Source organism: Pseudomonas sp. Marseille-Q1929 (genome assembly GCF_017316265.1).
In the GTDB taxonomy this organism is placed as follows: Bacteria; Pseudomonadota; Gammaproteobacteria; order Pseudomonadales; family Pseudomonadaceae; genus Aquipseudomonas.
This window is the reverse complement of the sequence record NZ_JAFLWU010000031.1, coordinates 1-56,494: the sequence shown is the minus strand read 5'-3', so window position 1 is coordinate 56,494 and position 56,494 is coordinate 1. Positions and strand designations below refer to the sequence as shown.

The 56,494-nt window shown below is 61.3% G+C and carries 54 protein-coding genes (1 of these 54 cut by a window edge); 28 read left to right on the top strand and 26 right to left on the bottom strand.

The window, feature by feature from the left end:
• Positions 1-364 carry the end of a precorrin-4 C(11)-methyltransferase gene (cobM, locus tag J1G37_RS24945; protein ID WP_207046023.1) on the top strand. Its footprint begins 383 nt before the window's first position, so 364 of the gene's 747 nt are visible here — the last part of the coding sequence; the start codon falls outside the window, past its left edge; the stop codon is at positions 362-364.
• 220 nt (positions 365-584) lie between these two features.
• Here cobM and nfuA read toward each other — a convergent pair whose 3' ends face one another.
• The 3 genes from nfuA to J1G37_RS24930 all read right to left on the bottom strand — a co-directional run bounded on the left by nfuA (position 585) and on the right by J1G37_RS24930 (position 4,632).
• Positions 585-1,169 carry a Fe-S biogenesis protein NfuA gene (nfuA, locus tag J1G37_RS24940; protein ID WP_003190728.1) on the bottom strand — a complete coding sequence of 195 codons (585 nt, stop codon included), beginning with the start codon at positions 1,167-1,169 and terminating at the stop codon, positions 585-587.
• A 59-nt stretch (positions 1,170-1,228) separates the two neighbouring features.
• Positions 1,229-2,254, bottom strand: a complete 1,026-nt coding sequence (locus J1G37_RS24935) for an acyltransferase (protein WP_207046031.1) — start codon at positions 2,252-2,254, stop codon at positions 1,229-1,231.
• An 86-nt stretch (positions 2,255-2,340) separates the two neighbouring features.
• Entirely contained in the window at positions 2,341-4,632 is a 2,292-nt protein-coding gene (locus J1G37_RS24930; RefSeq protein WP_207046021.1) for a fatty acid cis/trans isomerase, read from the bottom strand.
• Positions 4,633-4,799: 167 nt separating this feature from the next.
• Here J1G37_RS24930 and metH point away from each other — a divergent pair, with 167 nt between their 5' ends.
• Positions 4,800-8,510 (top strand): methionine synthase, encoded by a 3,711-nt coding sequence (metH, locus tag J1G37_RS24925; protein WP_207046019.1) that lies wholly within the window; start codon positions 4,800-4,802, stop codon positions 8,508-8,510.
• A gap of 52 nt (positions 8,511-8,562) precedes the next feature.
• A complete protein-coding gene (locus J1G37_RS24920; protein ID WP_207046017.1) occupies positions 8,563-8,781 on the top strand; it encodes a DUF2970 domain-containing protein in 219 nt (72 codons plus the stop codon).
• Here J1G37_RS24920 and J1G37_RS24915 read toward each other — a convergent pair.
• The gene (locus J1G37_RS24915) at positions 8,778-9,845 is read right to left on the bottom strand and encodes an ABC transporter substrate-binding protein (protein ID WP_207046015.1); all 1,068 of its coding nucleotides are present in this window, start codon (positions 9,843-9,845) and stop codon (positions 8,778-8,780) included. The two genes, J1G37_RS24920 and J1G37_RS24915, sit on opposite strands and share 4 nt — an antisense overlap.
• 423 nt (positions 9,846-10,268) lie before the next feature.
• Between J1G37_RS24915 and J1G37_RS24910 the strand changes: the two genes are divergently transcribed.
• Positions 10,269-11,927, top strand: a complete 1,659-nt coding sequence (locus tag J1G37_RS24910; RefSeq protein ID WP_017738585.1) for a nitrite/sulfite reductase — start codon at positions 10,269-10,271, stop codon at positions 11,925-11,927.
• Positions 11,911-12,405, top strand: coding sequence for a DUF934 domain-containing protein (locus tag J1G37_RS24905; protein ID WP_124528771.1), 495 nt, complete (start codon positions 11,911-11,913; stop codon positions 12,403-12,405). Before J1G37_RS24910 ends, J1G37_RS24905 begins: the two co-directional genes overlap by 17 nt.
• 41 nt (positions 12,406-12,446) lie before the next feature.
• On the opposite strand, the gene J1G37_RS24900 is transcribed toward J1G37_RS24905, so the two are convergent.
• Positions 12,447-12,851 (bottom strand): MerR family transcriptional regulator, encoded by a 405-nt coding sequence (locus J1G37_RS24900; protein ID WP_207046014.1) that lies wholly within the window; start codon positions 12,849-12,851, stop codon positions 12,447-12,449.
• A gap of 72 nt (positions 12,852-12,923) precedes the next feature.
• Here J1G37_RS24900 and J1G37_RS24895 point away from each other — a divergent pair, with 72 nt between their 5' ends.
• Positions 12,924-14,156, top strand: a complete 1,233-nt coding sequence (locus tag J1G37_RS24895; protein WP_207046012.1) for an NADH:flavin oxidoreductase/NADH oxidase family protein — start codon at positions 12,924-12,926, stop codon at positions 14,154-14,156.
• A gap of 77 nt (positions 14,157-14,233) precedes the next feature.
• Positions 14,234-15,958, top strand: coding sequence for a ubiquinone-dependent pyruvate dehydrogenase (gene poxB / locus J1G37_RS24890; RefSeq protein ID WP_207046010.1), 1,725 nt, complete (start codon positions 14,234-14,236; stop codon positions 15,956-15,958).
• A 158-nt stretch (positions 15,959-16,116) separates the two neighbouring features.
• On the opposite strand, the gene J1G37_RS24885 is transcribed toward poxB, so the two are convergent.
• Positions 16,117-16,674 carry an NAD(P)H-dependent oxidoreductase gene (locus tag J1G37_RS24885; protein ID WP_207046008.1) on the bottom strand — a complete coding sequence of 186 codons (558 nt, stop codon included), beginning with the start codon at positions 16,672-16,674 and terminating at the stop codon, positions 16,117-16,119.
• Between the two features lie 219 nt (positions 16,675-16,893).
• On the opposite strand from J1G37_RS24885, the gene J1G37_RS24880 reads away from it, so the two are divergent.
• Positions 16,894-17,130 (top strand): hypothetical protein, encoded by a 237-nt coding sequence (locus J1G37_RS24880; RefSeq protein ID WP_026137022.1) that lies wholly within the window; start codon positions 16,894-16,896, stop codon positions 17,128-17,130.
• A 61-nt stretch (positions 17,131-17,191) separates the two neighbouring features.
• Here J1G37_RS24880 and J1G37_RS24875 read toward each other — a convergent pair whose 3' ends face one another.
• On the bottom strand, positions 17,192-17,536 hold the full coding sequence (locus J1G37_RS24875) for a hypothetical protein (RefSeq protein WP_207046006.1): 345 nt from the start codon (positions 17,534-17,536) through the stop codon (positions 17,192-17,194).
• Positions 17,537-17,645: 109 nt separating this feature from the next.
• On the opposite strand from J1G37_RS24875, the gene J1G37_RS24870 reads away from it, so the two are divergent.
• A complete protein-coding gene (locus tag J1G37_RS24870) occupies positions 17,646-18,539 on the top strand; it encodes a LysR substrate-binding domain-containing protein (protein ID WP_207046005.1) in 894 nt (297 codons plus the stop codon).
• Here J1G37_RS24870 and J1G37_RS24865 read toward each other — a convergent pair.
• The 3 genes from J1G37_RS24865 to dnaQ all read right to left on the bottom strand — a co-directional run bounded on the left by J1G37_RS24865 (position 18,536) and on the right by dnaQ (position 22,263).
• Positions 18,536-19,117, bottom strand: a complete 582-nt coding sequence (locus J1G37_RS24865) for a GNAT family N-acetyltransferase (protein WP_242551722.1) — start codon at positions 19,115-19,117, stop codon at positions 18,536-18,538. The two genes, J1G37_RS24870 and J1G37_RS24865, sit on opposite strands and share 4 nt — an antisense overlap.
• 8 nt (positions 19,118-19,125) lie before the next feature.
• Positions 19,126-21,381, bottom strand: a complete 2,256-nt coding sequence (locus J1G37_RS24860) for an Orn/Lys/Arg decarboxylase N-terminal domain-containing protein (RefSeq protein ID WP_207046003.1) — start codon at positions 21,379-21,381, stop codon at positions 19,126-19,128.
• 135 nt (positions 21,382-21,516) lie between these two features.
• On the bottom strand, positions 21,517-22,263 hold the full coding sequence (gene dnaQ, locus J1G37_RS24855) for a DNA polymerase III subunit epsilon (protein WP_207046001.1): 747 nt from the start codon (positions 22,261-22,263) through the stop codon (positions 21,517-21,519).
• Between the two features lie 194 nt (positions 22,264-22,457).
• On the opposite strand from dnaQ, the gene J1G37_RS24850 reads away from it, so the two are divergent.
• Positions 22,458-22,766 carry a DUF2388 domain-containing protein gene (locus tag J1G37_RS24850; protein ID WP_207045998.1) on the top strand — a complete coding sequence of 103 codons (309 nt, stop codon included), beginning with the start codon at positions 22,458-22,460 and terminating at the stop codon, positions 22,764-22,766.
• 3 nt (positions 22,767-22,769) lie between these two features.
• Here the strand turns inward: J1G37_RS24850 and rnhA are convergent, their stop codons facing one another.
• A complete protein-coding gene (rnhA, locus tag J1G37_RS24845; protein WP_017738572.1) occupies positions 22,770-23,222 on the bottom strand; it encodes a ribonuclease HI in 453 nt (150 codons plus the stop codon).
• Positions 23,223-23,253: 31 nt separating this feature from the next.
• Positions 23,254-24,012, bottom strand: coding sequence for a methyltransferase domain-containing protein (locus J1G37_RS24840; protein WP_017738571.1), 759 nt, complete (start codon positions 24,010-24,012; stop codon positions 23,254-23,256).
• A 65-nt stretch (positions 24,013-24,077) separates the two neighbouring features.
• Here J1G37_RS24840 and gloB point away from each other — a divergent pair, with 65 nt between their 5' ends.
• The 11 genes from gloB to J1G37_RS24785 all read left to right on the top strand — a co-directional run bounded on the left by gloB (position 24,078) and on the right by J1G37_RS24785 (position 39,149).
• On the top strand, positions 24,078-24,845 hold the full coding sequence (gloB, locus tag J1G37_RS24835; protein ID WP_207045997.1) for a hydroxyacylglutathione hydrolase: 768 nt from the start codon (positions 24,078-24,080) through the stop codon (positions 24,843-24,845).
• A 98-nt stretch (positions 24,846-24,943) separates the two neighbouring features.
• Positions 24,944-26,359: a transglycosylase SLT domain-containing protein gene (locus J1G37_RS24830; protein ID WP_207045995.1), complete on the top strand. Its 1,416-nt coding sequence runs from the start codon at positions 24,944-24,946 to the stop codon at positions 26,357-26,359.
• Between the two features lie 223 nt (positions 26,360-26,582).
• Positions 26,583-28,412, top strand: a complete 1,830-nt coding sequence (locus J1G37_RS24825; RefSeq protein ID WP_207045993.1) for an extracellular solute-binding protein — start codon at positions 26,583-26,585, stop codon at positions 28,410-28,412.
• Positions 28,409-30,241, top strand: coding sequence for an extracellular solute-binding protein (locus J1G37_RS24820; RefSeq protein ID WP_207045992.1), 1,833 nt, complete (start codon positions 28,409-28,411; stop codon positions 30,239-30,241). The genes J1G37_RS24825 and J1G37_RS24820 overlap by 4 nt, the downstream gene beginning before the upstream one ends.
• Complete coding sequence (locus J1G37_RS24815; RefSeq protein ID WP_017738566.1) at positions 30,242-31,315, top strand: microcin C ABC transporter permease YejB; 1,074 nt, start codon at positions 30,242-30,244, stop codon at positions 31,313-31,315.
• Position 31,316: 1 nt separating this feature from the next.
• Positions 31,317-32,336, top strand: a complete 1,020-nt coding sequence (locus J1G37_RS24810) for an ABC transporter permease (RefSeq protein WP_207045991.1) — start codon at positions 31,317-31,319, stop codon at positions 32,334-32,336.
• A 1-nt stretch (position 32,337) separates the two neighbouring features.
• A complete protein-coding gene (locus tag J1G37_RS24805) occupies positions 32,338-33,939 on the top strand; it encodes an ABC transporter ATP-binding protein (protein WP_207045990.1) in 1,602 nt (533 codons plus the stop codon).
• Between the two features lie 208 nt (positions 33,940-34,147).
• Complete coding sequence (locus J1G37_RS24800; RefSeq protein ID WP_207045989.1) at positions 34,148-34,669, top strand: sigma-70 family RNA polymerase sigma factor; 522 nt, start codon at positions 34,148-34,150, stop codon at positions 34,667-34,669.
• Positions 34,666-35,616 (top strand): FecR domain-containing protein, encoded by a 951-nt coding sequence (locus J1G37_RS24795; RefSeq protein WP_207045988.1) that lies wholly within the window; start codon positions 34,666-34,668, stop codon positions 35,614-35,616. The genes J1G37_RS24800 and J1G37_RS24795 overlap by 4 nt, the downstream gene beginning before the upstream one ends.
• A gap of 97 nt (positions 35,617-35,713) precedes the next feature.
• Positions 35,714-38,176: a TonB-dependent receptor gene (locus J1G37_RS24790; protein ID WP_207045987.1), complete on the top strand. Its 2,463-nt coding sequence runs from the start codon at positions 35,714-35,716 to the stop codon at positions 38,174-38,176.
• 88 nt (positions 38,177-38,264) lie between these two features.
• Complete coding sequence (locus J1G37_RS24785; RefSeq protein WP_207045986.1) at positions 38,265-39,149, top strand: AraC family transcriptional regulator; 885 nt, start codon at positions 38,265-38,267, stop codon at positions 39,147-39,149.
• On the opposite strand, the gene J1G37_RS24780 is transcribed toward J1G37_RS24785, so the two are convergent.
• Entirely contained in the window at positions 39,091-39,678 is a 588-nt protein-coding gene (locus J1G37_RS24780) for a LysE family translocator (RefSeq protein ID WP_207045985.1), read from the bottom strand. The genes J1G37_RS24785 and J1G37_RS24780 overlap by 59 nt on opposite strands.
• A 90-nt stretch (positions 39,679-39,768) precedes the next feature.
• Complete coding sequence (locus tag J1G37_RS24775; RefSeq protein ID WP_207045984.1) at positions 39,769-40,209, bottom strand: helix-turn-helix domain-containing protein; 441 nt, start codon at positions 40,207-40,209, stop codon at positions 39,769-39,771.
• Positions 40,210-40,315: 106 nt separating this feature from the next.
• Here J1G37_RS24775 and J1G37_RS24770 point away from each other — a divergent pair, with 106 nt between their 5' ends.
• Positions 40,316-41,014, top strand: a complete 699-nt coding sequence (locus J1G37_RS24770; RefSeq protein ID WP_207045982.1) for an SDR family oxidoreductase — start codon at positions 40,316-40,318, stop codon at positions 41,012-41,014.
• On the opposite strand, the gene J1G37_RS24765 is transcribed toward J1G37_RS24770, so the two are convergent.
• Positions 41,015-41,644, bottom strand: a complete 630-nt coding sequence (locus J1G37_RS24765) for a ribonuclease T2 (RefSeq protein WP_207045980.1) — start codon at positions 41,642-41,644, stop codon at positions 41,015-41,017.
• A 34-nt stretch (positions 41,645-41,678) separates the two neighbouring features.
• Positions 41,679-42,659 (bottom strand): Gfo/Idh/MocA family oxidoreductase, encoded by a 981-nt coding sequence (locus tag J1G37_RS24760; protein WP_207045978.1) that lies wholly within the window; start codon positions 42,657-42,659, stop codon positions 41,679-41,681.
• Between the two features lie 127 nt (positions 42,660-42,786).
• Here J1G37_RS24760 and J1G37_RS24755 point away from each other — a divergent pair, with 127 nt between their 5' ends.
• Positions 42,787-43,149, top strand: a complete 363-nt coding sequence (locus J1G37_RS24755) for an NUDIX hydrolase (protein ID WP_207045976.1) — start codon at positions 42,787-42,789, stop codon at positions 43,147-43,149.
• 3 nt (positions 43,150-43,152) lie between these two features.
• On the opposite strand, the gene J1G37_RS24750 is transcribed toward J1G37_RS24755, so the two are convergent.
• The 4 genes from J1G37_RS24750 to J1G37_RS24735 are packed head-to-tail and all read right to left on the bottom strand — an operon-like array spanning position 43,153 to position 44,966.
• Positions 43,153-43,614, bottom strand: coding sequence for a periplasmic heavy metal sensor (locus J1G37_RS24750; RefSeq protein ID WP_207045974.1), 462 nt, complete (start codon positions 43,612-43,614; stop codon positions 43,153-43,155).
• Positions 43,611-44,042, bottom strand: a complete 432-nt coding sequence (locus J1G37_RS24745) for a hypothetical protein (RefSeq protein ID WP_207045972.1) — start codon at positions 44,040-44,042, stop codon at positions 43,611-43,613. The genes J1G37_RS24750 and J1G37_RS24745 overlap by 4 nt, the downstream gene beginning before the upstream one ends.
• On the bottom strand, positions 44,039-44,617 hold the full coding sequence (locus J1G37_RS24740; RefSeq protein WP_207045970.1) for an RNA polymerase sigma factor: 579 nt from the start codon (positions 44,615-44,617) through the stop codon (positions 44,039-44,041). Before J1G37_RS24740 ends, J1G37_RS24745 begins: the two co-directional genes overlap by 4 nt.
• A 37-nt stretch (positions 44,618-44,654) precedes the next feature.
• Positions 44,655-44,966 carry a YXWGXW repeat-containing protein gene (locus J1G37_RS24735; RefSeq protein ID WP_124529184.1) on the bottom strand — a complete coding sequence of 104 codons (312 nt, stop codon included), beginning with the start codon at positions 44,964-44,966 and terminating at the stop codon, positions 44,655-44,657.
• Between the two features lie 223 nt (positions 44,967-45,189).
• On the opposite strand from J1G37_RS24735, the gene J1G37_RS24730 reads away from it, so the two are divergent.
• On the top strand, positions 45,190-45,330 hold the full coding sequence (locus tag J1G37_RS24730) for a hypothetical protein (protein WP_207045968.1): 141 nt from the start codon (positions 45,190-45,192) through the stop codon (positions 45,328-45,330).
• Here the strand turns inward: J1G37_RS24730 and J1G37_RS24725 are convergent.
• Entirely contained in the window at positions 45,327-45,575 is a 249-nt protein-coding gene (locus J1G37_RS24725; RefSeq protein WP_207045966.1) for a DUF1652 domain-containing protein, read from the bottom strand. The genes J1G37_RS24730 and J1G37_RS24725 overlap by 4 nt on opposite strands.
• Before the next feature lie 244 nt (positions 45,576-45,819).
• Here J1G37_RS24725 and J1G37_RS24720 point away from each other — a divergent pair, with 244 nt between their 5' ends.
• On the top strand, positions 45,820-46,764 hold the full coding sequence (locus tag J1G37_RS24720) for a diguanylate cyclase (protein WP_207045963.1): 945 nt from the start codon (positions 45,820-45,822) through the stop codon (positions 46,762-46,764).
• 271 nt (positions 46,765-47,035) lie between these two features.
• Here the strand turns inward: J1G37_RS24720 and J1G37_RS24715 are convergent, their stop codons facing one another.
• Together J1G37_RS24715 and J1G37_RS24710 are read right to left on the bottom strand one after the other, a co-directional pair.
• Positions 47,036-47,293, bottom strand: coding sequence for a hypothetical protein (locus tag J1G37_RS24715; RefSeq protein ID WP_207045959.1), 258 nt, complete (start codon positions 47,291-47,293; stop codon positions 47,036-47,038).
• Between the two features lie 566 nt (positions 47,294-47,859).
• Positions 47,860-48,960, bottom strand: coding sequence for an AbrB family transcriptional regulator (locus J1G37_RS24710; protein ID WP_242551721.1), 1,101 nt, complete (start codon positions 48,958-48,960; stop codon positions 47,860-47,862).
• Between the two features lie 107 nt (positions 48,961-49,067).
• Here J1G37_RS24710 and J1G37_RS24705 point away from each other — a divergent pair, with 107 nt between their 5' ends.
• Positions 49,068-49,967: a LysR family transcriptional regulator gene (locus J1G37_RS24705; RefSeq protein ID WP_207045957.1), complete on the top strand. Its 900-nt coding sequence runs from the start codon at positions 49,068-49,070 to the stop codon at positions 49,965-49,967.
• 5 nt (positions 49,968-49,972) lie between these two features.
• Here the strand turns inward: J1G37_RS24705 and J1G37_RS24700 are convergent, their stop codons facing one another.
• From J1G37_RS24700 to J1G37_RS24690, 3 genes are all read right to left on the bottom strand, one after another.
• A complete protein-coding gene (locus J1G37_RS24700) occupies positions 49,973-50,302 on the bottom strand; it encodes a hypothetical protein (protein WP_026136677.1) in 330 nt (109 codons plus the stop codon).
• A gap of 80 nt (positions 50,303-50,382) precedes the next feature.
• Positions 50,383-52,881 carry a TonB-dependent siderophore receptor gene (locus J1G37_RS24695; RefSeq protein WP_207045956.1) on the bottom strand — a complete coding sequence of 833 codons (2,499 nt, stop codon included), beginning with the start codon at positions 52,879-52,881 and terminating at the stop codon, positions 50,383-50,385.
• A 96-nt stretch (positions 52,882-52,977) separates the two neighbouring features.
• The gene (locus tag J1G37_RS24690) at positions 52,978-53,415 is read right to left on the bottom strand and encodes a DUF3995 domain-containing protein (protein WP_124530054.1); all 438 of its coding nucleotides are present in this window, start codon (positions 53,413-53,415) and stop codon (positions 52,978-52,980) included.
• A gap of 93 nt (positions 53,416-53,508) precedes the next feature.
• On the opposite strand from J1G37_RS24690, the gene J1G37_RS24685 reads away from it, so the two are divergent.
• Both J1G37_RS24685 and J1G37_RS24680 read left to right on the top strand, forming a co-directional pair.
• Complete coding sequence (locus J1G37_RS24685) at positions 53,509-53,898, top strand: DUF2946 domain-containing protein (protein ID WP_207045953.1); 390 nt, start codon at positions 53,509-53,511, stop codon at positions 53,896-53,898.
• Positions 53,899-53,993: 95 nt separating this feature from the next.
• Positions 53,994-56,120 carry a TonB-dependent receptor gene (locus J1G37_RS24680; RefSeq protein WP_207045951.1) on the top strand — a complete coding sequence of 709 codons (2,127 nt, stop codon included), beginning with the start codon at positions 53,994-53,996 and terminating at the stop codon, positions 56,118-56,120.
• Positions 56,121-56,494: the final 374 nt, after the last annotated feature.

Genomic DNA, 56,494 nt, shown 5'->3' with positions numbered 1-56,494 from the left:
CGCCCAAAGCGTGATCCTCACCCGCTACGCCGACAAAACCAGCATGCCAGCCGGTGAGGATTTCGCCAGCCTGGCCCGTCACGGCACGACCATGGCGATTCACCTGGGGGTCAACCATCTGGAGAAGATCGTCGCCGAACTGCTGCCGCACTATGGCGCCGATTGCCCGATTGCGGTGGTGCATCGGGCGACGTGGCCGGATCAGGATTGGGCGGTTGGCACCTTGAGTGATATTGCCGAGAAGGTCGCGGCCAAAGGGTTTCGGCGCACGGCGTTGATCGTGGTGGGCCGGGTGTTGGCCAGTGACAGCTTCAGTGAATCGTCGCTGTACCGGGCGGGCCATGCACACCTCTACCGCCCCTGAGCCTATCCAGTGATCAATGCAAAACCCTGTGGGAGCCGGGCTTGCCCGCGATGGCGGTGTGTCAGTCAGAGAATGGGCTGGCAGGTAGACCGCTATCGCAGGCAAGCCAGCTCCCACAGTTAATCTTCATTGTTAGATAGTTATCACAAGACATTGAATTTTAAGCATAAAAAACGGCGCTCACGGGGCGCCGTTTTTTTCTTCGCAGTGAACGCCTTACTCAGTAGTAGGCGTTTTCTTTCTGCGTGTGGTCGGTCACGTCACGAACACCCTTGAGCTCTGGAATACGTTCCAGCAGGGTCCGCTCGATGCCTTCGCGCAGGGTCACGTCCGCCTGGCCGCAACCCTGGCAGCCGCCGCCGAACTTGAGTACGGCGATGCCGTCGTCCACAACGTCGATCAGGCTGACCTGGCCGCCGTGGCTGGCCAAGCCTGGGTTGATCTCGGTTTGCAGGTAGTAGTTGATGCGCTCGTTCACCGGGCTGTCGGCGTTGACGTTTGGCACCTTGGCGTTGGGTGCCTTGATGGTCAACTGGCCGCCCATGCGATCGGTGGCGTAGTCCACCACGGCGTCGTCAAGGAAGGCTTCGCTGAAGGCGTCGATGTAGGCCGTGAAGCTTTTCAGCCCCAGCGCGGTGTCTTCAGGTTTTTCTTCCCCCGGCTTGCAGTAGGCAATGCACGTCTCGGCGTACTGGGTGCCAGGCTGGGTGATAAAGACGCGGATGCCGATACCTGGGGTGTTCTGCTTGGACAGCAGGTCAGCCAGGTAGTCGTGGGCGGCGTCGGTAATGGTTATGGCAGTCATGGAAACTCCTCACAGGCTTGCCGGCAGTTTACGCCAAAATATTACGCAGGTACAAAGTCCTAGTATTTTTGTCGGGAAAGGCCTGCGATCTCATCAATGCCAAACCACCCTTTGAGCCTGCGGTAGGTAGCCTTTTCCAACCACTCATAACTCAAAAATGCGCCGAATGCCGTCACCAGGAGGCAAACAGGCAAGATCGCATAGGGATCTATGCCCGTACGCTCGACGACCCACCGCCCTGCGCACAACACCAGCACATGGAGCAAATACACCGAATAGGAACAATCCCCAAGCCGCTTCAAAAAGCGCAAGTCTTTAAAGTAAGGCTCCAGCGTCACACAACTGATCACCAGTATCGCGCTCGGCACACCCCACTCCAAGGCACGCGGCACATCCGCCCCATGCCAAATCGCCACGAATGCAGCCGCGATGCCCAACAAGGGCACCCATGTCTTGGCCCGACACAGGCCGCGGCGATACAGCATGCCAATCCCAATACCCATCAGAAACTCAAAGACCATGTCATTGCTGTAGAACCCGTCAGCAAAGTCCAGGGCGGGAGCAACGATGTAACACACGAGGTACAGCAGCGCTGCCACCAACCACAATCGATAGGCCCTACGCACTAGCAAGGCACCGGCGAACAGCAGATAGAACAACATCTCGAAGTTCAGGGTCCACCCCACATCCAGCAGCGGATAGACGCCGAAACCCGCGGGATTTTCGGCCGGGATAAACAGCATCGACAGGAGCATATGACCAGGCTCGAGCCGAACCTCTGGAATCAGCGAAGGCATCGCCACCACCATAACGGCCAGAAGCAAGGTGTAAAACCAATACGCCGGGGCGATCCGTGCCACGCGCATGAGCATGAAACGCCAAGGTGTCAGCGCTTTGTCGGCGGTGGCGAGAAAAATCACCAGGCCGCTGATAACAAAGAATACGTCCACGCCAATGCCGCCTTTGTCGGCAAACAGATACGCCACTGGCGTATCCACCTCAAAGTTGAAAAACACCTGAATGAAGTGATGCCCCACCACCAGCCACGCCGCCAAGGCCCGAAGCGCCTGCACTGAAATCAACATCATCGGCTTACCTTTTCCAATCCTGCGAGGTAGATATCCGACTGCTTCAGCGCCCGCTTAGAGAGATGACCGGATCACAGGCACAGTTATAGGTTCTCATAGCGGTTCATGTCCAACACGCCCTCTTCCACCGGCGTGGTTTCGCGGATGTACTGCGATAAGTCGTGGAAGTACTGCCAGAACAACGGATGACTGCGGCGCACGCCCCAGCGATCGACGATTTTCTCAAAGCGCTTGGCATCCTTGGCCCGCTCCATTTCAGCGACGAACTCAGGCACCTCCTGCGCCGGAATGTTGAACATGAAGTTCGGGTAGCTGCTCAGCACGCCGGGGTAGATGGTCACCGTGTCCAGGCCCGGCTGATAGCGATAGGCCTCACCTAGCAGGAAGGCGACGTTACTGTGGGCGCGGTTGCGCAGCAGGCTGTAGACCACACGTTTGCCACTGGCGGTTTCGACCCGCAGCATCGTTGCTTCGGGCAGTTGGTCGATGACCTTGAGGCCCGCCGCCGGGCGCGACGTCAGGCGGCTCAGCGCTTGCTCGGCATCTTGCAAGGCCGGGTCGATGCCGTCACGCGAGCAGAAGGCGCCCGTGCAGCGGTTGATCGGGTCCGGACTGGCGTTGAGGTCGCCGTAGCGAGCCAGCAACTGCTTGGCGAAGTCGCGTTTCGGGTCCTTGGCGTCCAGGTGCAGGCCGGTGGGCTTGTCGTCGTCAATGGCTTCGTAGTCCAGCCACAGCTTGAGTTTGCCGCTGTTCTGGTACCAGTCATCGAGGAAATCATCCCGTGAATTCGCCGGCATCAGGCGCAGGAAGTTCTGCTCGGCACCGTTGCGGATCAGGTCGAAATACAATCGCGTCTGGGCCTGGTGCGAGACGTTGCCGAACACGTCGAAATTCACCGCCAGCTGATAATAGGTGCGCTCCAACAGCGGGTAGTCGAACAGCCACATCGTTTGCGGGACTTCGCCGATCAAGCCCTTGTTCACCGAGGCGCTGTCGAAGTGGCGGAAGATACTCAGCAAGGCATTATCATTGCCAGCCCACAGGCTCGACCAGCTCGGCGGCGGTACATCGGCATAGCTGTCGCGGCGCAAGGCCTCGTATTCGTTGCGTTTGTCACGGTAGGCCAGCCACAGGCTCAGCACACTGCCCACATCATCGTTCTGCCCCGGCATGGCCAGCAAGGGCGTGGCCTGGCCGCGATAACGCGCATCGGTGATGTAGAGGTCGTGGTCGGGGTCCTGGAACAGGGTCCAGAAGTTGTCACGGATCACATCCGTGGCGATCTGGCCACGGCACACCGGCCCGCGGATAAAGGTGCGCACGAAGTATTCGGCGTTATCCAGCATGAACTGGTAACGCGCCTTGGCCGGGATCGCTTCAAAGGTTTCGAACGGGTTGGCGCGACGGCCCGGCCCATAACCCGGCAAGGCGTTGACTTGCCAGTTGCCGGCGTAGAACAGTTCTTTGATTCGCGCCATTTTCTCGGCACTGAACGGGTACGTGATGTGGGTTTTATGCACGATCACGCCCTGCACCGGCCACAGGCGGTAATACACGCGGGTGCCCGGATCATCGTTCGGGCGACGGGTGGCGATCAGGTCGATCGGCTGGCCACTGGGCGTACGCGAACGCACCCATTGGAAGAAATGCCCCGGCTCGCCGTTTTCAAAGTAGATGTGCGCCAGGAACAGATGCTCGAACAACCAGCGCGCCACCAGGCTTTCCCGGGCGCCAGGCTGGTTGAGCAGGTTTTCCCACTGCTGCACTTGCAGGGCTTCCTTGGCGCTTGGGGCCAGGCCTTGTTCGTCAATTGGCGCGCCGGACGCGAGCCAGCGTTGCAACGTTTGATATTGCTGGTCGGTCAGGCCGGTGACCGCCAACGGCATGCCTTCCTTGGGATGGGCGCCGGCGTAGGCGTTGAACTCGCCGGGCGTGGCGCACATGTTTTCGCGATTGAGCCCCAGCACGATGTCTTCGGGCAACTTGGCGTTGGGTTGCAACGGCGCGTTGTGGCCCAGCTCCAGCATGCGCGCCATCAGCGCCGCCTGGCTGCCCTGGGCGTCCAGCACCGAATAGAAGCCTTTTTGCTGCCAGGCAGCCTTGCCAAATGCGTCATAGAACAAACGGGTGGTCGGTGTGGCCTGGCTGCGCTCACCGTCGTACACCGGCATTTTACTCGCGCCACGGGCCGCGCCCTCGGCACTGCCCAGGTTGAGCTGGCAGGCGGAGTCGTAGCAGGCGTGGCACGCCACACACTTCTCGGTGAAGATCGGCTGCACATCGCGGGTGTAGGAAATCGCCGGGGCGGGACTTGCGGCCTGGGCGGTGCTGGCGATCAAGGCCAGGACGGCGCTGAGGATAAGACGAAATGACATGTACCCGGTCCCGATTCAATGCGTGCGCTGAAAATTTGCCGATGATTCTACCGGGCCACACCCCCAAGCAACATGAACGATATTCATGCAAAACCTGCACATGCTCCAAGTCGGCACAGGTTTGCTATGATTCACGCCCTCCGTAATGCCTGACCTAGAGTAGTCCCATGTCCGATCGTAGCGTTCGTCTGCAAGCCCTTCATCAAGCCCTCAAGGAACGTATCCTGATCCTCGACGGTGGTATGGGCACGATGATCCAGAGCTACAAACTGGAAGAAGAAGACTACCGTGGCAAACGCTTCGCCGACTGGCCAAGCGACGTCAAGGGTAACAACGACCTGTTGGTGCTCACCCGTCCCGACGTGATCGGTGGCATCGAAAAAGCCTACCTGGATGCCGGCGCCGACATCCTCGAAACCAACACCTTCAACGCCACGCGCATCTCCATGGCCGACTACGGCATGGAAGAACTGGCCTACGAACTCAACGTAGAAGGCGCACGCCTGGCACGCAAGATCGCCGACGCCAAGGCCGCCGAAAACCCAGGCAAGCCGCGCTTCGTCGCCGGCGTCCTCGGCCCGACCAGCCGCACCTGTTCGCTGTCGCCCGACGTGAACAACCCCGGCTACCGCAACGTGACCTTCGATGAACTGGTGGAAAACTACACCGAGGCCACCAAAGGCCTGATCGAAGGCGGCGCCGACCTGATCCTGATCGAAACCATCTTCGACACCCTCAACGCCAAGGCCGCGATCTTCGCCGTGCAAGGCGTGTTCGAAGAACTGGCGATCGAACTGCCGATCATGATCTCCGGCACCATCACCGACGCCTCCGGCCGCACCCTGTCGGGCCAGACCACCGAAGCGTTCTGGAACTCCGTGGCCCACGCCAAGCCGATCTCGGTGGGCCTGAACTGCGCCCTGGGCGCCAGCGAGCTGCGTCCGTACCTGGAAGAGTTGTCGAACAAAGCCAACACTCATGTGTCGGCGCACCCGAACGCCGGCCTGCCCAACGAATTCGGCGAGTACGACGAACTGCCGTCGGAAACCGCCAAGGTCATCGAAGAATTCGCCCAGAGCGGCTTCCTCAATATCGTCGGCGGCTGCTGCGGCACCACGCCGGGGCACATCGAGGCCATCGCCAAAGCCGTAGCCGGTTATGCGCCGCGCGCGATCCCGGATATTCCCAAGGCTTGCCGCCTGTCGGGCCTGGAGCCGTTCACCATTGATCGCAGCTCGTTGTTCGTCAACGTCGGCGAGCGCACCAACATTACCGGTTCCGCGCGTTTCGCCCGGCTGATCCGCGAAGACAACTACACCGAAGCCCTTGAAGTCGCCCTGCAGCAGGTGGAAGCCGGCGCCCAGGTGATCGACATCAACATGGACGAGGGCATGCTCGATTCGAAGAAGGCCATGGTGACCTTCCTCAATCTGATCGCCGGCGAGCCGGACATCTCCCGCGTCCCGATCATGATCGACTCCTCCAAGTGGGAAGTGATCGAGGCCGGCCTGAAGTGCATCCAGGGCAAGGGCATCGTCAACTCCATCAGCATGAAAGAAGGCGTCGAGCAATTCATTCACCACGCCAAGCTGTGCAAGCGCTACGGCGCAGCGGTAGTGGTGATGGCCTTCGACGAAGCCGGCCAGGCCGACACCGAAGCGCGCAAGAAAGAGATCTGCAAACGCTCCTACGACATTCTGGTGAATGAAGTGGGCTTCCCGCCGGAAGACATCATTTTCGACCCGAACATCTTCGCGGTCGCCACCGGTATCGAGGAACACAACAACTACGCCGTCGATTTCATCAACGCTTGTGCCTATATCCGCGACGAACTGCCGTATGCGTTGACCTCCGGTGGCGTGTCCAACGTGTCGTTCTCGTTCCGGGGCAACAACCCGGTGCGCGAGGCGATCCACTCAGTGTTCCTGCTGTATGCGATCCGCAATGGCCTGACCATGGGCATCGTCAACGCCGGCCAACTGGAGATCTACGACCAGATCCCGGCCGAGCTGCGTGACGCCGTGGAAGACGTGGTGCTCAACCGCACGCCGGACGGCACCGACGCCCTCCTCGCCATCGCCGACAAGTACAAGGGCGACGGCAGCGTAAAAGAAGCCGAAACCGAAGAATGGCGCGGCTGGCCGGTGAACAAGCGCCTGGAACATGCGCTGGTCAAGGGCATCACCACCCATATCGTTGAAGACACCGAAGAATCGCGGCAGTCGTTCGCGCGGCCGATCGAAGTGATCGAAGGCCCGCTGATGTCTGGCATGAACATCGTCGGCGACCTGTTTGGCGCGGGCAAAATGTTCCTGCCGCAGGTGGTGAAATCTGCCCGCGTGATGAAGCAGGCCGTGGCCCACTTGATCCCCTTCATCGAGCTGGAAAAAGGCGACAAGCCAGAAGCCAAGGGCAAGATCCTGATGGCCACGGTGAAGGGTGACGTGCATGACATCGGCAAGAACATTGTCGGCGTGGTGCTGGGTTGCAACGGCTACGACATTGTCGACCTGGGTGTGATGGTGCCCGCCGAGAAAATCCTGCAAGTGGCCAGGGAGCAGAAGTGCGACATCATCGGGCTGTCCGGCCTGATCACCCCGTCTTTGGACGAGATGGTGCACGTGGCCCGCGAGATGCAGCGCCAGGACTTCCACCTGCCCTTGATGATTGGTGGCGCCACCACTTCCAAGGCGCACACGGCGGTGAAGATCGAACCCAAGTACAGCAACGATGCCGTGATCTACGTGACCGACGCCTCCCGCGCGGTAGGCGTGGCCACGCAGTTGCTGTCCAAGGAATTGAAGGCCGGTTTTGTCGAGAAAACCCGCCTGGACTACATCGACGTACGTGAGCGCACCTCCAACCGCAGCGCCCGTACCGAGCGCCTGAGCTACCCGGCAGCCATCGCCAAGAAGCCGCAGTTCGACTGGAGTACCTACACCCCGGTGACGCCGACCTTTACCGGCGCCAAGGTGCTGGACAACATCGACCTCAAGGTGCTGGCCGAGTACATCGACTGGACACCGTTCTTTATTTCCTGGGACCTGGCCGGCAAGTTCCCACGCATCCTTACCGATGAAGTGGTAGGCGAAGCGGCGACCGCGTTGTACGCCGATGCCCAGGAAATGCTCGCCAAGCTGATCGACGAAAAGCTCATCAGCGCGCGTGCGGTGTTTGGCTTCTGGCCGGCCAACCAGGTCAAGGACGATGACCTGGAAGTCTATGGTGATGATGGCCAGCCGCTGACGACCTTGCATCACCTGCGCCAGCAGATCATCAAGACCGACGGTAAGCCGAACTTCTCCCTGGCCGACTTCGTTGCGCCAAAAGACAGCGGCGTGACCGACTACGTGGGCGGTTTTATCACCACCGCTGGCATCGGCGCCGAGGAAGTGGCCAAGGCGTATCAGGACGCGGGCGACGACTACAACTCGATCATGGTCAAGGCCCTCGCCGACCGCCTGGCCGAAGCCTGCGCCGAGTGGCTGCACCAGCAAGTGCGTAAAGACTATTGGGGTTATGCCAAGGACGAGCAGCTGGACAACGAAGCGCTGATCAAGGAGCAATACAGCGGCATCCGCCCTGCCCCCGGCTACCCGGCCTGCCCGGATCACACCGAGAAAGGCACCTTGTTCCAACTGCTCGACCCCGAGGCACGGGAGATGGAAGCCGGCCGCAGCGGCGTATTCCTCACCGAGCACTACGCGATGTTCCCGGCGGCGGCGGTCAGCGGCTGGTACTTCGCGCACCCGCAGGCGCAATATTTTGCCGTGGGCAAGATCGACAAGGACCAGGTGGCCAGCTACACCGCGCGTAAAGGCCAGGACCTGGCTGTGACGGAGCGTTGGTTGGCACCGAACCTGGGTTACGACAACTAAGCCCTGGTGGATTGTCTATGCTGTCCCTCACACACCTTGTGTCGAGGGATGTATGGACGATCCAGTCAACAACAAGCCCCCAACCTTCTGGCAGATGCTCCACAGCGTCATGGCCGCCGCGTTTGGCGTGCAGAGTGGCAAGAACCGCGCCCGCGACTTTACCCACGGCAAGCCCAGCCACTTTGTGATCCTGGGCGTTCTGTTCACGGCGGTGTTTGCCCTGACGCTGTTCGGCATCGTCAAGCTGGTGCTGCACCTCGCGGGGATTTAGCGCAGCAGCAGTTGCAGGCTGAACGGGTACCGGTAGGACGCCGGCTTGCCCTTGGCCGACAGTGCGCGGAAATTCACCGCCGGCAACGGCCCCAACAACCGCTGCGCCTGCGCGCCATCAATCAGCTGGAACAGCGCAGCCTGGCGGTCACGCCCGCCGTGCGCGGCCAAATCCACACCCGCAGCATCATCGCTGATCAACACCATCGCCCAGCCACCCAAAGTGAAATGCCCGGCCACCAACGTGCTCAACCGCCCGTCGAGGCGCGCCTGTAATATCTCGGGTGAACTGTTGATCGCGCTGAACAGCACGTCCTTGCCCGGTGTTCGCCCACTGCCTTGCAGCGCCTGCATGGCGCCCAGGGCCATTTGGTCGTTGGCCGACCACACCAGCGCCGTCTGCGGGTAGCGCTTGAACAATTGCGTCGCTTGCTCCAAGGCGCGCTCGCGCGCCCACTCACCGTAGACCAGTTGGCGCAGACGCACGTGCGGGTACTGCGCCAACGCACGGCGCAAGCCTTGTTCGCGCAACTGGGCAGACGGGGTGTTCTTGACGCCGGAAAACGCCAACAGGTCGAGGAACTGGCCGGGGGCAACCGGACCGTGCTGGCGCAACAGGTCAGTGAGCATCAGGTAACCCGCGTCTTCGTCGTTGGGCACCAGGCTGCCGATCCATTGCGCGGCGTTGCGCCCATTGAGCATCTGCACTTGGTCGGGAGTTGGCAGGCTGTTCACAATCAACAACCTGACCCCACTGCCCTGGGCCATCCGCAGAATCTGCGGCGCCACGTACTGCTCGTTCACCAGCACCAGGTAATCGGGCCGCGCAGTGCCTTGCAGCACTTCCCTGGCCTGGGCCAAGTAGTTCTGGGGATCACGCTCGGAATAACGCACACGCAAATCCAGGCCGAGGTCCTTGGCCGCGGCCTGCATGAATTGCGTGTAACTGACCCAGAAGGTTTCCGTTGACAGGCCCGGGTTGAGAAACACCACAGACGTCGCATGAGCCACCGCCCCGTACGCCGCCCCCAACAACCACACACACGTAATCAGAACCTTCAACATCGTCATTCAAGCCTTGAGCAATGACCGCCATGATAGTGGCAATTAGCGGCTCAATCGAGGCTCAATCAACGTCGTTTATTGGTGGCTCACCCAGAACACGGCGGTGCCCACCACAAGGATGATCAGAAACAGAATGGCCCAGGCATCAACGGTACTGTCGGGTTTACGGGCTTTGGTTGAATTGCTCATCGCATCGCCTCTTATCGGTTTTATTAGGTGACTGCACTAAGACTCGACCACAGTAAAGATCAAGATTGCCCGCATGACAAATGTGGATATTGCGATAACCGTTCTCATTAGTCGATTTGGTTATTTGCATATACTCAAACATCACTTTTGCGCATAAACGCAAACTGGTATCGTGCGCCGGCTCCGTTGGGAGTGCGCGGCCGTGCGCGCAGATTTGCCGAGAACAGGACCTATATGTACGTATACGACGAATACGATCAGCGCATCATCGAGGACCGCGTCAAGCAGTTCCGTGATCAGACCCGACGCTACCTAGCAGGTGAACTGAGCGAAGAAGAGTTCCGCCCTCTGCGCCTGCAAAATGGCCTTTATGTTCAGCGCTTTGCGCCGATGCTGCGGGTAGCCGTGCCGTATGGCCAACTGACTTCGCGTCAGATGCGCATGATGGGCAAGATTGCCCGCGACTTCGACAAAGGCTACGCGCACATCAGCACTCGCCAGAACGTACAGTTCAACTGGCCCGCGCTGGAAGACGTGCCGGATATCCTGGCTGAACTGGCGACCGTGCAGATGCACGCCATTCAGACCAGCGGTAACTGCCTGCGCAACGTGACCACCGACCAATTCGCCGGCGTTGCCGCTGACGAACTGATCGACCCGCGCCCCTGGTGTGAAATCGTCCGCCAATGGACCACTTTCCACCCGGAATTCGCCTACTTGCCGCGCAAGTTCAAGATCGCCATCAATGGCTCGACCTCGGACCGCGCCGCCATCGAAGTACACGATATCGGCCTGGAGCCGGTGTACAACGCTGCGGGCGAGTTGGGTTTCCGTGTCCTGGTGGGTGGCGGCCTGGGCCGTACACCGGTGGTCGGCGCGTTCATCAACGAGTTCCTGCCGTGGCAGGACCTGTTGAGCTACCTCGACGCCATCCTGCGGGTCTACAACCGCTACGGCCGTCGTGACAACAAGTACAAGGCGCGGATCAAGATCCTGGTCAAGGCACTGACCCCTGAGGTGTTCGCCCAGAAGGTCGACGCCGAGATGGAGCACCTGCGCGGCGGCCAGACCACCCTGACCGAAGCCGAAGTGCATCGTGTGGCCAAGCACTTCGTCGACCCTGAATACAAGGCCCTGAGCAATCAGGACGCCGAGCTTGCGGCCCTCGATCTGGAACATCCAGGTTTCGCCCGCTGGCGTGGTCGCAACACCCTGGCGCACAAGAAGCCAGGCTACGTTGCGGTGACCCTGTCGCTGAAACCGACCGGTGTTGCCCCGGGCGACATCACCGACAAGCAGCTGGACGCCGTCGCCGACCTGGCCGACCGCTACAGCTATGGCCAACTGCGCACCTCCCACGAGCAGAACATCATTCTTGCGGACGTTGAGCAGAGCCAACTGTTCACCCTGTGGGGCGAACTGCGCGAAGGCGGTTTCGCCACGCCGAACATCGGCTTGCTGACCGACATCATCTGCTGCCCGGGTGGCGACTTCTGCTCCCTGGCCAACGCCAAGTCGATCCCGATTGCCGAATCGATCCAGCGCCGTTTCGACGACCTGGATTACCTGTTCGACATCGGCGAGCTGGACCTGAACATTTCCGGTTGCATGAACGCCTGTGGTCACCACCACGTCGGCCACATCGGCATCCTGGGCGTGGACAAGAAAGGCGAAGAATTCTACCAAGTGTCCCTGGGTGGCAGCGCCAGCCGTGATGCGAGCCTGGGCAAGATCCTGGGCCCATCGTTCGCCCAGGAAGCCATGCCCGAGGTGATCGGCAAACTGATCGACGTGTACATCGAACAGCGCACCGAAGATGAGCGTTTCATCGACACCTACCAGCGCATTGGCATCGACCTGTTCAAGGAGCGCGTCTATGCAGCGAATCATTAAGAACAACGAAGTCCTCGACGAAACCTGGCACCTGCTGCCCAAGGACGCGAGCTTCGATGGCATTTCCAACTGCGACGACCTGATCGTGCCGCTGGCACTGTGGCGCGAGCACGGTCACGCCCTCAAGGCCCGCGATGGCGGCCTGGGTGTGTGGCTGGACGCCGACGAAGAAGCCGAAGAGATCGGCGCCGACGTGGAACATTTCCAAGTCATCGCGCTGAATTTTCCGGCCTTCACCGATGGCCGCAACTACTCCAACGCGCGCCTGCTGCGTGACCGTTATGGTTACAAAGGCGAATTGCGCGCCATTGGCGATATCCTGCGCGACCAACTGTTCTACCTGCGCCGCTGCGGGTTCGATGCCTTCGCCTTGCGCGCCGACAAAGACCCGTACGAAGCACTGGAAAGCCTCAAGGACTTCTCGGTGACGTACCAGGCCGCAACGGATGAGCCGCTGCCACTGTTCCGCCGCCGCTGAGTTTTAGCGGATGAAAAAGCCCTGGCATGCCAGGGCTTTTTTTATCCATTGAGTTTGATCGACGCCAGCACCTGCTTCTGCCCCATGGAACAAGGCACACCTTCCGGCTGCGCCCGCACCGCCTCGATCACGCCCAACAACTGCGCTTTGCTGTGGGCCAATTGCGCCTGCATCTCCTCGATCTGCACCACCTTGCGTTCCAGTGCCTCGATCAACTCCTCGCGCTTGTGTTCACCCGGTGCCGGCATCAACGCCTTGAGTTCCTGCAAGGTAAAGCCGGCCTGTTGCGCGCTCTGGATCAGCTGCAACGTCTGCAACGCCTCCGCCGAGTAGCGCCGATAGCCATTGGACTGACGCCCCACCTGGCTGATCAGGCCCTCGGCTTCATAAAAACGGATGCGTGACGCGGCCAATCCGCTCTGTTTTGCCAGTTCGCCAATATTCATCGCCATCGCCTGCTTGACATTAAAGTTAACTTTAAGCTTAGCCTGAGGCCTCCCCCGCTCAGGAGTCAACCCATGTCACCCTTTGAAGCCTTGCAACTGCCCAATGGCCAAGTTATCTCCAACCGCATCGCCAAGGCGGCGATGGAGGAAAACATGGCCGATGGTAATCAGGCACCGTCCCGTGAATTGAAGCAACTCTACACGGCGTGGGCCGAGGGTGAGCCAGGCTTACTGATCACCGGCAACGTGATGATCGACCGTCGCGCCATGACCGGCCCCGGTGGTGTTGCGCTGGAGGACGAGCAACAGCTGGACCGTTTCCGCGAATGGGCAGATGTGGCACGGGACAAGGGCGTGCACTTCTGGGTGCAACTCAGCCACCCAGGGCGCCAGACCCCGGCCAACCTGCGCCAGCAAGCCGTGGCGCCTTCCGCCGTGGCCCTCGACCTGGGCGGTTTCTCCAAGATGTTCGCCAAGCCCAAGGCCATGACCGAGGACGATATCCAGGAGGTGATCCAGCGCTTCGCCACCAGCGCCCGCCTGGCCGAGAAAGCCGGCTTTACCGGTGTGCAAATCCACGGCGCCCACGGCTACTTGTTGAGCCAGTTCCTCTCGCCACTGAGCAACCAACGCACCGACCGCTGGGGTGGCCCGCTGGAAAACCGTGCGCGCCTGCTGCTGGAAGTGATCCACGCCGTACGCGCCAGCGTCAGCCCGTCATTTTGCGTGGCGGTCAAACTCAACTCGGCAGACTTCCAGCGTGGCGGTTTTGCAGAAGCCGATGCCCGCGCTGTGGTCGAGATGCTCAACCCGCTGGCCATCGACCTGCTGGAATTGTCCGGCGGCAGCTATGAAGCGCCAGCCATGCAGGGCGAAGCACGGGACGGCCGCACCCTGGCCCGCGAAGCGTATTTCCTGGACATGGCCACGGAGCTGGCCGGCATCGCCCAGATGCCGGTGATGGTCACCGGTGGCATCCGCCGCCTGCCGATCGTGCAGCAGGTGCTCGACAGCGGCATCGCCATGGCCGGGATTGCTACCGCGCTCACCTTGGAACCGCAATTGATCAAGCATTGGCGCGAAGGGCGCGATCCCAACCCGCAACTCAAGCCGATTGACTGGAAGCGTAAACCCCTGGCGTCTCTCGCCATTCTCGCGGTGGTGCGCTACCAGATGCATCGCCTCAGCCGCGGCCACCAGCCCAAGGCCAAGGTCGCACCGTGCATGGCGCTGGTGCGCGACCAGTGGTTTATCGCCCGGCGTACCCGCCAGTACCGCGCCGCCATGACGCAATCTTCACAATAAGGGCGGAGCATTCGCCATGATCGAACTGTCCCCTATTGATCAGCAGTTTTTAACCTCACTGACGATTGGAGTTCTTCATGGCGAAAATCAACCTGGCCCAACAGTTGGCGACCACCCTTGAACAGGCGGGCATCAAGCGCATCTGGGGCCTGACCGGCGACAGCCTCAACGGCCTCACCGACGCCTTGCGCACCATGGACAGCATCGAGTGGATGCACGTGCGCCACGAGGAAGTCGCCGCATTCGCCGCCGGTGCCGAAGCCGCTGCCACCGGTGAACTGACGGTCTGCGCCGGCAGTTGCGGGCCAGGCAACCTGCATTTGATCAACGGCCTGTTCGACTGCCATCGCAACCATGTGCCGGTGCTGGCGATTGCGGCGCAGATTCCGTCCACGGAGATCGGCCTCAATTACTTTCAGGAAACCCATCCCCAGGAACTGTTCAAGGAGTGCAGCCACTTCGTCGAACTGGTGAGCAACCCCGGGCAAATGCCCCAGGTGCTGCACCGTGCCATGCGCGCAGCGATCCTCAATCGCGGCGTGGCGGTGGTGGTGATTCCAGGGGATGTATCGTTGCTGGAAGTGGAGAGCACACTCAAGCCCTGGCCTGCCCTGCACACCCCGCGCACCTTGCCGGCGGAACAGGACCTGCAACGCCTCACCGACCTCCTTGAATACAGCCAAAAAGTCACCCTGCTCTGTGGCAGCGGTTGCGCCGGTGCCCATGACCAGGTCGTTGCCCTTGCCGACGCCTTGGGCGCGCCCGTGGTGCACGCCTTGCGCGGCAAGGAACACGTGGAATGGGACAATCCGTTCGATGTGGGCATGACCGGCCTGATCGGCTTCAGCTCCGGGTACCACGCCATGCTCGATTGCGACACGTTGATCATGCTCGGCACTGACTTTCCCTACCGCCAGTTCTACCCCACCGACGCACAGATCATCCAGATCGACCGCAACCCGCAAGCATTGGGGCGTCGCGCCACGCTGGACCTGGGCATTGCCGCCGACGTGAGTGAAACCATCGCCGCCCTGCTGCCGCGCCTGACGCGCAAAACCGATCGCAGCTTTCTTGACACCTCGCTCAAGCATTATGAGAAAGCCCGCCAGGGTTTGGATGACCTTGCGCAGCCCTCAAAAGCCAACCGGCCGATCCACCCACAATACGTGGCGCGACTACTCAGTGAGCTGGCGGACGACGACGCGATCTTCACCGCTGATGTGGGCTCGCCCACCGTATGGGCGGCGCGCTACCTGAAGATGAATGGCAAGCGTCGGCTGATCGGCTCGTTCAACCACGGTTCCATGGCCAACGCCATGCCCCAGGCCATCGGGGCGCAGGCGGCATTTCCCGGGCGGCAGGTGATCTCGATGTCTGGCGACGGTGGCTTTGCCATGCTGATGGGGGATTTCATCTCGTTGGCGCAGTTGAAATTGCCGGTGAAAGTCATCGTCTTCGATAACTCGTCACTGGGGTTCGTGGCCATGGAGATGAAAGCCGCAGGTTATCTGGACGCCGGCACCGAGCTGAAAAACCCGGACTTTGCCGCCATGTCCAACGCCATGGGCATCCTGGGGATTCGCGTGGAGCAGTCCGAAGACCTGGAGCCGGCACTGCGTCGCGCACTGGCCCATGATGGGCCAGTGTTGGTGGATGTGGTGACGGCAACTCAGGAATTGGTGATGCCGCCGACGATCAAGCTGGAGCAAGCGAAAGGCTTCAGCCTGTACATGCTCAAGGCGGTAATGAGTGGGCGTGGCGACGAGGTCATTGAGCTGGCACGCACCAACTGGCTTCGCTAAACCCAATAAGTGAGAAGGCTTGGATGCCAAGCCCACCACTCATCCAAATGTGGGAGCGGGCTTGCCCGCGATTGCGGACTGTCAGTCAAAGATGTATTCACTGATGTACCGCCATCGCGGGCAAGCCCGCTCCCACACTTTTTGATCTCATTACCAGGTCAGGAGGTCTGTTTTTCTACCCACTGGCCATAGGCATCGATAAACGCCTGCAAGAACGGCCGGGTCTTTTCCGATAGCTTGCCTGCCTCGTCAAACACACTCCCCGCACCGCCCAGGTAGGCTTCCGGCTGCTGCATGCACGGCACATCAAGGAACACCAGGGACTGGCGCAGATGATGGTTGGCACCAAAGCCACCGATGGCGCCCGGCGATACGCTGATGATCGCTCCCGGCTTGCCGCTCCAGGCACTTTTGCCATAGGGGCGCGAGCCCACATCAATCGCATTCTTCAACGGTGCCGGCACGGAGCGGTTGTATTCCGGGGTGACGAACAACACCGCGTCGGATGAACTCACCTGTTGGCGGAAAGTACTGTAGGCTGCCGGCGGTGTCGCGCCGTCAATGTCTTCGTTGTAGAGCGGCAAATCGCCAATTTCGACGATGTTCAACCTGAGGTTGGCAGGGGCCAGTGCGGCCAAGGCCAGGGCGACCTTGCGGTTGATCGACTCTTTTCTCAAGCTGCCAACCAGGACGGCAATCGTGTAGACCTTGCTCATGGAGGTTTTCCCGACGTCTGACTAAAGGAGTGTGTAGTTATAGAGTCTTCGCAGCACGTTCACCAGAAGGTTTTGAGAATCCCCCCCAAGTGCTTTGCCTTGTAGGAATATTCTAAAAACGACAGCGAATAGTATTTTTTTCACGCAGGTAAACTACACCGCTCCATGACGGTCTACAGAACCGCAAATCGAGTGATTATCTCCAGAGGTTCTAAACAGATGGCAGCAGTACTAGTCGGACAGTTTCATGCCAGAGACGCAGAGGGACGTGTGTATTCGGTGCATGAGTTCCAGGAATCCAACCCGGCGCAAGGCGATGTGGCTGGCTCGGCGCCTACCACCACCTACAAGCTGGCCATTGGCGACCGTGTAGAAAAGCTGGAAGGCGATGAATTCAAATTGATTCAGTCGGGCATCATCATTGTGCGCGAATCGGAAACGACCCTCGCTTCATAAGACCGCGCCCTGTCTACCCGCTCAGTCCTGGCCATGCATGGCGTTGACTGGGCCGGGGTGATCACGGGCGGCGGATCTGCGTGACCTCTATCCCCTGCTCACCCTCGACTTCCTTCAGCGCAACCAACACCTTCCCCCGCTCGCCCTCTACGGCATACAACGAACGCTTGTAGCCCGCTGCGTTACTGCTGGGGTGCGCGACCACCTGCCTGACCAGCGCAATCTCCAGCACAGCGCCCACCTGCTCGGTCACCTGCTCCTGCGAGCGGACAAATGCTTCAAGGGCCAGATTGTCCGGCGCGGTGTCGTCATGAAGGTCGAAGAGATAAGCAGCCACGCACCCCACGGTCACCAGGACCAGGAGTTGCTTGACCGTTACCCCGAAGAATATCGAAGGTAGAGGCATATGGGACCAGACCTGTTTTTGTTGTAAGTGCCGGGAGCCGGCTTTGGTCGTTGTTGATCAGCGCAGCCATTCTATTGAATCCCCGGCGCGCTGCACATAGACTCCGCCGATGCGTTTACGTCATATCGAAGTGATTCAGGCCATCTTGCAGACCGGACACCTCGGCACGGCCGCCGAATGGTTGCAACTCCCCGTGGGCGATGTGGACGCCGCGCTCAAGGATGCCGAGCAGCAACTGGGCTTCATGCTGTTCGCCAGCGTGCGCGGACGCTTGCAGGCCACGCGCGAAACCCTGGAGCTGCAAGCCAGCATCGCCCATGTGTACGAAGCACTGGAGCCGGTACAACGCCTGGCCAGCCGCTTGAAACACCATCACGCCCCGCCCCTGCGCGCCTTGTGCACTCCACCGCTGGCCAATCAACTGCTGCCACAAAGCATTGCAATGCTGCGCCGACGTTTCCAGGACACACCCTGCAACCTGTCCAGCCAGCCGACCCGCGAGATCGTCAGGAGCCTGCTGTTGCATGAGGCCGAGGTCGGCCTGAGCCTGCATGACCCGGAGCACCCACAAATCCACAGTACGGTGCTGGCCCAAGGCAAGCTGCAATTGCTCGCGCCCCACGGCTGGCTCAAGCCCAAGCAGAAGTACATTGCGCTGGCCGACCTGGCCGGGCAGGCTTTGATCGGCCTGGAGGGCCACGACCCGCTAAGCCGCCTGCTCGACGCCAAGCTGCAAGCCTTGCGCCCGCTGCCGGTGGTGCAGACCCGCGTGCAGACCTACCAGATGATGCGCAGCATGGTGGAAGCCGGAGAAGGCCTGGCGATTGTTGATCCGTTCACGGCCTTTGGCGCGCGGGATGCCGGGCTGGATGCGTGCCCGCTGTCTCCGCCTATCCTGGTCAACCTGTATGCACTGACCCTCAAGGACGCCGCGGCTACCCCCGCACTGAATGCCTTGCTGGAGATTGTCACGCAGAAGGCGCAGGACCTGTTGGCGGGTTAAGGCTTGGCGCCTTCGCTCTTGAACAGCCGATACCAGAAGATCGCCACCTCACGGGTCTGCGGGTCGATGCCGCGATAGCGCAGGTGGTCTATGCCGCCCATCACGTAGCCGCAACGCTCGTACAGACGGCAGGCGCCGAGGTTGTTGTTCTGGGTTTCGAGCATCATGCCCGGCAGGTTTTTCTTGCGACTCCAGAATTGCGCCACATCCAGCAGCGCCTTCGCCACCCCATGACGCCGTGCGGGCAAGGCCACCGCCAGCTCATCGACATGGGCAAAACCATTCCAGTTGGTGCTGACCACGATGTGGCCCACCGCTTGATCGTCGAGGTAGGCCATGAAGATCGCGCTGTCGGGCGCATCACGGAAACTGGCAAACTCTTCCGGGTCGATGCCATAACACTTGCGGTACGGCAGGATGCGCTCCACAGTCCATTGATCGACCCGCACGCCCATCTCCGGCACGCCATAGGCGCTGACCTCAAAGCTGAAGTCATTGCCCCACACGTAGGCATCGAAGCCCTCGTCGGCGACCCGCACACTGAGCCCTGGATACTTCGGGTTCATTACAGCTTGCATAAACATCCTTAACCCTTGATGCAATCGACGGTGTAACAACGACCACTGCCGTCGTCTTCGTGTTGCAACCCGTGAACATCCGCGACAAACCCGGGGAAACTGCTATCGAACGTACGGGCAAATGCCAGGTAGTCGATGATCGATCGCGTCGATTCGGTAAACCGCTCCCCTGGCATGATCAGCGGAATGCCCGGCGGATAAGGCACCAGCATTACCGCTGCGATGCGTCCTGGCAAGGCATCAATGGAAACCGCCTCCACTTCGCCCCTCACCAATTGGTCGTAGGCGTCCGCCGGTTTCATCGCAATTTCCGGCAACACGGTGTACATGCGCTTGAGGTGTTTGGCGGTGGCGTTGCTGCGGTAGCAGCTGTGCAATTGGTTGCACAGGTCGCGCAACCCCAGGCCCTGATAGCGCACGGTGCCTTGGGCATAGACCGAGGGCAAGCAACTGGCGAGGCTGACATTGGCGTCGTAGCTGCGCTTGAATTCCAGCAACTCGGTGAGCAAGGTACTCCACTTGCCTTTGGTGATGCCCATGGAAAACAACACGAGGAAGGAATACAGCCCGGTTTTCTCCACCACCAGCCCACGCTCCCAGAGGAATTTGCTGACCACCGCCGCCGGAATCCCGCAATCGCTAAGCGCTCCACCCGCATTCAGGCCGGGCATCACCAGCGTGACCTTGATCGGGTCGAGCAAGACATAATCCTCGGCAACGTCACCAAAGCCGTGCCAATCATCCTCGGGGTGCAACAACCAGTCCGCCGTCGCCACGCGGTCGATGCCCGCGACGGAGGGCGGCTGCCAGATCGAAAACCACCAGTCTTCGGCAGCGATATGCTGGCGCAGATTCGCCAGGGCACGGCGGAAACTCAGGGCCTCATCGAACATTTCCTGCAACAGCGAGCGCCCGGCCGGGCCTTCCATCATGGCCGAAGCCACGTCGAGCGAAGCGATGATGCTGTACTGCGGCGAGGTGGAGATATGCATCATGAATGCTTCGTTGAAACGGTCGCGGTCCAGTTGGCGCGCGCCACCGTCCTGCACATGGATCATCGACGCCTGGCTGAAAGCCGCGAGCAGCTTGTGCGTGGAATGCGTGGTGAACACCAGCGGGCTGTCCGGCGTGCGCGAGGTGCCCATGCCGTAGCGCCCGGCGAAGAACTCGTGAAACGCCGCGTAGGCGTACCAGGCCTCATCAAAGTGCAGCACCTCGACACTGTTGCCCAATTGCTGCTTGATCAGTTCGGCGTTGTAGCACAGCCCGTCGTAGGTGGAATTGGTCACCACCGCCATCTTCACCTTCGGCGGCCGACCACGGGTCAGCGGGCTGGCGTCGATCTTGGCGCGGATCGACTCGGGGCTGAACTCGCCCAGGGGAATCGGGCCGATGATCCCCAGCTCGTTGCGCTCCGGGCACAGGTACAGCGGGATCGCGCCGGTCATGATGATCGAATGCAGCACCGACTTGTGGCAGTTGCGGTCCACCAGCACCAGGTCGTCGCGACCGACCATGGAGTGCCAGACGATCTTGTTCGCGGTGGACGTACCGTTGATGACGAAGAACGTGTGGTCGGCGCCGAAGTTGCGCGCGGCGCGCGCTTCCGCTTCGGCCAGCGGGCCGGTGTGATCCAGCAGTGAACCCAGCTCCGGCACGGACACCGACAAGTCCGAACGCAAGGTATTTTCCCCGAAGAACTGATGAAACGCCTGCCCCACCGGGCTTTTGCGATAAGCCACGCCACCGCCATGGCCGGGGGTGTGCCAGGAGTAGTTGGAGTCGGCGGTATGTTGTACCAGTGCCTTGAAGAATGGCGGCAGCAGGCCGTCCAGGTAAGCGCGGGCAGCGCGGGCCACTTGCCGGGCGAGAAACGGTACGGTGTCTTCGAACAGATAGAGAATGCCGCGCAGCTGGTTGAGCTCGCTCATGGCATCGGCCGGCGCGTTCTCCAGGGTGACTTGCTCGCCCAGGGCGAAGATCGGCAGGCTGGGCGCCCGCAGCCGTGCAAGGCGGATCAGCTCGACCATGTTTTGCAGCAGGTGGGTATTCTCGCCGGCGCCTTCGGCGGCGATCAGCATGCACGCCAGGCCATGATGGGTGGACGCCACCAGCCGGCCTTCGGCGTAGTCCACTGCGGAAAAGATACTGAAGCCTTCTTGTTCCAACTCTCGGGCGATGCCGCGAACCCGGTCACCGGCGACGGTGTCGGCCTTGATGTCGCGATGCACGATAAGCACTGGGAACTTCAGGTCTTTGTACATGAGTGCTTGTAGTCCTGAGGGCTATGCACTCAAGGGTAGAAGCTGGGAGCGGATGTAGCGAATGAAGATTTCGAAAGCACTGCTGTTCAACGGTGGGAGACAGCTCCCACATGGTGGATGGCATTCAGCCTGCACTTACTGCTCGGTCAGTTGAGTCCACAACGCCGGCGCACCCGCGGACTTGGCAATCGCCTCCAACCGCTGCGCATGCTCGACCAAATCCTGCTCACTGGCACGGATGATGGTGATGGGCTTGCGATCCGCCGACAGGCGACGGATTTCCGAAGGGCGGTTGCCCGAGCCTTCCGCCGAGCCACTGCCGTCCGAGGCGTTACCGGCCAGGGACAGGCTGGTCTGCCCGCCGGTCATGGTCAGGTAGACGTCAGCAAGGATCTCGGAGTCGAGCAAGGCGCCGTGGAGTTCACGGCCGGAGTTGTCGACGCCATACCGTTTGCACAACGCATCGAGGCTGTTGCGCTGACCGGGGTGGCGCTCACGGGCCATCATCAGGGTATCGAGGATCGAGCAGTGCTTGGAAATGTCCGCGCGATCCGTCGACCCCATCAGGGCAAATTCGTTATTGATGAAGCCGACGTCGAACGCCGCGTTATGGATGATCAGCTGGGCGCCATTGATGAATTCGAAGAACTCATCGGCCACTTCGGCAAAGCGCGGCTTGCCTTTGAGGAACTCGTCGGTGATGCCGTGGACGCCAATCGCGCCTTCGTCACTGTCGCGATCAGGTTGCAGGTAGACGTGAAAATGACGACCGGTGAGGCGGCGCCCCATCAGTTCGACGCAGCCGATTTCAATGATCCGGTGGCCATCGGTCACCGGCATGCCGGTGGTTTCGGTATCGAGTACAACGGATCGGATGGCCATCAGGGTTCAGCTCTCAACGGGTGGTGTATTTCAAAGGCCGGGATATTAGCACGTCATGCCCCACGCAGCCCAAGGCTGGCCCAAGGCCTTGGCTTTTCGACAGTTTCTTACACTCTTTCGCAAAGCCGCCGCAGTTTGCCCAGGGCACCCTTGTTAGCCTGCACGCCCCAGCCAACCAGAGATTGCCTACCCCCATGAACCTTTCAAAAGCCCTGTGCGCCCTGCTGCTGATGGGCAGCGCCTGCACGGCGCACGCCACCAGCTTTGTGATGACCACCGACTTTATGGTCAGCCTGTCCATGAGCGCCACCAAGGGCACCAGCTCTTCATTCAAGGATGACAAGATTGTGCAGGCGGCGAGGGATGACGCCGAAGCCTTCGTCGCCAGCGACGGGGAGATCCGTGGGGTGCGCCTGGAGGCGGCGCTGGTGCATGTGCGCGAACGCTTGCCCGGGCAAACCTACAGCGATAGGCAACTGGCCCAGGCCATCGCCGCGCTGTAGGCGTCAGCTCTGCTTGTAACCGCGCACTTCGTCCACACCCCGGTTGGCCAACTGGTCGGCGCGTTCGTTGCCAGGATGGCCGATATGGCCGCGCACCCATTTCCAAGTGATGTCATGGCGATTGCACTGCTCGTCGAGCAGTTGCCACAGGTCGGCATTTTTGACCGGTTCCTTGGCAGCCGTCTTCCAGCCACGCTTCTTCCAGTTGACCATCCACTCGTTGATGCCCTTCATCACATACTGCGAGTCGGTTACCAGCAACACATTGCAGCGGCGCTTGAGTTCTTCCAGGCCGCGAATGGCGCCCATCAGCTCCATGCGGTTGTTGGTGGTGTTGGCCTCGCCGCCCCACAGTTCCTTCTCCACGCCCTTGCACACCAGCAACGCGCCCCAGCCGCCAGGGCCCGGGTTGCCTTTGCAGGCGCCATCGGTGAAGAGTTCTACGGTATCGGTCATCGGTTACTCGGTTCGAAATCAAAAAGAAGTTTTACGGTTCGCTTTGCTTGCGGTTGACCTTGGCCATCGGCATCGGCACGAGCTTGCCCATGGGTTCACGCCGTAGCTGGCGCACGGGCCGCAGGCCCACCACGATCTTGCGTGCCACCAATAAATAGAAGCCGCCACCCGACAGCTGCCAGGCGCCAGCGCGGCGCTCCCAGCCGGCTAGCCGGGCTTGCCACTTGGTCGAGGCAAGCGGCGGACGATAGCACCCGAAGCGGCGTTTCTCCAGCGCGAAGCCCAGCAGGTTCAGCCAGTCCCCCACCCGTGACGGCGAGATACAGCGCGCCTGGCGCAGGCCATCGTGGGCGAACACATGGCGCAGGCCCCAACTGCTCCAGGGGTTGATGCCGACAATCAGCAAATGGCCACCCGGGCGCACGCTGCTCGCCGCTTCACGCAGCAGGCCGTGGGGCGACAGGCAGAAATCCAGGCCATGCTGCAACACCACCACATCGGCGGCGTGCTCGCTCAGCGGCCACGCCTGCTCCTCGCAGACAATCTCCACCCCCGGCAGCGGCGCGCCGAGGCGCACATTGCGTTGCACCTGCGGTGCGGACGGCGGGGTCTGGGCCGAGGGGCCGTAATGCACGAGGTAGCCACCAAAGAACCGGCCCAACTCGTCTTCGAGCATGCGCCGCTCTTCATCCAGCAAAAATTGCCCGATCGGCCCCGACAGCCATTCGCGGGCGGCGCTGATCAGGGCCAGCCACTCAGGATCGGCCTGGGCGAACGCTTTATCAGTCATTGCATTCTCCAACTCGCCTAGACGTTCTAAGATGCACCAATGTGTTCAGCTTGGCGAATCGAAGAATGATACAGATCAGTGCCCTGCCCGCCTTCACCGATAACTACATCTGGTTGTTACAAGACCCCAAGACCCAGCGCTGCGCCGTGGTCGACCCCGGCGATGCCGCGCCCGTACTGGCCTGGCTCGAACAGAACCCTGGCTGGGCCCTCAGCGACATCCTGATCACCCATCATCACCATGATCATGTCGGCGGTGTCGAGCAACTGAAAAGTGTTACAGGCGCCAAGGTCTATGGCCCCGCGCACGAAAAAATCCCGGCGCGGGACGTTGCCCTCGACGACAACGACCGCATCAGCGTACTGGGCTGGGACTTCGACGTTTATAGCGTGCCCGGCCACACCCTTGGCCATATCGCCTTCTACCACCAGGGCGTGCTGTTCTGTGGCGACACCCTGTTCGCCGCCGGCTGCGGGCGCCTGTTCGAAGGGACACCGGAGCAGATGCACGCGTCTCTCGAGCATCTCGCGTCCCTGCCTGCAGACACCTTGGTGTACTGCACCCACGAATACACACAAAGCAACCTCAAGTTTGCCCAGGCGGTGGAACCGCAAAATGCCGACATCGCCGAACGGGTGGAAAACGTCCGCCAGCTAAGGGCTCGCGGCGAGATGACGTTGCCGTCCAACCTGGCCCTGGAGAAGCGTACCAACCCCTTCCTGCGCACCGCTGAAACATCCGTTAAACAAAAAGCGGACGAACGGAATGGTCGCGACAACCGCCCGGGGGCCGAGGTATTTGCTAGCTTGAGGGCATGGAAAGATAAGTTCTAAGGCAACGCAATCTGATACGTAATTTCTGAATGGTTGACCGGAACCAAAGCGCTTTCTAGAATCGCCCGACATTTTTGCCCGGAACTTACTTCCAGCCAATGTCGTCATCTATTCGTAAATCCATCTCTTCAGACGCATTGACCCGCCTGGCTCAAGCCGTGGCGGTGGCTGTGTCCGCGACTCTGGCGGGCTGCCAATCGACAAATTACGCTGCACAATCCACCGTGCAACCCAAACCGAATCTTGCTGCCAAGATCAAGCAAAAACCCGTTATCTGGCTCTCAGAGAAGCCTGCCCCGGAAGTGCCCCAGGATGTCTGGGAACGCATGCGCCGGGGCTTTCAATTGCAGGATGGGGTTGGCGTCAACCCGCGCATCGAGCAACAGCGCCTGTGGTTCGCCAGCAACCCGTCCTTCCTGGAAAACGCCGGCGAACGCGGCAGCCTCTACATTCATTACATCGTCGAACGCCTTGAAGAACGCAACATGCCCCTGGAGCTGGCGCTACTGCCAGTGATCGAAAGTGCCTACAACCCAATGGCCTATTCGCGCAGCGATGCGGTCGGCTTGTGGCAATTCATCCCCTCCACCGGGCGCTACTTCAACCTGCGCCAGACCCGCGCCTACGACGGCCGCCGCGACATCACCGCGTCCACCACCGCCGCCCTGGACTATCTGACCCGTCTGCACGATATGTTCAACGGCGACTGGTTGCTGGCCCTTGCCGCGTACAACGCTGGCGAAGGCACGGTGAGCCGTGCCATCGAGCGCAACGAAAAGCTCGGCCTGCCCACCGACTACTGGAACCTGCCACTGCCCCAGGAAACCAAGGACTACGTGCCCAAGTTCCTGGCGCTGTCCCAGGTGGTGCTGGCGCCCGAAGCCTACGGCGTGAACCTCAACCCGATTGCCAACCAGCCGTACTTCGAAGTGGTTGAGGTCAAGCAAAGCATGGACCTGTCCCGGGTTGCCGCGCTGGCCGAGATCGACGAAGACGAACTGTTCCAGCTCAACCCGGCCCTGAAGCAACGCACCACCCTGGACGGCCCCCAGCATCTGCTGGTGCCAACCTCCAAGGCGCAACTGCTGACCAGCACCCTTTCGACGATGAAGCCGGAAGAATTGCTGAGCATGCGCCCGAAAAAGCCGGTGTTCGACGAAGTTGAAACCAAGGCCGTCGCCGGGCGCAGCCGCAGCTACAAGGTGCGCAGTGGCGACAACCTGACGCTGATCGCCAAGGCCAACAAGGTCGACGTGCATGACCTGCAACGCTGGAACAAGCTTAACGGCCAGCAGCTCAAGGTCGGCCAGACCCTGGTGATGCAGGACACGCGCAAGCTGGTGGCCAAGGCCGGCGGCAAGAAGCCGGTGCAATACAAGGTGCAGAAAGGCGACTCGCTGTACATCGTCGCCAAGCGTTTCAACGTCGAGATGCAACATCTCAAGCGCTGGAACCCGCGTACTGGCCAGGCCTTGAAGCCGGGGCAGATGCTGGTGGTTTCCGGGCCGCGCTGAGCCTTCAAGAACACCGGGGAGCAATGTGGGTGGGCTTGTGTGGGAGCGGGCTTGCTCGCGAATGCGGTGGATCAGTCACTCAAGTATCGACTGACACACCGCATTCGCGAGCAAGCCCGCTCCCACATTGGTTTATCGCCGTTTCCAACATGCTTTTTCCAACCGGAACAAGCTGTTACTGTACCGATCATAAAGCCCAAGCCGCCTGGATCGGATCTCTGACTTGAAGCGTCCCCTCCTTCTACTAATAAGTCTGGCCTTGAGCTTTACCGCGAACGCGACCATTACCGAGAGCCACGGTTATACGCAGTTCGGCGTGCTCAAGTACCCGGCCAAATTCACCCACTTCGATTGGGTAAACCCTGCAGCGCCGAAAGGCGGGACCTTGCGGGTCATGGCATTTGGCACCTTCGACACGCTCAACCCCTACACCTTCAAGGGCTCCAGCCCGGTTTCCACGCCCAACTTCCTGCAATACGGCGTGAATGAGCTGAACGAGCCGTTGATGGTCGGCACTGGCCAGTACGCGCCCTCCGGGGATGAACCCACCTCCAGCTATGGCCTGATCGCGCAGTCGGTGGAGTACAGCGAGGACCGCAGCTGGGTGGTGTTCAACCTGCGCCCGGAAGCGCGCTTCCATGATGGCAATCCGATCACGGCCTATGACGTCGCGTTCTCCTATCGCACCCTGCTGACCGAAGGCCACCCGCAATACCGCACCAACCTGCAAGAGGTGGCGCGGGTCGATGTGCTCAACCGTCACCGCATCCGCTTTGTCTTCAAGCGCGCTGGCAACCCGTTGCTGATCCTGCGCCTGGGCGAGTTGCCGGTGCTGCCCCAGCACTACTGGAAAGACCGCGACTTCAAGGCCACCACCTTCGAACCGCCACTGGGCAGCGGGCCGTACCGTGTGACCAAGGTCACCCCCGGCCGGCAACTGGTGTTTGAACGGGTCAAGGATTATTGGGGCAAGGACCTGCCGGTCAACCAGGGTTTCTATAACTACGACAAGGTCGAAGTGGAGTTCTACCGCGACAGCGACGTGGCCTTCGAAGCCTTCAAGGCCGGTGAATTCGACATCTATATCGAACACCAGGCGAAGAACTGGGCGACCGGCTACAACTTCCCGGCGGTCAACCGTGGCGATGTGATCAAGGCGCAAATCGCCCACCAGATCCCCACCCAGAGCCAGGGCCTGTTCATGAACACGCGCCGGCCCACATTCAGCCAGACCAAGGTGCGCGAAGCCCTGGGGCTGATGTTCGATTTTGAATGGACCAACCGCACCCTGTTCAGCAGCGCCTATAAACGCACCCTGAGCTATTACCCCAACAGCGAATTCTCCGCGACCGGCGTGCCGCTGGGCCATGAATGGCTGCTGCTTTCGCCATACCGCGACCAGTTGCCGGTGAGCCTGTTCACCCAGCCCTTCAGCCTGCCGCAGACCGACGGTCGTGGCATCCCGCGCGACACGATGCGCCGCGCCCTGGCCCTGCTCGGCGAGGCCGGCTGGAAGCTGTCGGGCCAGCGCCTGCTCAACGGTGACGGCCAACCGCTGCGCTTCGAAATCCTGCTGGTCAACCCGAACCTGGAGCGCATCCTGCAGCCCTATGTCGAAAACCTGATCAGTATCGGCATCGACGCACGCCTGCGCACGGTTGACCGCGCCCAGTACAAGCAGCGCCTGGATCAATTCGACTACGACATGATCCTGATCACCCTCAACCAGACCCTGAGCCCCGGCCTTGAGCAGTGGCAGTACTTCCACTCCAGCCAGGCCGCGATCAAGGGCAGCAAGAACTACGCAGGCATCAATAACCCGATTGTCGATCACCTGCTGGAACAACTGCTCGCGGCGCAGACCCGCGACGCACAACTGGCCGCCGGCCGCGCCCTTGACCGGGTGCTGCTGTGGCAGCACTACAGCATTCCCAACTGGTATCTCAACTATCATCGCTTGGCGTACCGCAACCGGTTCGCCTTTGTCACCACGCCGCCCTACAGCCTGGGCCTGAGCGCATGGTGGCTGAAAGCTTCGGAGAAAGCCCAATGACGTATGTGCGAAACGCATTGATCGCCAGCCTGTTGCTGTGCAACCTGGCCCACGCCGCCCCGCAACATGCATTGACGCTGTACAACGAACCGCCCAAATACCCCGCCAACTTCAAGCACACCGACTACGTCAACCCCGACGCGCCCAAGGGCGGCACCTTCCGCGAGTCCAGCCTGACCGGCTTTGACAGCTTCAACCCGTTTATCAGCAAAGGCGTGCCCGCCGACAATATCGGCCTGATCTACGACACCCTCGCCACCCAAAGCCTCGACGAACCCTTCACCGAATACGGCCTGGTGGCCGGCAAGATCGAAAAGGCCCCGGACAACAGCTGGGTACGCTTCTACCTGCGCCCCGAAGCGCGCTTCCACGACGGCCACCCGATGCGTGCCGACGACGTGGTGTTCAGCTTCGAGACCCTGATCAAGGACGGCACCCCGCTCTACCGCACCTACTACGCCGATGTGGACGAAGTGGTCGCCGAAGACCCGTTGCGCGTGCTGTTCAAGTTCAAGCGCACCAACAACCGCGAATTGCCGCTGATCCTCGGCCAATTGCCGGTATTGCCGAAACACTGGTGGGCCACCCGCGACTTCAACAAAGGCAACCTGGAATTCCCACTGGGCAGCGGTCCTTACCAGGTGGCCGAGGTCAAGGCCGGGCGTTCGGTGCGCTACGAACGGGTCAAGGACTACTGGGGCAAAGACCTGCCGATCAACAAGGGCCTCTACAACTTCGACCAACGCATCACCGACTACTACCGCGACGCCACCGTGGCACTGGAGGCGCTCAAGGCCGGGCAGTTCGACTACTGGGCCGAGTTCAGCGCGAAGAATTGGGCCAACGCCTACAACGTGCCGGCGGTGGCCGAAGGTCGACTGGTCAAGGAAGAGATCCCCAATGGCAACCCCACGGGGATGCAGGGCTTTGTGTTCAACGTGCGCAAACCGATGTTCGAAGACGTGCGCGTGCGCAAGGCCATCAGCCTGTTGCTGGATTTCGAATGGAGCAACAAGCAGCTGTTCAACGGCGCCTACACCCGCACCCGCAGCTACTTTGAAAACTCCGACATGGCCGCCACCGGCCTGCCCGGCCCGGACGAGCTGGCGATCCTCGAACCGCTGCGCGACAAGATCCCGCCACAAGTCTTCAGCGAAGCCTTCGCCCCGGCCAAGACCGACGGCAGCGGCATGATCCGCGCCCAGCAGCGCGAGGCTTACCAGTTGTTGCAGGAAGCCGGCTGGAAGATCGTCGATGACAAGATGGTCGACACCACCGGCAAACCGGTGACCATCGAGTTCCTGCTGGCCCAGACCGAATTCGAACGTATCCTGCTGCCGTTCAAGCGCAACCTCGCCGACTTGGGCATCGACCTGGTGATTCGCCGGGTCGATGTGTCCCAGTTCATCAACCGCCTGCGCTCGCGGGACTTCGACATGGTGGTGGGCAGCTTCCCGCAATCGTCGTCGCCGGGTAACGAACAGCGTGAGTTCTGGAAGTCCACCAGCGCCGACAAGCCCGGCAGCCGCAACTACATGGGCCTGAAAGACCCGGCCGTCGATCAACTGGTGGAACAACTGATCGATTCCGACACCCGGGTCAGCCTGATCGCCCACGCCAAGGCCCTGGACCGCGTGCTGCAGTTTGGCTACTACGTGATCCCCAACTGGCACATCAAGACCTTCCGCGTGGCCTATTGGAACAACCTCGGTCATCCAAAGGTTTCGCCGCTGTACGACGTCGGCATCTCTACCTGGTGGAGCAAGCCGAATGTACAACCGCCGGTTCCCCCCCAGACGAGCGCCGACCCGGCGAGCGGAGGCGATTAAATGCTGGCCTATATCTTTCGCCGCCTGTTGCTGATCATCCCCACGCTGTTCGGGATTTTGCTGATCAACTTCATCATCATCCAGGCCGCGCCAGGTGGCCCGGTGGAACAAATGATCGCCAAGCTCGAAGGCTTTGACGGCGCCACCAGCCGCATCGCCGGTGGCGGTGCCGAAGTCGCGGTGGCCGGCTCCAGCTACCGGGGCGCCCAGGGCCTGGACCCGGCGCTGATCAAGGAAATCGAGAAGATGTACGGTTTCGACAAGTCGGCGCCGGAACGCTTGTGGATCATGGTCAAGAACTACGCCCGCCTGGACTTTGGCGACAGCTTCTTCCGTGACGCCAAGGTCATCGACCTGATCAAGGAAAAGATGCCGGTGTCCATCTCCCTCGGGTTATGGAGCACGCTGATCATGTACCTGGTGTCGATCCCCCTGGGGATCGCCAAGGCCACGCGCCATGGCAGCCACTTCGACGTGTGGACCAGCTCGGCAATCATCGTCGGTTATGCAATCCCGGCGTTCCTGTTTGCCATCCTGTTGATCGTGGTGTTTGCCGGCGGCAGTTATTTCGACTGGTTCCCGTTGCGCGGGCTCACCTCCAACAACTTCGACGAGCTGAGCTGGGGCGGCAAGATCCTCGATTACTTCTGGCACCTGGCGCTGCCCATCACCGCATTGGTGATCGGCAACTTCGCCACCATGACCCTGTTGACCAAGAACAGCTTTCTCGACGAGATCAACAAACAATACGTGGTCACCGCCAAGGCCAAGGGCCTGACCAACCACCGCGTGCTCTACGGCCATGTGTTCCGCAATGCGATGCTGCTGGTGATCGCCGGGTTCCCGTCGGCCTTTATCGGCATCTTCTTCACCGGCTCGCTGCTGGTGGAAGTGATCTTCTCCCTCGACGGCCTCGGCCTGATGAGCTTTGAAGCGGCGATCAACCGCGACTACCCGGTGGTGTTCGGCACGCTGTTTATCTTCACCCTGCTGGGGCTGATCGTGAAACTGATCGGCGACCTCACCTACACCCTGGTCGATCCGCGCATCGACTTCGCCAGCCGGGAGCATTGAGATGAATCTGTCCCCCCTCAATCGCCGCCGGTTCGAGCGGTTCAAGGCCAACAAGCGTGGCTGGTGGTCGTTGTGGCTGTTCCTGATCCTGTTCGTGCTCAGCCTGGGCGCGGAGTTGATCGCCAATGACAAGCCACTGGCCGTGCACTTCGACGGCGACTGGTACTTCCCCGCGCTCAAGCGCTACCCGGAGACCACCTTTGGCGGCGAATTCCCCCTGGAAGCCAACTACAAGAGCCCGTATATCCAGGAGCTGCTCAAGGCCAAGGACGCCTGGACCTTGTGGGCGCCCATCCCGTTCAGCTACCAGAGCATCAACTACGACCTGAAAGTGCCGGCGCCGGCGCCGCCCTCCTCGGTCAACCTGCTGGGCACCGATGACCAGGGCCGCGACGTGCTCGCGCGGGTGATCTACGGTTTTCGCGTGTCGGTGCTGTTTGCCCTGACGCTGACCATCCTCAGCTCCATCATCGGCGTGATCGCCGGGGCGTTGCAGGGTTTCTATGGCGGTTGGGTGGATTTGGCCGGGCAGCGTTTCCTGGAGATCTGGTCCGGCTTGCCGGTGCTGTACCTGTTGATCATCCTCGCCAGCTTCGTGCAGCCCAACTTCTGGTGGCTGCTGGGCATCATGCTGCTGTTCTCCTGGATGAGCCTGGTGGACGTGGTGCGCGCCGAGTTCCTGCGCGGGCGCAACCTTGAATACGTGCGCGCGGCACGGGCGCTGGGCATGCAGAACGGCGCGATCATGTTCCGCCATATCCTGCCCAACGCGATGGTCTCGACCATGACCTTCATGCCCTTCATCCTCACCGGCGCCATCGGCACCCTCACCGCCCTGGACTTCCTCGGCTTTGGCTTGCCGGCCGGTTCGCCGTCGTTGGGCGAACTGGTGGCCCAGGGCAAATCCAACCTGCAAGCGCCGTGGCTGGGCATGAGCGCGTTTGCCGTGCTGGCGATCATGTTGAGTCTGCTGGTGTTTATCGGCGAGTCCGCTCGCGATGCCTTCGACCCGAGGAAATGAGATGAATCAGGACAATCTGATCGAAATCCGCGACCTCAGCGTCGAGTTTGTCACCGGCGAACATTCCCACCGCGTGGTGAACAACGTGAGTTTCGACATCAAGCGCGGCGAAACCATTGCGCTGGTGGGCGAAAGCGGCTCGGGCAAGTCGGTGACCGCGCACTCGATCCTGCGCCTGCTGCCTTACCCGTTGGCGCGACACCCGTCCGGCACCATCGAGTACGCCGGGCAAGACCTGCTGACCCTGAAAGAAAAGTCCCTGCGCCACATTCGCGGCAACCGCATTGCGATGATCTTCCAGGAGCCGATGACCTCGTTGAACCCGCTGCACTCCATCGAGAAGCAGATCAACGAAGTGCTCGGCCTGCACAAGGGTTTGCAAGGCAAGGTCGCCACCCAGCGCACCTTGGAATTGCTCGACCTGGTGGGCATCCCCGAACCGCACAAACGCCTCAAGGCGCTGCCCCACGAATTGTCCGGTGGCCAGCGCCAGCGGGTGATGATCGCCATGGCCTTGGCTAATGAGCCGGAATTGTTGATTGCGGATGAGCCGACCACCGCCCTCGACGTCACCGTGCAATTGAAGATCCTCGAGCTGCTCAAGGAATTGCAGGCGCGCCTGGGCATGGCCTTGCTGCTGATCAGCCACGACCTCAACCTGGTGCGGCGCATTGCCCATCGCGTGTGCGTGATGCAGAAGGGCTGCATCGTTGAACAGGCCGAGTGCGAAACGCTGTTCCAGTCGCCCCAGCATCCCTACACCCAGGAACTGCTGGCGGCCGAGCCCAGCGGCGGCCCGGCGACCAATGTGGTGGGCCCGCCATTGCTGGAAGTCGATGACTTGAAAGTCTGGTTCCCGATCAAGAAGGGCTTCTTGCGCAGTACCGTGGACTACGTCAAGGCGGTGGACGGCATCAACTTCAGCCTGCCTCAGGGGCAAACCCTGGGGATTGTCGGCGAGAGTGGCTCAGGCAAATCCACCCTGGGCCTGGCGATCCTGCGGCTGATCGGCAGCAAGGGCGGCATTCGTTTTGAAGGCCAGCAACTGGACCAACTCACCCAGCAACAGGTGCGCCCGCTGCGCCGGGAAATGCAGGTGGTGTTCCAGGACCCGTTTGGCAGCCTGAGCCCGCGCATGTGCGTCAGCGAGATCGTCGGCGAGGGCCTGCGCATTCACAAGATGGGCACGCCGCAGGAGCAGGAAGCGGCGATTATCGCGGCGCTCAAGGAAGTCGGCCTGGACCCGGAATCCCGCCATCGCTACCCCCACGAATTCTCCGGCGGCCAGCGCCAACGCATCGCCATCGCCCGCGCCCTGGTGCTCAAGCCACGGCTGATCCTGCTGGACGAACCCACCTCGGCGCTGGACCGCACGGTGCAACGCCAGGTGGTGGAATTGCTGCGCAGCTTGCAGGCCAAGTACAACCTGACCTACCTGTTTATCAGCCATGACCTGGCGGTGGTGAAGGCGCTGAGTCATCAGTTGATGGTGGTGAAGCAGGGCCAGGTGGTGGAGCAAGGCGAGGCGAAGGCGATTTTTGCCGAGCCGCAACATCCCTACACCCGCCAACTATTGGAAGCCGCCTTCCTCGTGCCAGCCTGATACAACACAATTCAAAATGTGGGAGCGGGCTTGCCCGCGATTGCAGTGTGTCAGTCGAAAGATTCGGCACTGACAGGACGCCATCGCGGGCAAGCCCGCTCCCACATTTGGCCGTGCCCACCCCAGCCTTCCAATATCATTTGCGCGCACCCGCGCCCTTTGCTTTAATCGCGACCAATTCTTATTTACGCCAATCCTTTTGCGCTGGATGGATATTGTGTCGACCTCTTTCACCCACCTCTACGGCACCCACCACAGCTGGCTGCTCGGCCTGTTGCGCCGGCGCCTGAATGACCGCTGGGATGCCGCCGACCTGGCCCACGACACCTTCATCCGCATCCTCAACCGCCCACCCGCCGAGACCGATCACCTGCGCCAGCGCTCCTACCTGGCCACTATCGCCCGGGGGTTGTGCATCGATCACTGGCGCCGTCGCCAACTGGAAAAAGCCTGGCTCGACAGCCTGGCCCTGCGCCCGCAAGACACCCAACCTTCACCCGAACAACGCGCAATCATCGTCGAGACCCTCTACGAAGTAGACGCCATGCTCGCGCGCCTGCCAAAGAAGGTCAGCGCAGCCTTCCTGCTCGCGCAGCTCCACGGCCTGCCCTACCAGCAGATCGCCGCGCAATTGGGCGTGGGCGAGCGCATGGTCAAGAAATACATGGCACAGGCGCTGCTGCACTGTGCGATCCTCGAAGCCGAACTGGACGGGATGCTGGTGCAATGAACAGCCCCGGCACACTCAGCCATGCCAGCCTGGAACAGGCGGCGCAATGGTATGTGCGCTTGCAGGCCCCAGGCAGCGCCCAGGAGCAACAGCGCTGGCAGGCCTGGGTTGCGCAGAACCCCGAGCACTTGGCCGCCTGGCAGTATGTCGAGCGCGTCAGCCAACGCTTTGCGCCGCTGTTGGAGCAACCGCAAAGTGCCAGCCGGGCCTTGCGCAGTTCCCGGCGTCAAACCCTCAAGACCCTGCTGGTGCTGTGCGGCGGTTCGACACTGGCCTGGGGCGCCTGGCGCAACACCGCCCTGCCTCGCCTGGTGGGCGGCTGGAGCGCGGATTACGCCACCACCCGCGGCGAAACCCGCGATGCATTGCTGGCCGACGGCAGCCATGTGTGGCTCAACGCGTTGACGGCGCTGGATGTGCGCTTCGATAGCGCGCAGCGCCTGTTGCAGCTGCGCTTTGGCGAGGTGCTGATCGACACCGCCAAGGACGCCCTTAGGCCGTTCCTGGTGGACACCGAACATGGCCGCCTGCAAGCGCTGGGCACGCGCTTCAGCGTGCTGCATGACGAACACCGCACCCAACTGAACGTCTTCGATGGCCGCGTGCAGGTCACTACGTTCAATGGGCAAGTGCGCATTATCGAAGCCGGCCAACAAGTCTGGTTTACCCGCGAACATGTCGACAGCAGCGCCGCCGCGTCCCCCGCACGTGAAGCCTGGAGCCACGGCGTACTGCTGGCCGACAACCTGCCGCTGGGCCAACTGATCGCCGAGCTCAACCGCTATCGCCCAGGCCACCTGGGCTGTGATCCGGCGGTGGCGCAGTTGCCGGTGATGGGTTCGTTCCCGCTCAAGGACAGCGACCACGCCTTGCACCTGCTGCAAGCCGCGCTGCCAATTCGCCTCGACAGCCCGCTCCCTTGGTGGGTCACCGTCGTCCCCAAATAAAAATCTGCGTGCGCCAGTTCCCCTTTTGAACACTCGTTCGGTTAACCCTGCAGACGCTTTCAATTCGCCGTTCGATCTGATTCAAAGGGAACTCTTCATGTCGCAACCTGCTCGTTTCGCGCTGCGCCCATTGGCGCTGGCCACCTCACTGTTTTGCCTCGGCGTTGCGACGGCGTACGCCGCCGAGCCGGACGCCACTCAGCAAGCCACGCGCAACTACAGCATCGCGGGCGGCTCGCTGGTCAGTGTGCTGAACAGCTTTGCCGCACAATCGGGCATTTTCATCGCCGGCCATAACAGCCTCGCCGCCGGCAAGACCAGCCCTGGCCTGAACGGCAACTACACCCCGTCGAGCGGCTTGCAGCGCCTGTTGCAAGGCAGCGGCTTGCAGGCACAGCCCCAAGGCAACAACGGTTACGTACTCGAACTGATCCCGGCCAACACTGGCGCCCTGGAGTTGGGCGCCACGACGATTTCCGGCGAGCAACTGGGCGCCATCACCGAAGACAGCCATTCCTACACCACCGGCGCCATGGCCTCGGCTACTGGCCTGCCGCTGTCGATGCGCGAAACCCCGCAATCGGTCACCGTGATTACCCGCCAGCAAATGGACGACCAGGGCTCCAACAGCATCGCCGACACCCTGCGCCGCGCCCCCGGCATCAGCGTGCAGAACTACGACAGCGAGCGCTGGGAGTTTTCCGGCCGTGGCCTGCCGATCACCAATTTCCAGTACGACGGCGTCAACTCGACCTACGACGGCGTGTATGACTACGGCACCACCAGCACCGACATGGCGGTGTACGACCACCTGGAAATCATCAAGGGTTCCGCCGATTTGCTCAGCGGCTCCGGCGACCCGTCGGCCACGGTCAACCTGATCCGCAAAAAACCCACCGCCGCCTTCAAGGCCTCGGTGACCCAGACCTTTGGCTCCTGGGACAACTACCGCACCGAAGGCGATATCTCCGGGCCGCTGACCGAGTCCGGCAATGTGCGCGGGCGTTTTGTCGGCGTGTATCAGGATCGCCAGTCCTACCTGGACCACTACCAGAACACCAAGGACATAGCCTACGGCATCCTCGAAGCCGATCTTACGCCCGACACCCTGCTGACCTTTGGCATCGACCAGCAAAACACCCGCTCCCGTGGCGCCAGCTGGACCGGTTTTCCGATGTTCTTCAGCGACGGCTCGCGCACGAATTTCTCGCGCTCGTTCAACCCCGCCGCCGACTGGAGCCGCCGCGACTTCCAGAACCAAACGATATTTGCATCGCTACAGCAAAAGCTGGCCAATGACTGGTCGCTCAAAGTCAGCCTCGACCGCAAGCGCAGCCAGCACGACACCCTGCTCGCCTCGGCCAGCGGCGGTAACCCGGACCCGGTCAGCGGCGAAAACATGTACATGTTCATGGGCAAGTACAAAGGCGACCAAGTGCAGAACACCCTGGACATCAACGTCAGCGGCCCCTTCAGCCTGCTGGGGCGCGAGCACGAGTTGATCATGGGCTTCATGGCCACCCGCTCGAAACAGGATGTGCCGGTGTACGGTTCGATCTACCCAGCGGTCGGCGGCAGCATCTTCGACTGGCACGGCGAGTACGCCAAACCGGACATTCCGCGCAGCGGCCAGAACGACATCGTGCAACGCCAGACCGGCGTGTACCTGGCCACACGCTTGAAGCCCACCGACGACCTGTCGGTGATCCTCGGCGCACGGGTCAACAACTTCAGCGGCACCGACACCACCGACTTCTATGACCCGACCAAAGCCGACAACCGCACCACCTATCAGCAGAGCGGCGTGGTCACGCCGTATGCCGGGCTGGTCTACGACCTCAACGACACCTGGTCGGCCTACACCAGCTACACGCAGATCTACCGCCCGCAAACCAGCAAGGACGCCGACCGCAAGCTGCTCGACCCGGTGGAAGGCAACACCTACGAAGCCGGCCTCAAGGCCGCGTTCTACGACGGCCGCCTGAACGCCAGCTTTGCCGTGTTCCGCATCGAGCAGGACAACGTCGCCCAATACGTTTCCGGTTTTGATACCGACTCGGTGTACCGCGCGATTGCCGGTGCCACCACCAAGGGCTTCGAAGCTGAATTGTCCGGTGAGGTGCTGGACGGCTGGAACGTCTCGGCCGGCTACACCTACCAGCACACTCGCGATGCGGATGACGGCTACGTGTACAGCTCGGTGCTGCAAACCACCACGCCGCAGCAGGTGGTGCGCCTGTTCAGTTCCTATCGTCTGCCCGGCGCCCTGGACAACGTCACCCTGGGCGGCGGCGTGAACTGGCAGAGCGAGTTCTTTGGCAACGTGTTCCAGCCCAACCCGAATGACAGCGTCAACGGCGGCGACTACGCGCGCATCACCCAGGACAGCTACTACCTGGTGGACCTGATGGCCCGCTACCGCTTCAACGACCACCTGAGCACTACGCTCAATGTGAAGAACCTGTTCGATAAAAAGTACTACACGGGCCTTGGCAACTTCGGCACCGGTTTCTACGGCGAACCGCGCAGCTTGCAATTGGCCACACGCTGGGATTTCTGACACCAAAAACCTACGGGTATCCGCAGGTCTTGAACAACGCAGGTTTATGCATGACTCTACGCACTGACCCCTTTCAGAGCGTAGCGCCATGTCCCAGCCTGCAAGCCCTGCGGCACCTTGCTTCTGGCGGGATGCCAGGCTGCCGTTCATCGAGGCGCGGACCATCGCCGACGGCCGCAAGGTGACCTACACCCGCCACGCCCACGAGCACTTTTCCATCGGTGCCGTGACCACCGGGCGCAGCTATTACCACTACGGCGCGCAAACCTTCGAGATCAGCGCCGGCACGGTAGTGTTGATGAACCCCGGCGACGTGCATGCGTGCAATCCGATCCGCAATGAACCCTGGTCCTACCAGATGCTGTACATCGACACGCCCTGGCTGACTGACCTGCAGTACCAGTTGGGCTTCAGCACTGACCAGGGCTTTCGGCCGTTCAGCACGCCCTACACCCGCGACACGACGTTGTATGACGGTCTGCTGGGACTCTACGGGATCTTGGTGGATGCACAGGCCGAACACCTGCAAAAACAGAGTGCGCTGGTGAGTTACTTCAGTGACGTCCAACAGCGCCTCAACCCCGCCGACACACCGTTGCGCGAGGTCAACCAAAAGCTTGAACGGGCCGCCGAGTACATCCGCGCACACTGCACGCAGGCCCTGAAACTGGAGGAGATCTGCCTGGCAGCCGAACTGTCGCCGTCCTACCTGATCCGCGCGTTCAAGCACTACTACGGCTTGACGCCCCATGCCTTCCTGGTCAACCAACGCATCCAGTTTGCCCGCAGCCAATTGCGCCAGGGCGAGCTGATCGCCGACGTCGCACTGGCTGCGGGCTTTGCCGACCAGGCCCATTTCCAACGCGCCTTCAAACAGCACTTCGCCGCGACGCCCGGGCAGTACCGCGAGGTGCTCAAGCCATCAGCAAATAACCCACACTGGCCACCAGCAACGCGGCCATTGAGCGGTTGAACACGCGCATGCCCTGCGGATTACTCAAGTAACGGCGCAAAAACGTCCCGGCATAGGCCCAACACGCCACCGACACGTAGCAGATCACCAGGTAGAGGCTGGCGAACAGCCAAACCTGCTGCGCGTCGCCATCGGCCACAAACAAGCCCATCCCGGCAACACAAGCCAGCCAGGCTTTCGGGTTGAGCCATTGCATGATTGCGCCGTAGAGCATGGACGGCGCGGTGGCCGCGTTATCGGCTTGCAGGTGGCCATCGTCGGATGCCAGTTTCCAGGCCATCCACAACAAAAACCCCACCCCGCCCCACTGGATCAACTGGGTCAGCAACGGCCAGCGCACCAACACTTCATGCAGGCCCAGGCCGATCAACACCAACAGCAGGGTAAAACCGGCGGCGGCGCCAAACACGTGCTTCTGGCTGGCGACAAAACCAAACCGCGCGCCCGAACTGAGAGCGACCACGTTGACCGGGCCCGGTGTGATAGAGGTGGCCAGGGCGAAGGCGGCCATGGAGATGATCAAGCTCATTGCGATTCCCTTTTTGTCGTGACGCTGAAGATGGCGTCACGGTAAAGGGCAAATCCCACGCGGTATTGAACAAAATCACCCTATGGGCGTTCACTGCACCGGCGTGGGGGCCTGGGTCACGATATCGCCCTGGCCCAACACTCGGCCGTCCTCGGAGACGATCTCGACCTTGCGCAACGGCTTGAGTGCACGTGCATCGAGCAAGCGGGTACCGAGTTGCTCCGGTTCGGTGTGCGCCTCACCCCACTGCGCCAACGTCACCAGCACCGGCATCAGCGCGCGGCCCTTGTCGGTCAGTTGGTACTCATTGCGCGCGCCCACTTCGCTGAGCTGCAACAGGCCTTGCTCGACCATCTCCTTGAGGCGCGCGGCGAGGATATTCTTGGCCACGCCCAGGTGCTTCTGGAAGTCGCCAAAACGCGTCACGCCAGCAAACGCATCGCGAATGATCAGCAGCGTCCACCAGTCCCCCACCACATCCAGCGCGCGGGCGACCGGACAGCAGTCGCCTTCCAGGCATTTACGTTTCATCGGCAGGCCTCCAGCCAGGCGGAAAATATAGTTGCATTATAGGACCAACACCCTCAGGATAAAAATGGTTTCATCATTAAACCTAATTCGCAGCGTGGAGTTCAGCATGGACATTCGTGGAAAAGTGGTACTGGTCACTGGCGCCAATCGTGGCCTGGGCAAAGCATTCGTCACCGCGCTGCTCGAAGCCGGCGCGGCCAAGGTCTACGCCGGGGCGCGCAACCCCGCCAGCGTGAACGTTCCTGGCAGCACGCCGATCGCCCTGGACATCACGGACGCCGCCAGCGTGCAGCACGCCGCGCAGCAGTGCAGCGACGTCAGCGTGGTGATCAACAACGCGGGCTTTCTCCAGTACGGCTCGCTGCTGGCCGAAGACAGTGTCGAGAACCTGCAGCAGCATTTTGAAGTGAACACCTTTGGTACCTTGCGCGTAAGCCGCGCGTTCGCACCGATCCTGGCCCGCCAGGGCGGCGGCGCGCTGATCAATGTGCTCTCGGTATTGAGCTGGCTGAGCCCGCCGGGCGCCGGTGGCTACAGCACGTCCAAGTCCGCCCAGTGGGGCTTGACCAACGGCCTGCGCGGCGAGTTGCGTGAACAAGGCACCCTGGTCATCGGCGTGCACCCCGCCTACATCGACACCGACATGGTCGCCGAGGTGCAGGCGCCGAAAAGCACGCCTCAGGAAGTGGTCGCCCTCACCCTGCAAGCCCTGGCCGAGGACCGCGAAGAAGTGCTGGTCAGCGACACCAGTCATGGGGTGAAGGCGTCGCTGTCCAGTGATCGCCCGGTCTATCTCAACCACTGATCAGCGCTGCGTGGGAATCCGGATGTCGCCGTTGCGGCACTGGGTTTTCACGCTGCGCGGGCAGCCAGTGAATGCCAGGTCCTTGGTCAGGCATACGCGCACTTCCGACAACACCTTGCCCTTGCAGATCACCGCCAGGCCATGGTTGCCCATGCGCGGGTTGCTCTCGCGAAACAGCGCCTCGATCTCACGGGCGGGTAACGCCGGGGAGGTATTGAGCGGCTGCAGTTGCGCCGGGATAACCACCACGCCTAGCGCCTCATCGGTCTTCTCCAGATAGTCCAGGGGCTCAAGCCCGGAACAGGTGCCATGCTTGGCCCATTCATGCTTGAGCAGTGCACGGGTCGGGAACAGCGCCGCGCCCTTGACCATTTCCTCGCGAGTCAACCGCGACTGCGGCGCACACGACGCCGGCCACCCGCCCCGCGCGTACTGCGGCCACAAACCGTGCAACACAAAGCCATAGCCTTTGCCCGAACACTGCTCGTTTTCCGGGTGCGTCAGGCAAAACGTCGGTGACCACGACAACGACAACACGTAAAAATCAAACTCCCCCGGCGTCCCTTGGCTACGCGGGGCAGCGCTTGAACTTGTGGCAATGAACAACAACACCACCATCCAATATTTCATTCGTCTATTCCTTGAAAACCAGAATCTACCGTGCCTACCCAGGGTGATGGGGGTTACGTTGTAGCACCTGGTCCAGAATGCGATCTGTCTTCAGGGCCTCGATCGCCAGTGATGGATGCTCGGCTTCGCCCCGGATATGCGCGTTCATGCCCAGCACGTGATGCCACTGGATATGTGCATGACAAGGCACCTCAAGCACCTCGTGGGTCTCGCCTGCAAGCCGCAACGGTTGATCGTCGAACACTGAAAACTCGATGCGACCTCGACTACCGATCAACTCGACGCGATCTTCGCGACGGTCCGCAACAAAATTCCAGCAGCCCATGCCCAGCGCACCCGAGGCGAAACGCCAGCTGGCGGTCACCGCATCTTCGGCAGCATAACGACCCTCCTGGCGCGACGTAAAACCGGCTACTTCAACAATATCCCCGGCCAGATACTGAAACAGGTCAAAGCCATGGCTGGCCAGGTCGGCGAAGTAGCCGCCACCGGCAACCATCGGGTCAGTGCGCCAGTTGGCGGCGCTGGCATCTTCGGCGGCAGGCGGTTTGCACAGGGTCCAGGTGAGGTGGCGTAACTCGCCGATGCGCCCTTCCCGCAGCCAGTCACGCACTTGCTGGAAACGTGGCAGCGAGCGCCGGTAATAGGAGACGAACAGATGCAACCCGGCGCGCTCGAAGGTGCGCTGCATCAGCGCGCTTTGCTCGGCATTCATCGACATGGGTTTCTCGACGCAGCAATGCTTGCCGGCTGCCGCCACCATCAGGCTGTATTCAAGGTGGCTGGCGGGTGGCGTGGCGATGTACACCGCGTCCACTTCAGGGTCGTTGATCAGCGCTTGGGCGTCGGTATAGAAGCGGGCAATCCCATGGCGTGCCGCATAATCGCGCACCGCTTCTTCACGGCGCCCCATCACGGCCACCAGTGCCGAACCTGGCACTTTATAGAAAGCGGGTCCACTCTTTAACTCAGTGACACTGCCACAACCGATCATCCCCCAACGTACGGTGTTCATCTGTTTTCCTCGGCCGTTTAAATCAAGGGCGCAGTATCCACATACCTCGAGGCCCCCGCTACAAACACTTAGCATGACAATTGCATTACACTTTTATGACATTCATCCACCTGCGGGGGCACAGACGATGAAAATTCGCGCAACGGTCATTTGCGAACACGAGGGGCAAATCCTCTTCGTGCGCAAGGCCAGGTCAAAATGGGCCTTGCCGGGCGGCAAGGTCGAGCCCGGCGAGCGCCCTGTGGGCGCGGCTGAACGGGAGCTGGAGGAAGAAACCGGGCTGACCGTGGACGGCTTGCTTTATTTGCAGGAACTGAAGGCGCGCGACACGCTGCATCATGTGTTCGAGGCATCGGTGGTCAACATCGCCGACGCAAAGCCTTGTAACGAAATAGTCGATTGCCAGTGGCATGCCTATGGCGCGATGGACCAACTGGACACCACCGACGCCACCCGGCATATCGTCAAATCCTTCCTGCGTCGCCTGTAACCGTCATTTCTGTTGGGTTTTGGCCTGCCCCCGCAAATACAACGCTTCCACCAGGTTCTGTCGCTCATCCTGGGGCAGCGTGCTGGCGAATTGTGCCAGCGTCGTGTCCACCAGCGCGCGCAAGGCCATATCCGCTTCGCGAGCCTTGGCCAACTCAGCCACCAGTACGTCACGGTCCAGTGTCGGCGCTTGCAGTTGCTGGATCACCCCAAGCCGGGCTTCGCGTCCGGCCATGATCAACGGCTGGCTGTCGGCGCGGTTGTGCCGCAACAGTTGGCGCAGTTCCCGGCGGCGCTCCGGTGGCAACTTGAACATTGCCTGGCGCAGCCCATGCTGGTTGACCACGGCTTCGACGGGTTTGGCCGTCGCCACCCAATGGTAGAGGCCACCGCCCACACCACCGAGCAAAAACACGTTGAGCAACATCGATACCATCAACCACGGTTTAAGGGACTTGGGCGTCATTGTTCTGCTTCCTCGGCGTTAACGCTAAACACGACTTCCGCATCGCCCTGATCGAACACGCTGGGCAGCACCTCGGAGGACAGCATCGGCAGCGGCACGCTCATCGAAGCCACCAACACCCCCGCGGCGATGCCAGCAATGCCCACGCCCACCAGGCCGGCGGGTGACAGCCAGTTGGCATAACGCGACCAAAATGACGCCCGTCGCGGTACGGATTGGCGAATCTGCCTGGCCAGCGCCGAATCGAAGCGTGGCGCTGAGTGAGCATCCAGTTGCGTATCCAGCCAAGCGGCTTCGTGCAAAGCCTGGCGGGCGCTGGGGTCGCCGCTGTCGAGCAGGGCCTGGGCTGGCGCCTGTTCAGCAAGCGGCCAGCGATGCAGGCTGGCCCCGTAGGCATCAGCCAAATAAGCGAATCGTTCGGGCGTCATGATTTTTCCCTTCCTGGGCGGGCAAGCCCTGGTGTATCGGCAAGTTGATTGCGCAACTGGCGGCGAGCCCGTGACAGCAGGCTCTCCAGTGCCTCGACGCTGATCTCCATCAAGGCCGCGGCGTCGATGTTCGATAGCTCCTGGTAATACTGCAACACGATCGCTTCGCGCTGCCGCTCGGGTAATGCGGCCAAGGCGGCAGCCATCCGCGCGCTGCGGTCAGCGGCTTCAAGGTGCTCGTCCGGCGACGGCGCGGTGTCGGCCAGTTGCAGCGCCTCATCCTCGTGCAACGGGCGCTCCTTGCGCCGGCGCAAGCGGTCGCGGCACAGGTTCAGCGCAACCCGGTGCAACCAGGTATCAAAGCGCGCGTCCCCAGCGCGCCAGCTGGCCGCCTGGCGCCAGATCCGCAGGAAGCTCTCCTGGGCCACGTCCTTGGCCTCGTCGGCATCCCCCAGGATCCGACTGGCGAGCGCCAGCAGACGCGGCAGTTTGCGCGTCACCATTTCGTCGACGGCCGCAGGCTCGTTGTTGCCGATACGCGCCAGCAGCTCAACGTCCGGGTCAGTGTCTTTCAATCGGCTAATTCTCGGTCCGCAGGCTAAGTAGCAGGTTTCAACGCATCCAACGGCCTTCACGCCAGTACCAGTTCGGGCCACGGGATTCCCAGTGGCCGGGTTGCCAGCGCGCATTGCGCATCACCGGCTGCCAATGCCCTGGCACCCAGGCGTAGGCGCCACGCTGCCAGCCCCAGTGGCCGCGGTCCCAGGCATAACCCGGGCGCCCGGCGGGGATCACCTCGACCCGCTCCACCGGTGGCGCCTGGCGAATGATGACTTCGGTCTGGGCAAACGTCGGGGTGCTGACAAACGCCGCAAAAACCAGCGGGACCAGCAAGGCATAGCGCAATTGGGCCAGTGTGCTCATGGCAACTCCTTCAGGCGGCGGACGAAAATGTTCGCGGCTGATGGGTTGAACGGCGGGTGCCGGAAAATCCGTCGCAGGGCACGCAGGTTTTTTCCGGGAGTGCTGAAGGGAAGTATTGCCCAGGGGCTGACAGCGCTTGATGAAATATCTGAAAGCAACGCGACGGATTTATGCCGGCGCCAGCGTTAAAGGAATAACGCCGCACACACCCAGAGGAAATACCATGTCCCGTCGCCTAACCATGCTGGTTGCCGCCCTGCTGATCGCCAGCCTCAGCGGCTGCGTGATCCTGCCCGAACACCGCCATTGCTGCTGGCGCTATTACGGTGCGGTCACAACCACCGCAGACACCGTCAACAGCTAACCGACCGCCGCAAACCCCCGGCGCCCGGCCTTGAGCTCGGTGCGCAGCTCACCAATCAGGTTTGAGATGGAACGGATGCTGTCCAGACCTTCGGGCGACACGCGGGTCAGCAACAGATCGACGCGCCCGGAGACCGGCTCAAACACGCTGATGCGCAGCGAACCGTCGCCATTGAGGGTGCAGTCACAGGCAAGTGGCAAAAAACCCACGGCCATGATGCGATTGAGTTCGATGATGGAAATCATGATAAGCCCCCGTCCCTGGGTTCTACCCTGCTGGTTGGATTCGACCAGATTAGTTGAGGTTTGGGCGCATCTGCAGAATTAATGCAAAAGTGTTAGCCAGGCCTCATTTTGCCTGCAAAACGCTGGCCCGCTGGCGCCAGAAACCCAGCACACGACCTCTCGTCTGCTGCCACGGCGAAGGCTTGACTCCCACTCGCGATCACCAGACGCTCTTGGCTTTTCGCCACTCCCGGAGCCGCCGCCCATGAGCATCGATCCCCCGAGCCAGCCCGACCGCGATGTGTACAAGACCCTGCTGGAATCGACCAAGGCCATCCCTTGGCGCATCGACTGGCAGACCATGACCTTCAGCTATATCGGCCCGCAGATCGAAACGCTGCTGGGCTGGACCCCGCAAAGCTGGGTCAGCGTGGATGACTGGGTGGAGCGCATGCACCCGGATGATCGCGAATACGTGGTGAATTTCTGCGTGTCGCAATCCCGCGCCGGCGTGGACCACGAGGCCGACTATCGCGCGCTGACGGTGAACGGCGACTACGTGTGGATCCGCGATGTGGTGCATGTGGTGCGCAAGGACGGCGAAGTCGAAGCACTGATTGGCTTTATGTTCGATATCAGCGAGCGCAAGAAGACCGAAGAACACCTGATCCGCCTGCAGAAACAACTGGAGGAATATTCCTTCCAGGACGGCCTCACCGGCATCGCCAACCGGCGCATGTTCGACACCGTGCTGGAGCGCGAATGGACCAGCGCCCAGCGCAGCCAGTTGCCCCTGTCGCTGATTATCCTCGATATCGACTTTTTCAAGCAGTACAACGACCACTACGGCCATATCAAAGGCGACGAGTGCCTGCGCCAGGTGGCAAACACCCTCTCGCAAGCGGCCAACCGCCCCCGGGACTTCATCGCGCGCATCGGCGGTGAAGAATTTGTGTGGCTGTTGCCGGAAACGGACGCAGCATCGGCGAAGTTAGTGGCGCAACGCTGCCTGCATCTGGTGCGCCAACGGCAGATCGAGCATGGGTTTTCCCCGGTATCCAAATGGTTGAGCGTCAGCCTTGGCGTCGGCACCCACACCGTGACACCAAACAGCCCGATGCTGGGGTTTGTGGAACAGGTCGATAAGTTGCTGTACCAGGCCAAACACAACGGGCGGATGCGCGCGGAGTTTGCCGCTATTGAAGTTTGAGGTGGGAGTCAAATCGCGGGCAAAAAAAATCCCAAGTAGCTGATGGAAACTTGGGATTTAAAAATGCATAAACCGTGGGAGGTGAACGCCCGGCTATAGTAGCGATTGTAATAAGCTGTAACAAGACCAAACTAATCCTTTCGTCGGATTAAAACAGCCGTAAGTCATTCAATAACCACATGTTTTTTAAGGTGGCCGGGTATATGAGTGCCACTTTTTGGTGCAAGTAAGGGGGATACTTGCGACGTATATTCCCCCTTATAAAAGAGGGTTATTGACTCACCCGACCTGACACTTCGGGGCGATTGCTCGCGCAACTGTCGCCCAGCTTCAATCCACCGGACGCGGCGGCACTGGCCAGACGCTCCACCTGCTGGCAGAGCACCAATCGCTCAGCCGCCTCCGCCCGCTGGCGATCCGCGCTGGCGTTGATATGCATGAAGTAACCACCCAACAGCACCGCGACACACAGCACGCCGACCGCGAAGTGGCGCAGGCTGTTGGGTGATGAAGGCTCTGGCTGGTACATGGTCCGGCAACGACCTGCTCTATTTGCGACGAAGCGTGCAATTGTATGCAAATAGAAACACAGCAATTGTCGTGGTTTTGTAAACCGCCTCGCTAGCGGGTCACAGGTTTGGCAACAGTCCCTGCTTGCCCTATCCAAGCATAGGTATCTACACAACTACTGGACCTGACAAAACCCGAAGCTCCGGCTCTGGCTCTGGCTTTTGATTTGGCTTTTGATCTTGATCTTAGGCGCCCCGTTAACCACGCTGGCCGAACGCAGGCTTGAATCCGTGGGTAACCCGGCAGGACGCCGGGTTAGCCGTCCTGGGCCAAGGATGGCCCATGACGGCGGCCCACGGATTCAAGCCGGAGAGAGGGCACACCGAGCCTAGGCGAGGTGCCGAGTGGTGGGGCAAGAGCGTTTTGCTTACTTTTGCGCTCTTCAAAAGTGAGCCGCCGTAAGGGCGGAACCATAATCAGCCGTTGCCTAGATAACGGATATGTACTCCGATCAAAAAGTCTCAGCGACTAACACATAGCCATCGCAGGCAAGCCAGCTCCCACAGTTGAACCGGTTTACATCCGTTAAGACTCGGTCGCAGGACAGTCCGTCACAGGAGCAAGCTCCCTCGCAACAGGTCCAGCAGCAATGCTCACTATGCCTATCCAAGAGCAGCTCAGCAGCCGATACAACGGCAAGCACGCCGCCTGGATCAGCAGCATGCGCATCACCTGCATCGCCGTCACCAACGTCACGGCCAACCCCAAGGCCTCCGCGGTCAGGCTCATCTCCGGCGCGCTGCCGGGCATCATGCCCAGGGCCAGCGACAGCCACGGCATCCCCAGCCACGTCCCCAATGCCCAGGCCGCCAGCGCGGTGGCGATTATCGAGCCGCTCAGCAGCACCAGCACCTTGGCGAGAAAACCCGGGGCGCGCCGGAAAAAACTGCGCTCAAACGCCGCGCCCAATGCACAGCCGATCAGCAACTGGCCGGCGCCACTGAGCCAGCCGGGCATGCTCATCGATAAGTTGTTACAGGCGACGCCCACGGCGCAAATCAGGAACGGGCCGAAGGTCCAGGGATTGGGCAGGTTGCAGCGTTTGAACCCCATTGCCGCCAGCAGGCTGATGCCCAGGATAAAGATCAGCCAGGGCCAGATCACCGGCAACGGCGTGGGGGCAGCGGTATGCGCCAAACCAAAGGTCGCGACCGCTGGCACTGCCAGCAGGATCAGCAACAGGCGCAGGCTGTGGGCGGCAGCAATCAAACCGGGGTCGGCTTGGCGTTGTCGGCCCAAGTGGACCATCTCCGTGGAGTTGGCCGGCATCAACGCGAAAAACGCCGTGCCAAAGGCCACGCCCCAGCGGTGCAGCAACCACACCGAGCCCAATGCCAGCACCAGCGTCAGCAACACTGCCGTGACGATCAGCCCAAGGTGCGCGACCACTTGTTGCATTACCGGCAAGGTGAAGTGGCAGCCAATCGCCACGGCGACAATCAACTGCCCGGCTTCGCGCCCATGGGGAATTTGCGGAACCCTCGCCCCGCTGCACCGGCTGATCAATACCGCCAGCAACGAACCGATGACCCAGGGCAACGGCCAACCGGCCCACTGCGCAAGGCTGCCGCCCAAGGCGCCGACAATCAGGGTGACAAGCCAATACTGGCGAAGGTTGAGGGTCATGATGAAGTCCGGCATGGAGAAGAGTGCCGACAGGTTATAGACTGTCCATCATCACAAAAAATATTCATTTGTGAAGCTACCCATCACTCTTTGTTATGCGAGCCCTCGTGAACCTGAAAGCCCTGGAGTACTGCGTCGAAATCGCCCGCCAAGGCAGCTTTACCAAGGCGGCGCAGGCCCTGCATGTGGCGCAGCCGGCGCTGAGCATGGCGGTCAGCCGCCTGGAAGATGAGCTGGGCGTGGCCCTCTTCAACCGTGCCACGCGGCAGATCAGCGTAACGGCCGAAGGCCAGCTGTTCCTCGCCCGCGCCGAAGCCTGCCTGCAAGGGTTGACGGGGGCCCGCCGTGAGTTGCAGGACCTGACGCACTTGCACAGCGGCGAAATCCGCGTCGGCATCCCGCCGATGTACGGCATCCGGCATATTCCCGAGTTGCTGATGCAGTTCCGCGCGCACTACCCCGGCATTGCCATGCACGTGGTGGAAGGCAGTGCCGATGACATCAGCGCGCGCCTGGCAACACGGGATATTGACGTGGCGCTGCTGGAGTCGCGGCGCGTCGATCCCGACTGGCAGTCAGTGTTGCTCGGCAGCGATGAGATGGTGTTGTGCATGCATGAGCAGCACCCCTTGGCGACCGCAGCCTCGGTCGCCGCAGAACGCTTGCAGGGCGAGCCGATGCTGGTGTTCGACAACACCTTCCTGCAACGTCACCTGTTGGATGCGTTCTGCAGCAATGCCCGGGTGCGTTTCAACATCGCCCTGGAAAGCAACTTCGTGCCACTGGTGATTGCCGCCACGCGCAGCGGCATGGGGCTTTCCACCCTGCTGCGTTCAGTGCAGGAGCAGGAGCCCGAATTGGCCGGAGTGTCTTTCGAACCTGCGCAGTTCATGCACTTCAACCTGTGCTGGCGGGGCAGCGAATACCTGTCCCAGGCCAATCGACGGTTTATCGAAACGGCGAAGGTGTATTTCCAGGAAGACGCCAGCTCACCGCTGTCGCACTGAGCCGGCTATTTGCGCGCCACTTTGTAGCGCACGCAGTCCTGGTAAAAACTCTGGCGGATCGCTTCGGGCTTGAGCCGCGAGCGACTGTCATAGGTCTGTTCGGTGATGCCCATGGCCATCATGCGCATCCACGACTTGTTGAACTTGATGGTCTGGATCTTCTGCCGCGCGGCATACAACGACACCCCCGACAGCTTCAATTCCTGGGCCCTGGCGGCCGTGCCCGCGCCCCAGCTGCACATGTACTTGTCACCCTCGCGCAGCTCCCGTGCCTGCACGGCAGCCGCGCCGCCTGCCAGTGAGCAGGCGATCAGCATGATTCCAACAGTGCGCATTAACATCCCCAACTAACCGACTGAAAATAAAAGCGATTCTGCCGAGGATTTTGTTACACAGGGGCCATTAAAGTGCCTTATCACCACTGATAGGTGGCACTCGCTTGTACCGTGCGCTGTGAGCCATACCAGCACCACGAGTAGGAATAGCACGATGCGACGTACTCTTTATTCGCCAGGTTGGTGGCGTTGAGGGCCAGGCGCAGGTTGTCCTTGAGGCTGGTGATGTTCGGGATGTCGTAGTGCACCGCCGCGTCGAACAAGGTGTAGCCCGGCACTTTCAGGGTGTTGGCCGTGTCGCCCCAGGACGAGCCGACATAACGCGCACCGGCGCCGGCACCGAAGCCCTTGAGGTGGCCATCATGGAAGGTGTAGTCCGCCCAGGCCGATGCCGTGTGGCGAGGCACCGCGTAGGTGGTGGTGCCTTCGGCGGCGATGGCCGGGCCTACGCCGATGTCGCTGATGGGCGCATAGCGCACAGTGCTGTTGGACTTGCTGATACGGTTGTCCAGGTAAGCGTAAGCCGCGGTGATATCCAGGTTGTCATTGAGGCTGGCCTTGCCTTCCAGTTCAAAGCCTCGGGATTGCACTTCGCCGTCCTGGCTCTGGCAGCGGCCGGTGCCGCACAGGTGGGTGGGGTCTGGATCGGTGGTCAGTACATTGCTCTGGCGCAGATCGAAAATCGCCGCGGTGATAAAGCTGTTGCTGCCCGGCGGCTGGTACTTGATGCCGATTTCATACTGCTTGCCTTCGGTCGGCTTGAACACCGAGCCACCGTAGCCAGTACCCGACTGCGGGTTGAACGACTCCGAGTAACTGGCATACGGCGCCAGGCCATTATCAAACAGATAGACCAGGCCGATGCGGCCGGTGAAGGCCTTGCTGTCCAGGGAGGACTTGCTCTTGGCGCCGGTGCTGATCGTCTGGGTGCTGTTATCGGTGCTGGCCCAGTCATAACGCCCGCCCAGCAGCAGCACCCACTTGTCCCACTTCATCTGTTCTTGCAGGTACACCCCGGTCTGTTCGCTGCGCGACGTGCCGTCGGTGGTGTACGCCGGCACCGGCACCGCCGCACCGTACACCGGGTTGAAAATATCCAGGGTCGGCCCGGCGGTGTAGACGCCGGAACCGGACTTGGTGTCGGTGCTGGTGTTCTGGTAGTCGAGGCCCATCAACAAGGTGTGCTGCAACGGGCCGGTATCAAACTTGGCCTGCACCTGGTTGTCGAGGGCGTAGGCGTCCATGTTCACATCGCTGGCGATGGTCGAACGGCGGATGGTGCGATAGTCCGTCATCAGGTAGTTGCTGTAGAGGCTGCGGTACTGGCCTTCGCTGCGCAGGTAACGCGCGTTCTGGCGCACGGTCCACACGTCGTTGAAGCGGTGTTCGAAGGCGTAACCGATGGAGTAGTACTCGCGGTCACTTTTCTCGAAGTTCTTCTCGCCGTCATAGAAGCCCACATCGATATCGTGCCCGGTCGGGCTGTGCAGCACCGAACCCCACGCCGGCACCGAACCGTAGGACGCGCCCTTGGGGTCCTTCTGGAAGTGCCCGAGCAAGGTCAGCGACGTGTCGTCATCCGGGCGCCAGGTGAAGGCGCTGGACAACGCCTGACGGCGGGTTTCGGTGTGATCCACCTGCCCGTTTGCGTCGTCGAAAAGCCCGGCCACGCGGTAGGAATACACGCCCTGGTCATCCATCGGGCCGCTCAGGTCAAAGGTCGTGCGCTTCTTGTCGAAGGTGCCGTACTCCACGCCCACCTCATGAAACGGTGTGTCCAACGGGCGCTTGCTGACCATGTTGATCACGCCGCTGGGCGTGCCCTGCCCGTACAGCACCGAGGCCGGGCCACGCAGGACTTCGACGCGTTCCAGGTCAAAGGCATCTTTTTGCGGCAACGCGTCGCGGCTCGATGGCATGCGCAGGCCATCGAGGTAAGTGGCGGGCGAAAAACCGCGGATGGTCAACTGATCGAGACGCGAGGCGGTGGCGCCACGGGTTTCCGGGACCACGGCCGCGCTGTAGCGCAGGATCTGGTTGAGGCTCTCGGCGTTCTGCGCGCGCATCTGGTCTTTGGTGACGATGGAGATCGACTGCGGGGTCTCAATGATCGGCGTGTCGGTCTTGGTGCCCGACAGGCTGCGGGTGGCCACGTAACCGGCCACGGGTCCGGTCGGGCTTTCGCTCTGGTAGGCGCCGCTGATGGTGGTGGCCTGCAACTCCATTGCCGCGCCGTTATCCGGGATGGCTTCGAGGCGATAGCGGTCGGCGGAGAGCTTCAGCGCTTGCAGGCCGCTGCCGGCGAGCAACTGGGTCAATGCCACATCGGTGGCGTACTGCCCGCTCAAGCCGGCGCTGTGTTTGCCACGGGTCAGGCCGGCATCGAACGCCAGCACCAGGCCAGCCTGCTCGGCAAGGCTATTGAGGGCCCGGCTCAAATCGCCAGCGGGAATCGAGAAACCGCGCACGGTATTGGCGCTCTCGGCGGCGCAAACGGACGGGGTATTCAGCAACGGCACAGCAGCAAAAGCCATCGCCACTGACAGGGCCAGTGGGTGCAAGGGACGGGCAAGCGACATGGGAAGTCCTGGGTAATAGAGGTTCTATTAACCATGACGGGCAGCTCGGAAGATCGGGCAAGGATGAGAGCGATTTTTATTTGCGCAGGTGTATTTTCAACCCCACGCCACTACCAACAACCCCACCCCCAACACCAAACACAACGGCGAATAAAAATACGTATCCAGCCGAGCAAACCGCGACCCACCGACCTTCTTGAAAAAGCCCACCAGCTCCGAATCGCCAATCGCCCGGGCAAACATCACCAGGGCAATCGCGCTGATCCCCCACTGCAACGCGCCATGGGACACTGCCGAGAAGTACAACCCCGCACGCAGACACACGAGCAATGCAATCGCCACCAAGCCCATCGCCACCAGCAACGTCCCCAGCGCCGAAGGCTTGAACGCCGGCCTTGGCCCACGGGCAAATTCGCCGGGCAATTGGGGGATGGCGGCGAGGCTGCCGAGCTTGCCACCGGCAGCCCAGTAAAGGTGGACCATGCTGATGCAGGTAAACACTCCGACGATCCATCGCGCAATGACAAAGCTCATGGCTGGCTCTCCCTGGAAAAGTCCGAAAGAGGATAGTCGCCTTGAGTTTTTTTGCAGGCATTTCGTCGGCGGCTGATGGTAAAGTGCCGCCCCATGAAATTCGCCCGCACCGACCGCTCGCTCATTGCCTGGATGCTCTACTGCTGCGTCCTGTTCAATGTGTTCGCCTGCAGCATCGGTCACGGGCAGATGGTCGGCATGCAGCTCAACGGCATCGGCGGCCAGTTCTGTACGGTGGACCCGCGCACCCAGGCGCCTGCGCCCGCCAATTCCACCGATGAGAGCCTGCCGACCCTGGCCAAGGCCTTCGGTTGCCCGCTGTGTTCCAGCGCCGGCATGGGCCCGGCCCTCAGTTCCAGCCTGAATGTGGCGGTAGTGCCACAACCCCATGCGCCACCGCCTGCGGTGGTGCTGGCCGCTGACATCCCCGCCCGCTTCACCTGGCCCACGGCTCATCCGCGCGCGCCACCTGCTGTCGCCTGATCCCTTCGCTGTCTGATCTGCACTGAGCACTGCATCCCCACGGGATTGCGGGTGGCTGTGCGTTGTTTTCAAGCCAAGTTTTTCAGGATTCAACCATGAAACATCTACCCCTGTTGGCGGGCCTGTTCGGCTGCCTGCCTGTCTGCGCCTGGGCCTTAGAGCTGGCGCCCACCACCATCGATGGCGAGCAAAGCGCCGAACCCGGCCTGGCGCTGGATCAATCCAGCGGCATGGCCTCACGGCTTGGGCTGAGCGTGCGGGAAACCCCGGCGTCGGTGGCCATCGCCAACCGCAACGATATCGAGCGCCACGGCGCCAAGACCTTCCGCGATGCAGCCAACACCCTGCCCGGCGTCAATGCCAGCGCGCCGCCGGGGTTTGGCGGATTCGTGTCTTATCGTGGCTTTACCAGCAGCCAGATCACCCAGATGTTCAACGGCATCAACGTCGCGACCGGCCTGGCGCGCCCGGTGGATGCGTGGATCTACGATCGCGTGGAACTGGTGGGCGGCCCCTCCTCCCTGATCAACGGTGCCGGCTCCGTGGGCGGCTCGCTCAACTACGTGACCAAGCTCGCCGGCCGCGAAGAACAAGCTGCGCAAGGCCAGCTCAGCTATGGCAGCTACGACACCACCGGCATCGCCCTCGGCCTCAACCACGCCCTCACCGAACCGGGCGCCGCGGTGCAGCACTACGCACGCCTGGATCTGAGCCGCAACAGCAACCACAGCTATATCGAGCGCGACCAACGCGAGGCCTGGAGCCTGGCGTTTTCCCTGCTCAGCGACCTCACGCCAGACCTGTCCCACACCCTGGCCCTGGAATACCAGGATGAACATGAGGACAGTCCTTACTGGGGCACCCCGGTGCTCAATCCCAAGGCCGGCGAGTTGAAGATCGACCGGCACAACCGCTTCAACAACTACAACGTCGCCGATGGCCGTTATGAGCAGCGCACCCTGTGGGCGCGGTCGATCATCGACTACCGGATCAACGACAGCACCACGTTGAAAAACACCCTCTATCACCTCGACAGCCAGCGCGACTACCGCAACCTGGAGACCTACCAGTACAACGCCGACAACAGCGCCGTAAACCGCTCGACCGCGTATCAGGTGCGCCATCAGGGCGAGCAGAATGGCAACCAGTTTGAGCTGCGCCACGACGCCAGCATCTTTGGCCTGGCGACCACCTGGTCCGGCGGCTTCGAATACAAAATCAACAGCACCACCAGCAGCCCACTGCGTGCTGCGGGGAACAGTGCGGTTGACCCCAACCACTTCGACCCGGGGCATTTCTATGCCATCCCGGGCACCCGACCTGGCTTTATCAAGGACAAGACCAACGAAGTCACCACCCGGGCCCTGTTCGTGGAAAACCGCCTGGGCCTCACCGACAAACTGTCGCTGCTGACCGGCCTGCGTTATGACGCCATCGACCTGGATGTCACCAACCACAGCACCGTGACCGCCACCAACCCGCGACACTTCAAACGCAGGTGGGAGCCGTTGACCGGGCGCGTCGGCCTGACCTACCAGTTCATCCCGTCGGCGAATGTCTATGTGCAATACAGCACCGCCGCCGAGCAGCCGACCACCACGACCCAGGTGTTCGATGTATCTACCGGCAAGCAGTGGGAAGTGGGCAGCAAGTTCGATTACCTGGACGGCCGTGGCTCGGCCACCGTTGCCGCCTACCGGATCGAGCGCAAGGACTTTGCCGTCACAGACCCACTGGACCCGACCAGCAGCATTCCCGTCGGCGCACAGACCTCCCGAGGTATCGAGTTGGCCAGCTCACTGCGCATCACCCCACGGTTGCTGGCCGAAGGCAACTTCGCCTGGGTGGACGCCGAATACGACGAGTTCAACGAGAAGCTCACCAGCGGCGCCGTGGTATCGCGCAAGGGCAACACCCCGACCAACGTGCCCAAACGCGTGGGCAACCTGTGGCTGACGTATGACTTTAGCGAGGACTGGCAAGGCGGCGTGGATGCGCGCTATGTGGCGCAGGTGTATGCGGACAATGCCAACACCCTGACCGTGCCGGCGTACACGTTGTTCGGCACGTTCCTGCGCTACCAGGTGGATCAACACACCTCGGTGACGGGTCGCGTGCGCAACCTGACGAATGAGGTGTATGCCGAGTTTGCGCATGTGTCGCCGGCTTACTACCTGGGATCGCCGAGAACGTTCGAACTGGCCGTACAAACCAAGTTCTAGACCTGATGTGGGAGCTGGCTTGCCTGCGATGCAGACAACTCGGTACATCAGGCACACCCAGTTGATGCCATCGCAGGCAAGCCAGCTCCCACAGGAGACCGCGCACGCTTCATTGATCAGGTCGGCTGTCAGGCCGCCTCGCTTTGTTTTTGATTTTGATCTTAGGCGCCCCGTTAAACACGCTGGCCGGAATCCGATATGGATTACGGGCACACCGAGCCTAGGCGAGGTGCCGAGTGTTGGGGCATGTACGGAACAACCACATGGGTTACAAAAAAGTGCATTCACATAGGTGACACTTTGATTGAAACATAGCCGTTCTTAGCATCTCTGGCATCGACACGGCCGAGTACTACCGGGCCGAAGATGACCGA

Coding starts and splice junctions, on each gene's coding strand:
- J1G37_RS24775 (WP_207045984.1), bottom strand. CDS start 40,209: ATGAAACGTAAATGCCTGGAAGGCGACTGCTGTCCGGTCGCCCGCGCG.
- J1G37_RS24710 (WP_242551721.1), bottom strand. CDS start 48,960: ATGACCCTCAACCTTCGCCAGTATTGGCTTGTCACCCTGATTGTCGGC.
- J1G37_RS24715 (WP_207045959.1), bottom strand. CDS start 47,293: ATGTACCAGCCAGAGCCTTCATCACCCAACAGCCTGCGCCACTTCGCG.
- J1G37_RS24690 (WP_124530054.1), bottom strand. CDS start 53,415: ATGAGCTTTGTCATTGCGCGATGGATCGTCGGAGTGTTTACCTGCATC.
- J1G37_RS24780 (WP_207045985.1), bottom strand. CDS start 39,678: ATGAGCTTGATCATCTCCATGGCCGCCTTCGCCCTGGCCACCTCTATC.
- J1G37_RS24695 (WP_207045956.1), bottom strand. CDS start 52,881: ATGTCGCTTGCCCGTCCCTTGCACCCACTGGCCCTGTCAGTGGCGATG.
- J1G37_RS24720 (WP_207045963.1), top strand. CDS start 45,820: ATGAGCATCGATCCCCCGAGCCAGCCCGACCGCGATGTGTACAAGACC.
- dnaQ (WP_207046001.1), bottom strand. CDS start 22,263: ATGGCCATCCGATCCGTTGTACTCGATACCGAAACCACCGGCATGCCG.
- J1G37_RS24850 (WP_207045998.1), top strand. CDS start 22,458: ATGAACCTTTCAAAAGCCCTGTGCGCCCTGCTGCTGATGGGCAGCGCC.
- J1G37_RS24815 (WP_017738566.1), top strand. CDS start 30,242: ATGCTGGCCTATATCTTTCGCCGCCTGTTGCTGATCATCCCCACGCTG.
- J1G37_RS24885 (WP_207046008.1), bottom strand. CDS start 16,674: ATGAGCAAGGTCTACACGATTGCCGTCCTGGTTGGCAGCTTGAGAAAA.
- J1G37_RS24920 (WP_207046017.1), top strand. CDS start 8,563: ATGGACGATCCAGTCAACAACAAGCCCCCAACCTTCTGGCAGATGCTC.
- gloB (WP_207045997.1), top strand. CDS start 24,078: ATGATACAGATCAGTGCCCTGCCCGCCTTCACCGATAACTACATCTGG.
- J1G37_RS24915 (WP_207046015.1), bottom strand. CDS start 9,845: ATGTTGAAGGTTCTGATTACGTGTGTGTGGTTGTTGGGGGCGGCGTAC.
- J1G37_RS24680 (WP_207045951.1), top strand. CDS start 53,994: ATGAAACATCTACCCCTGTTGGCGGGCCTGTTCGGCTGCCTGCCTGTC.
- J1G37_RS24840 (WP_017738571.1), bottom strand. CDS start 24,012: ATGACTGATAAAGCGTTCGCCCAGGCCGATCCTGAGTGGCTGGCCCTG.
- J1G37_RS24685 (WP_207045953.1), top strand. CDS start 53,509: ATGAAATTCGCCCGCACCGACCGCTCGCTCATTGCCTGGATGCTCTAC.
- J1G37_RS24730 (WP_207045968.1), top strand. CDS start 45,190: ATGTCCCGTCGCCTAACCATGCTGGTTGCCGCCCTGCTGATCGCCAGC.
- J1G37_RS24870 (WP_207046005.1), top strand. CDS start 17,646: ATGCGTTTACGTCATATCGAAGTGATTCAGGCCATCTTGCAGACCGGA.
- J1G37_RS24930 (WP_207046021.1), bottom strand. CDS start 4,632: ATGTCATTTCGTCTTATCCTCAGCGCCGTCCTGGCCTTGATCGCCAGC.
- J1G37_RS24795 (WP_207045988.1), top strand. CDS start 34,666: ATGAACAGCCCCGGCACACTCAGCCATGCCAGCCTGGAACAGGCGGCG.
- J1G37_RS24820 (WP_207045992.1), top strand. CDS start 28,409: ATGACGTATGTGCGAAACGCATTGATCGCCAGCCTGTTGCTGTGCAAC.
- J1G37_RS24800 (WP_207045989.1), top strand. CDS start 34,148: ATGGATATTGTGTCGACCTCTTTCACCCACCTCTACGGCACCCACCAC.
- J1G37_RS24725 (WP_207045966.1), bottom strand. CDS start 45,575: ATGATTTCCATCATCGAACTCAATCGCATCATGGCCGTGGGTTTTTTG.
- poxB (WP_207046010.1), top strand. CDS start 14,234: ATGGCGAAAATCAACCTGGCCCAACAGTTGGCGACCACCCTTGAACAG.
- rnhA (WP_017738572.1), bottom strand. CDS start 23,222: ATGACCGATACCGTAGAACTCTTCACCGATGGCGCCTGCAAAGGCAAC.
- J1G37_RS24760 (WP_207045978.1), bottom strand. CDS start 42,659: ATGAACACCGTACGTTGGGGGATGATCGGTTGTGGCAGTGTCACTGAG.
- J1G37_RS24865 (WP_242551722.1), bottom strand. CDS start 19,117: ATGCAAGCTGTAATGAACCCGAAGTATCCAGGGCTCAGTGTGCGGGTC.
- J1G37_RS24745 (WP_207045972.1), bottom strand. CDS start 44,042: ATGACGCCCGAACGATTCGCTTATTTGGCTGATGCCTACGGGGCCAGC.
- J1G37_RS24895 (WP_207046012.1), top strand. CDS start 12,924: ATGTCACCCTTTGAAGCCTTGCAACTGCCCAATGGCCAAGTTATCTCC.
- metH (WP_207046019.1), top strand. CDS start 4,800: ATGTCCGATCGTAGCGTTCGTCTGCAAGCCCTTCATCAAGCCCTCAAG.
- J1G37_RS24875 (WP_207046006.1), bottom strand. CDS start 17,536: ATGCCTCTACCTTCGATATTCTTCGGGGTAACGGTCAAGCAACTCCTG.
- J1G37_RS24830 (WP_207045995.1), top strand. CDS start 24,944: ATGTCGTCATCTATTCGTAAATCCATCTCTTCAGACGCATTGACCCGC.
- nfuA (WP_003190728.1), bottom strand. CDS start 1,169: ATGACTGCCATAACCATTACCGACGCCGCCCACGACTACCTGGCTGAC.
- J1G37_RS24805 (WP_207045990.1), top strand. CDS start 32,338: ATGAATCAGGACAATCTGATCGAAATCCGCGACCTCAGCGTCGAGTTT.
- J1G37_RS24700 (WP_026136677.1), bottom strand. CDS start 50,302: ATGCGCACTGTTGGAATCATGCTGATCGCCTGCTCACTGGCAGGCGGC.
- J1G37_RS24935 (WP_207046031.1), bottom strand. CDS start 2,254: ATGTTGATTTCAGTGCAGGCGCTTCGGGCCTTGGCGGCGTGGCTGGTG.
- J1G37_RS24765 (WP_207045980.1), bottom strand. CDS start 41,644: ATGAAATATTGGATGGTGGTGTTGTTGTTCATTGCCACAAGTTCAAGC.
- J1G37_RS24905 (WP_124528771.1), top strand. CDS start 11,911: ATGCAGCGAATCATTAAGAACAACGAAGTCCTCGACGAAACCTGGCAC.
- J1G37_RS24880 (WP_026137022.1), top strand. CDS start 16,894: ATGGCAGCAGTACTAGTCGGACAGTTTCATGCCAGAGACGCAGAGGGA.
- J1G37_RS24755 (WP_207045976.1), top strand. CDS start 42,787: ATGAAAATTCGCGCAACGGTCATTTGCGAACACGAGGGGCAAATCCTC.
- J1G37_RS24735 (WP_124529184.1), bottom strand. CDS start 44,966: ATGAGCACACTGGCCCAATTGCGCTATGCCTTGCTGGTCCCGCTGGTT.
- J1G37_RS24790 (WP_207045987.1), top strand. CDS start 35,714: ATGTCGCAACCTGCTCGTTTCGCGCTGCGCCCATTGGCGCTGGCCACC.
- J1G37_RS24810 (WP_207045991.1), top strand. CDS start 31,317: ATGAATCTGTCCCCCCTCAATCGCCGCCGGTTCGAGCGGTTCAAGGCC.
- J1G37_RS24900 (WP_207046014.1), bottom strand. CDS start 12,851: ATGAATATTGGCGAACTGGCAAAACAGAGCGGATTGGCCGCGTCACGC.
- J1G37_RS24860 (WP_207046003.1), bottom strand. CDS start 21,381: ATGTACAAAGACCTGAAGTTCCCAGTGCTTATCGTGCATCGCGACATC.
- J1G37_RS24750 (WP_207045974.1), bottom strand. CDS start 43,614: ATGACGCCCAAGTCCCTTAAACCGTGGTTGATGGTATCGATGTTGCTC.
- J1G37_RS24785 (WP_207045986.1), top strand. CDS start 38,265: ATGTCCCAGCCTGCAAGCCCTGCGGCACCTTGCTTCTGGCGGGATGCC.
- J1G37_RS24770 (WP_207045982.1), top strand. CDS start 40,316: ATGGACATTCGTGGAAAAGTGGTACTGGTCACTGGCGCCAATCGTGGC.
- J1G37_RS24910 (WP_017738585.1), top strand. CDS start 10,269: ATGTACGTATACGACGAATACGATCAGCGCATCATCGAGGACCGCGTC.